The organism is Arthrobacter sp. BG5, from assembly GCF_056680155.1.
On record NZ_CM155268.1, the window covers coordinates 3,285,904 to 3,342,891 of the forward strand.

Consider the following 56,988-nt stretch of genomic DNA (forward strand, 5'->3'; position numbering starts at 1 on the left):
GGCGAGATCATCAACGGCGACGACGTCGAACGGGTCGGCCGGCTGCTGCGCTGGCTGCGGGACCTGGCGGACGACCGTTCGGCCCGCTACGCCGAGGTCCGCGCCGCCACGATCGTTGAGTACCGGAAGCTGGCCAACATGCCGGACGAGAAGCGCATCTTCGTCCTGGTGGACGGCATGTCCTCGTTCCGCGAGGGCTATGAGTACAGCAAGCTGTCGGCGCTCTGGGACATCTTCCTGCAGTTGGCCACCGACGGCCGCCCGCTCGGCATCCACCTCGTGGTCAGCGGCGACCGGCCCAACGCGGTCCCGGCGTCGCTGCTCGCCTCGATCCAGCGCCGCCTGGTGCTGCGGCTCTCCTCCGAGGACGACTACATGTCCCTCGACGTGCCCAAGGACGTCCTCGGGGCCGGCACGCCTCCGGGCCGCGGCCTGCTGGGCAACCTCGAGGTGCAGCTGGCGGTGCTGGGCGGTAACTCCAACCTGGCCGTGCAGGCCCGCGAGGTGCACAAGCTCCGCGAGGCCATGCTGCGCCAGGGCGTGGAGCGGGCACCGCAGATCGAACGGCTGCCGGACTCGGTGGACCTGGACCTGCTTCCCGCGGGCAGCCCGGACCTGCCGGTGATCGGCGTCGACGACGAGACGCTGCAGCCGGCCGAGATCCTGGCGAAGGGCCCGCTCCTGCTGGCCGGGCCGCCGGGCTCCGGCCGCACGGTGGCGCTGGTGACCCTCGCCTACGCGCTGCGCCGTTCCAACCCGGGCGTGGAGCTGATCTACCTCGGTTCGCGGCGCTCCGCCGCGGCGTCGCTCAAGCTCTGGGACCGCTCCGTGGTGGGCGCGGACGACGTCGAGGAAGCCATCGACGAGCTGGTGGATTACTCCACCGGCACGCCGGGCAAGCTGGCGATCTTCATCGAGGGCCTGACCGACTTCACCGACAGCCTGGCCGAGTCCGGCATCGGCCGGCTGGTCACGGCGTCCATCAAGGCCGAGCAGTGGGTGGTGGGCGAATCCGAGACCTCCACCTGGTCCTCGGCCTGGTCGCTGGCGCAACCGTTCAAGTCCGGCCGCCGCGGGCTGCTGCTCAACCCGGGCGACATCGAGGGCGACAGCCTGCTCAGCACCTCGCTGGGCCGGGTCAGCGGCGAGTTCATCCCGGGCCGCGGCTACATTGTGGGCCGTGGCAAGGTCCGCAAGCTCCAGGTCGCCCTGCCGCCGGAGAACCGCACCTGACCCTTCCCCGGGGCCGCGGGGATGGGGAGTGCTGCCCATCGACAGGTTTTTGCGGGGCAGGGTAGGTTCGAGGCATTGGATCTTCCGGAACAGCCGGGGGCCGCTGGGGATGCCGAGAGTGTTCGGGTCCGATGAACTAAGGAGTTTTTTCAATGGCTATGTGGGGTGCGGATGTTACTCAGCTCAAGGCGCTGGGTTCGAAGCTGCTGGCGGGTTCGCAGGAGATCGACAACCAGAGGTCGCTCCTGACGAAGGCGCTGGCGTCCACCGATTGGATGGGACCGGACGCGACGAAGTTCCGCAACGAGTGGAACGGCGAGCACTCGGCCAACCTCACCCGGGCGGCCCAGGCCCTGCAGCAGGCCAGCCAGCAGGCCAGCCGCAATGCCGCCGACCAGGAAAGCGCTTCCTCCAACTAAGGCGGAGCATGGTCAGGGAGGGCCCGGACGCACTAGCGTCCGGGCCCTCCGTTTAAGCAACCGGGCAGGGCTGGCGGTGCGAACGGGGCGGGCTGCTGACCGGACAACGTCGGGGATCTAGGGCAGGATAGGTCTGTGAGCACAGGGAAGACTTCAACAGACACCGACACCCGCAGCCCCGCCGGGGAACTGGTCCCCTCCGAGGCGGTCCGCGAAGAGTACGAGGAACTGGTCGAAGCGGTCCGGAAGCACCGCTTCGCGTACTACCAGGAGGACGCCCCGATCATCTCCGACGCCGAGTTCGATGAGCTCTTCCGGCGGCTGGAAACCATCGAGGCCATGCACCCGGAACTGGTGGCCAACGATTCCCCCACCCAGGAGGTGGGCGGCGAGGTCTCCGCCGCCTTCGCCGCCGTCGAACACCTGACCCGGATGTACAGCCTCGAGGACGTGTTCTCGCTGGAGGAACTGGAGGCCTGGATCGCCAAGGCCGAGGCCGGCGTCGCCAAGCTCGGCAACGGCGGCAATCCGCCGGCGTGGCTCACCGAACTGAAGATCGACGGCCTTGCCGTGAACCTGCTCTACCGCGACGGCGTGCTCATCCGGGCGGCCACCCGCGGCGACGGCTTCACGGGGGAGGACATCACCCACAACGTGCTCACCATCAAGGAAATCCCGCAGCAGCTCAAGGGTGACAGCTTCCCGGCCGAAGTGGAGATCCGCGGCGAGGTCTTCATCCCGTCCAAGGCGTTCGCTGAATTCAATGACGCGCTGATCGCGGCCGGCAAGGCCCCGCTGGCCAACCCGCGCAACGCCGCCGCCGGCTCGCTGCGACAGAAGGACCCGGCGGAGACCGCCAAGCGCCCGCTCAAGATGTACGTGCACGGCATCGGCGCCCGCGAAGGCCTGGAGACCGTCAGCCAGTCGGACACCTACCGCCAGCTCGCCGACTGGGGGCTGCCCACCAGCCCGTACTTCGAGGTGCTGCCCGGCCTGGCCGAGGTGCTGGACTTCATCCGGCGCTACGGCGACAAGCGGCACAGCCTCAGCCATGAGATCGACGGCATCGTGGTCAAGGTGGATGATCTCGCTACCCAGCGCGCCCTCGGCTACACCTCCCGCGTGCCGCGCTGGGCTGTCGCCTACAAATACCCGCCCGAAGAGGTCAACACCAAACTGCTGGACATCGCCGTGAACGTCGGCCGCACCGGCCGCGTCACCCCCTACGGCGTGATGGAGCCCGTCAAAGTGGCCGGTTCCACGGTGGAAATGGCCACCCTGCACAACCAGGAAGTCGTCAAGGCCAAGGGCGTCAAAATCGGCGACATCGTGGTGCTGCGCAAGGCCGGGGACGTCATCCCGGAAATTGTCGGACCCGTGCTGGCGCTCCGCGACGCCCAGGACCCACCGGTGCGCGACTTCGTGATGCCCACCGAATGCCCCGCCTGCGGCACGCCGCTGGCGCCGGCCAAGGAGGGCGACGTGGACATCCGCTGCCCCAACGCCCGTTCCTGCCCGGCGCAGTTGCGCGAACGCGTCTTCCACCTGGCCGGCCGCGGCGCTTTCGATATCGAGGCCCTCGGCTGGGAAGCGGCGATTGCGCTGACCCAGCCGGCCGAGCCCGACGTGGCGCCGCTCACCACCGAGGCGAACCTGTTCCGGCTCAAGCCCGAGGACCTTGCCGGGGTCCGGATCCGCCGTGAAAAGCGCAGCAAGGGCGTGGCGACCGGCGAGTTCGAGCTGGTGCCGTACTTCTACACCAAGGGCACGGCCAAGGTCCCGTCCAAGCCGACCGCCAGCACCGAGAAGCTCTTCAACGAACTCGAAAAGGCCAAGACCCAGCCGCTCTGGCGTGTTCTCGTGGCGCTGTCCATCCGGCACGTGGGGCCGCGGGCTTCGCGGGCCCTGGCCACGGCCTTCGGCACGATGGACGCCATCCGGCAGGCCTCCGAGGAGGAACTGGCCGGCGTCGACGGCGTGGGCCCGGTGATCGCCGTGGCGCTCAAGGAATGGTTCGCCGAGGACTGGCACCGGGAGATCGTGGACAGCTGGGCAGCCGACGGCGTCCGGATGGAGGACGAGCGCGACGAGTCCACGCCGCGGACCCTTGAGGGTCTGACCGTGGTGGTCACCGGCAGCCTGGAAGGGTTCAGCCGGGACGAGGCCAAGGAAGCGATCCTGGTCCGCGGCGGCAAGGCCGCTGGCTCGGTCTCCAAGAACACCAGCTACGTGGTGGCCGGTGAGAACGCCGGCACCAAGCTGGACAAGGCGGAACAGCTTGGCCTGCCGGTCCTGGACGAGGACGGCTTCCGAGCGCTGCTCGCTCATGGACCGGCCGGCCTGGGCGGTGGAGCGGACGACGGCGGCGACGACGCGGCGGATGGCCCGGCCGCCCCGGCCGAGGACAGCGGCGAAGACCACCAGGAGGCGGCCGAGTGAGACCCGGTCCGGCAGACTTTCCGGCGCCGGCGGCGTTCCTGGACCTGGCCCGTGAGGCTGCCGCCGCCGGCGCCGCGGTGCTGGCCGGCCGCAGCGCGGCCGAGCTGGGCGTGAGCAACAAGGGCGACTCGGGGGACTGGGTGACCTCCTTCGACCTCGCGTCCGAGGCGGCCGTCCGCGAGGTCATCACCCGCGCCCGGCCGCAGGACACCATCACCGGCGAAGAGGGCGGCACCGTGTTGCCCGGCAGCCCGAGCGGCTTCCGCTGGTCGATCGATCCGCTCGACGGCACCACCAACTTCATCCGCAACATCGTCTACTACGGCACCTCGGTGGCGGTGGCCGGCCCCGACGGCGCCTGGCTGGCCGGTGTCGTCCACGCCCCGGCGCTGGGACGGGTCTACTATGCCGCCCGCGGCCACGGCGCCTGGCTCGAAGATCACGGGCGGCGTGTGCCGCTGAACGGGCCGGTGCCGGGACGGACCGGCCAGATCCTGGCCACGGGCTTTAGCTACGACGCGGGCGTCCGGGCCGAGCAGGCCACCGGGCTGGGCGGGCTGATGGACGGCTTCGCCGATGTCCGCCGGCTGGGATCCGCCGCGCTGGATCTTTGCCTCGTAGCGGACGGCACCCACGACGCCTACGGCGAACGCGGGCTCAACGAGCACGACTTCGCCGCCGGCGCACTGATCGCGGAGGAGGCCGGCTGCTGGGTGCGCCGTCCGCGGCTGACCAGCGTGCTCGACGGCGGGCCCTCCGACGAGGAGCGGCTCGCGGCCTGGACCTGCGCCGGGCCCTTGGAGCTCTCCGGCAAGTTCCCGCTCTGATGGTGGCCCGGAACTGATAGCTCAGTCACGGAAAGTACTGTTTGGCTGCGCGGCAGCCGGGCGCGCCCGTAACATGGACAGGTGAATCCGCAGATCCTTATCCGCCCCGCCGTCCCGGCCGACTACGACGCCGTCGCCCGCATCACCCGGGATGCCTACCTGGCCGCAGGCCACTTCGAGGACGCGGACCACCCGTACATGCAGCAGATCCAGAGGGTCGCGCAGCGGCACGAGGACGCGACCATCTGGGTGGCGGAGCGCGCCGGCCGGGTCGTGGGTTCGGTGACGCTCGCCGTCGCGGGGGAGCCCTACGCGGACATCGCCCAGGCGGACGAGTTGGAATTCCGGATGCTGGTGGTGGACCCGGCCGTGCAACGCAGCGGCGCCGGCAAGGCCATGGTGCAGGCCATCATCGAACACGCCCGGTCGCTTCCGGGGATCTCCGGCGTGGCACTGACCACCGGCGTAACTTGGGAGAGCGCGCACGGCCTGTACCGGAAGACCGGCTTCCAGCGCGCCCCGGAGCGCGACTGGTTCGTCCCGGATACCGACATCAAGCTGCTCGTCTACCGCCTGGACCTCTAGCCCCTTCCGGCCCCGGCCCGGCGGAGTCAGGGGCTACCGTTGCCGCCGCGACGCACTGCGGTAAGGTTTGCACCCAGAGCACCACCGTGACCCACGCTGGGAACAGCACGAGTACAGCCGGAGGAAGCATGGCCCCGCACATCCCTGACACCATCGACGAAAAGCTGCTCGGCCTCTACCTGTCGGACCACCTGACCGGCTCCACCGCCGGGCTGGGCCGGATCGAACGGATGGCCAAGGACTTCACCGACACCCCGGTCCACGCCGAACTGGCCACCGTGGCCGCGGAGATCCGCCGGGAGCGCGAGCTGCTCAAGGATCTGATCCAGGAGCTCGGCATCCGCCAGCGCCCGCACCGCCAGGCCGCCGCCTGGTTGGCCGAACGCGCCGGCCGCCTGAAGCTGAACGGCCGGGTGCTGAGCAGGTCGCCGATGACCCTGGTCCTGGAATCCGAACTGATGCGCGCCGCGATCCTGGCCAAGATCGGCGGCTGGCAGACCCTGGAGGAGCTGGCGCCGGAACTCGGGCTCGATCCGTCACGGTTCGCCGGCCTCACGGCCGAAGGACGGTCCCAGATCGAAGCGCTGGACCGCGTCCATGAGCACGCCCGCAGCAACGCCTTCCATAAAGCCCGCGACATCGCCGAATAACAGCGCGGGGCGGGGGCGGTGTCCCGGACTGCCTAACTTCCGGGGCCCGGGGGCACCCCGTAGCGGTGTTCCGGCCGGCCTGTGGTGCCGTAGCGCAGCTGGATGTCGACGGCTCCGTCGTCCGCCAGTGCGGAGAGGTAGCGTTGCGCCGTGGCCCGGGAGACGCCCACCCGGGCCGCCACCTCCGCCGCCGAGTACTGGAGCCCCGGTTCCAGCGAATCCAGCACCGCCGCCTCCGTGGCGGAGCGCGGCCGCGCCGAGGCCGTGACGTCGCCGGGGATCAGGGCCCGCTTGGCCCGCTCCACCGTCTCCTGCGTCAGGTTCCCCGGCTGGGCCAGGATCCGGCGGTAACGCGCGTACGAGCGCAGCTGCTGGGACAGGGACTCGGCCGTGAAGGGTTTGAGCAGGTACCCGAGGGCGCCGCGCCGGAAGGCCACCCGGATTGACGCCGCGTCCGAGGCGGCGCTGAGGATCATGGTGTCCACATCCAGCTGGTGCAGCAGATCCAGGCCCGAGGCGTCCGGCAGATAGACATCCAGCAGGACCAGGTCCGGGCGAAGGCTGTGGATGGACTGCAGGGCCTGCGACGCCGAGCCGGCCGGCGCCAGCGCCAGGAAGCCCGCCACGGAGTCCACATAGGCGGCGTGGAGCTTGGCGACGTGGAAGTCGTCATCCACGATCAGCACCCGGAAATCTTCAGACATCGTTGTCTCCTTCTGCCACATCTGCTGCCACGTCCTCAACGCCACCGGCGATGGTCCCCGGAAGCGTCGCCATGAACACCGCGCCAGGCCCGCCGGGCGCACCCCGCTCCAGCACCGTCACGTCACCGCCGCGGCGCCGGGCCAGCTGCCGGGCCAGCGCCAGCCCCAGGCCCTGCCCGCCGCCGGCCCGGGCCGGCCGGCCGGCGGTGGTGAACCCTTCGGCGAAGACACTCTCAGCCCCACCGGAATCAGCCCCGCCGGAATCAGCCCCGCCGGGTTCAGCCCTGGCGGCGCCGGCCGGCAGGCCGTCGCCCGAGTCGCCCACAATGATGTGCAGGGTGCCGGCCGCGCCACCCTCGCCCGGTGCGTCCAGCACCTCGACCTCCACCCAGCGGTCGGTTGCGGCGCCGGCGACGGCGGCATTCACGGCGTTGTCGATCAGGTTGCCCAACACCGTGGTCACCTCCTGCGGCTCGACGACCTGGCCGCGGACCAGGGTCTCGGGCCCGAGCCGCAGGCTGACGCCGCGTTCGTCGGCCTCCACCCCTTTGGCGCCCAGGAAGGCCTGGAGGTAGGGGTCCTGCAGCAGCTCGGCCTGGTCCACCGGGAACTTCAAGGGCCCGGTGGCGGCCAGCCGGGCCAGGTAGTCACGCGCCTGCTGGTGCTGCCCGATGCTCATGAACCCGGCGATCGTGTGCAACTGGTTGGCGAACTCGTGGCGCTGGGCGCGCAGGGCCGTGGACATTGTGCCGACGGCGTCGAGCTGGCGGGTGAGCTGCTGGAGCTCCGTGCGGTCCCGCAGCATGACCACCCAGCCCAGGTCCTCCCGGCCGTGCAGGGCCTTGCGGGCGCTCGCCACCAGGACGCGGCCGCCGGCCAGGAACTCCACGGCGTCGCCCTCGGTGGCGTCCGGCCTGGTCAGGGCCGTCAGCGGGGCCGGCACCGGCGCCGAGGCCCAGCGTGTTCCGGCCAGGTCCGGCTGCTCCAGCATCCGCCGGGCCGCGGCGTTGAAAACGCTGATCCGGCCGTCGGCGGACACGCCGATCACGCCGTCGTCCACGCCCTGCAGGACCGCCACTTGGTCGTGCACCAGGGTGCTGATTTCCTCCGGCTCCAGTCCGAGGGTCAGCCGCCGGAGCCGGTGCCGCAGCAGGAAGGAGACCAGGACGCCGGCCAGCAGCGCGCCGGCCGCGGTCAGGGCGATCGGGACGATGTCCCGGGCCAGGCTCGTGCCGATGGTCTCGGTGGAGTAGCCCACGCTGACCTCGCCCACCACCGTGGTTGAACCCGGCGCGAACACGGGCACCTTGGCCCCGGCCGAGGGGCCCAGGGTGCCGGTGTTCCGGGTGGTGACCTCCTTGCCGGAGAGGGCCTCGGAGGGATCGGTGCTGACCCTCATCCCCAGCCGGTCGGCGTCGGGGTGGGCCAGCCGCAGGCCGGTCTCGTCGGTGATGACGACGAACAGCGCGCCGGTGCGGGCCCGGGCGCCCTCCGCGGCGGCCATCAGCGGACCGGCGAGCAGCTCGGCGGGCGGGGGAGTGCCGGGCCGAGCGCTGATCTGCTGCACCTCGGCCCGGACCGCCGGGTCCGACGCCACCGTCCGGGCCAGCGTGAGTGCCTGGTTCTCTGCCTCCCGGCCCAGCCGTTCGTATGTCAGCCAGGCGTGCACGGCGCTGCTGAGCAGCACCACCAGGGCCACCACCCCCAGCTGCAACAGCAGCGTCTGGGTCGTGAATTTCAGCGGAGTGCGGCGTTTGAGGGCTTGCACGGTGGCCCTCCTTTGGTAATCCGGCGGCCTCAACAGCCTGTGAGCTAAATGCGCAAAATGCGTCCAACAAGCAGTATGCCAATCAATTGAGGCAAAGGCACTCCCGTGACGCAGGCCACCCTAACGTCTGTAGTGCGCATCACAGCGGAGTGGTGCGGAACACAGAAGAAGGAGCCGGCCGTGCTGGTATTACTTGGATTCGCCATGATTGCGGTCTTCATGGTGCTGATCATGACGAAGAAGCTGACGCCGGTGCTGGCGCTCATCATCGTCCCCACCGTTTTTGGGCTGTTCGCTGGCGCCGGCCTGGGCATCGGCCCCATGGTGCTCGACTCGATGAAGTCGATGACCTCCACGGCCGCGCTGCTGATGTTCGCCATCATCTACTTCGGTCTGATGATCGACGTCGGGCTCTTCGACCCGCTGGTCCGGTTCATCCTGCGCAAGCTCGGCAACGACCCGGCCAAGGTGGTCCTGGGCACCGCAATCCTCGCCGCGGCTGTCTCGCTCGACGGCGACGGGTCCACCACCTTCATCCTCACCACCGCGGCCATGCTCCCGGTCTACCTGAGGCTGAAGATGAGCCCCGTGGTCCTGACCTGCGTGGCCGGCCTGGCCAACGGCACCATGAACATCCTGCCCTGGGGCGGCCCCACCGCCCGCGCCGCCTCCGCGCTGAAGATCGACGTCAACGATGTCTTCGTTCCGATGATCCCCTCGCTGGTCGCCGGCCTCGTCGTCGTGTTTGTCTTCGCCTGGCTGCTGGGCCTGCAGGAACGCAACCGGCTGCGCGCCGTGGCCCCCGAAATCTGGGCCGAGGGTGTTGAGTTCGACGGCGGCTCGCCCACCGGGGGAACCGGCGGCACCGGCGGCTTCGGACGCAAGGGCCCCGGCCCCGTCGCGGAAATTCCCGCCGCCGGCGGCGGTTCCTCCGTCGCGGTCCTGGAACGCACCGAGGACCTCGTCGACGACCGTGACTCCGCGATGGCGGACACCGCCTTGGACCCGAACCGCAAGACCCTCCGTCCCAAGCTGTTCTGGTTCAACCTGGGCCTGACAGTTGCCGTCATGGTGACGCTCGTCGCCAACGTTATTCCGCTTCCGTTCGTCTTTATGGTGGCCTCCGCCATCGCCCTGCTGGTCAACTTCCCGAAGGTCAAGGACCAAGGCGCCCAGCTGATCGCCCACGCCCCCTCGATCGTCGCCGTCGTCAGCATGGTCATGGCGGCCGCCGTCCTGACCGGCGTCCTCAACGGCACCGGCATGGTCAAGGCCATGTCCGAATGGCTGGTGGCGATCATCCCGGCGGACATGGGCCCCTTCATGGCCGTCATCACCGGCGTGCTGAGCATCCCGATGACGTTCTTCATGAGCAACGACGCCTTCTACTTCGGTGTCCTCCCGGTGCTGAGTGAAACCGCAGGTCACTACGGCGTCAGCGCCGCGGACATGGCCCGCGCCTCCATCACCGGCCAGCCCTTCCACCTGCAGAGCCCGCTGGTCCCGGCCATCCTGCTCCTGGTCTCCCTCGCGAAGGTGGAGCTGGGCGACCACCACAAGAAGGTCCTCTGGCGCACGGCCGTGATCTCCCTGGTCATGCTGGGAGTAGGAGTCCTCACCGGAGCCATCGGCATCGGCTAACAAAACCAATAAACAAGAGGAGGCAGGGTGCGGAAAATTTTCCGCACCCTGCCTCGTTGTGCACGTGAGGGGAGCCCGTGGTCGGTGGAGGTGAGCGCAGCACATCGGCGACGGGACGGACATCCGGAAGCGTGCGTCTAAGCGAGGAACGAGCGAGCACGCGGAGGATGTCCGGCTCGCCGCCGAAAGGCGACCACAGCCGGCGATATGCCGGGAAGTAACCACACGTCAACCCACGTAGACTGGGACGGAAAATAATCCGAACTTGCAGGGGAGATCCATGGCTGCGATCAACCGCGACGACGTCGCGCATCTCGCGCGTCTCGCGCACATCGAGATGAGTGCTGAAGAGCTGGACAGGATGGCCGGCGAACTCGCCGTCATCGTGGAGTCGGTTAAGTCCGTTAGTGAAGCCGCCGGTGATGACGTCCCGGCCACGTCCCACCCGATCCCGCTGACCAACGTGTTCCGCGAGGACGTTGTGGGCCACACCTTCACGGCCGAGCAGGCGCTTTCCGGAGCCCCCGACGCGTATGAGGGCCGCTTCAAGGTCCCGGCAATCCTGGATGAGGACTAAGACCATGACTGAAACCCGCCCCGAACTCTTCCGCCTCACCGCAGCCGCGCTCGCCGAGAAGCTCGCCGCGCGCGAGATCACTGCCGTCGAGGTCACCCAGGCGCACCTGGACCGTATCGCCGCCGTCGACGGCAAGGTCAACGCCTTCCTGCACATCAACGCCGAGGAAGCCCTCGCCGTCGCCGCCGAGGTGGACGCCATCCGTGCCGCGGGAGGCGCCGCTGCCGAGGAACTGCACGTGCTCGCCGGCGTCCCTATCGCCGTCAAGGACCTGATCGTGACGGTCGGCCAGCCCACCACGGCCGGCTCCAAAATCCTCGAGGGCTGGCACAGCCCCTACGACGCCACCGTGGTGGAGCGCCTCCGCGCCGCCAAGATGCCGATCCTGGGCAAAACCAACCTGGACGAGTTCGCCATGGGCTCCTCCACCGAGCACTCCGCGTTCGGCCCCACCCACAACCCCTGGGACCTGGACCGCATCCCCGGCGGTTCCGGCGGCGGTTCCGCTGCCGCCGTCGCGGCCTTCGAAGCCCCGCTCGCGCTCGGCACGGACACCGGGGGGTCCATCCGCCAGCCCGGCGCCGTCACCGGCACCGTCGGCGTCAAGCCCACCTACGGCGGCGTCTCCCGCTACGGCGCCATTGCGATGGCCTCCTCGCTGGACCAGATCGGCCCGGTCTCCCGCACCGTGCTGGACTCGGCCCTGCTGCACCAGGTGATCGGCGGCCACGATCCGCGCGACTCCACCTCGCTGCCGGACCCGCTGGAGGACCTCGTGGCCGCGGCCCGGACCGGCAACGTCGAGGGCATGAAGATCGGCATCATCAAGGAGCTCCACGGCGAGGGCTACCAGGCCGGCGTCGAGAACCGCTTCAACGAGGCCCTCGAACTGCTTAAGGGCGCCGGCGCCGAGATCGTCGAGGTCTCCTGCCCCAACTTCAAGTACGCCCTGGGCGCCTACTACCTCATCATGCCCTCCGAGGCCTCCTCCAACCTGGCCAAGTTCGACGGCGTCCGGTTCGGACTGCGGGTACTCCCCGAAGAAGGCCCGCTGACGATCGAGCGCGTGATGGGAGCCACCCGCGCCGCCGGCTTCGGCGACGAAGTCAAGCGCCGCATCATCCTGGGCACCTACGCGCTCAGCGCCGGCTACTACGACGCGTACTACGGCTCGGCCCAGAAGGTGCGCACCTTGATCCAGCGCGACTTCGACGCCGCGTTCGCCCAGGCCGACGTGCTGATCTCCCCGACGGCGCCCACCACGGCGTTCAAGCTCGGCGAGAAGCTCAACGACCCGCTGGCGATGTACCTCAACGACGTCGCCACCATCCCGGCCAACATGGCAGGGGTCCCCGGCCTGTCCCTGCCCGGCGGCCTCGCCGACGAGGACGGACTGCCGGTGGGCGTCCAGCTGCTCGCCCCGGCCCGCCAGGACGCCCGGCTCTACCGCGTCGGCGCCGTGCTCGAGTCGCTGCTCGAGGCGCAGTGGGGCGGACCGCTGCTGGACCGCGCCCCCTCGCTGACGGAGCCTTCTTTGACTGATTCCGCACCGGCGGTTGCTGCCGGCGCCCCCGCGAGCCACGGAGGTTCACACTAATGACTGACGCAACGCTCAGCTTCGAAGAGGCTATGGAGAAGTACGACCCCGTCCTGGGTTTCGAGGTCCACGTGGAGCTCAACACCAAGACCAAGATGTTCTCCTCCGCACCGAACGTCTTCGGCGACGAGCCGAACACGAACGTCAACGAGGTGGACCTCGGGATGCCCGGCGTGCTGCCCGTGGTGAACAAGACCGCGATCGAATCCTCGATCAAAATCGGCCTGGCGCTGAACTGCAAGATCGCCGAGACCTGCCGCTTCGCCCGGAAGAACTACTTCTACCCGGACACCCCGAAGAACTTCCAGACCTCCCAGTACGACGAGCCAATCGCGTACGACGGCTACCTGGACATCGAGCTCTCCGACGGCACCGTCTTCCGGGTCGAGATCGAACGCGCCCACATGGAGGAGGACGCCGGCAAGCTCACCCACATGGGCGGCGCCGCCGGCCGGATCCAGGGCGCAGACTACTCGCTCGTGGATTACAACCGCTCCGGTGTGCCGCTGGTGGAGATCGTCACCAAGCCGATCGAGGGCGCCGGCAGCCGCGCGCCCGAGCTGGCCAAGGCGTATGTCGCCGCGGTCCGGGAGATTGTCAAGAACCTCGGCGTCTCGGACGCGAAGATGGAACGCGGCAACGTCCGCTGCGATGCCAACGTCTCGCTGCGCCCGCACGGCCGGGAACGCTTCGGCATCCGCTCCGAGACCAAGAACGTCAACTCGCTGCGCGCCGTCGAACACGCCGTCCGCTACGAAATCCAGCGGCACGCCGCCGTGCTGGAGTCCGGGCAACCGGTCATCCAGGAGACCCGGCACTGGCACGAGGACACCCGCTCCACCACCTCGGGCCGGCCGAAGTCCGACGCCGACGACTACCGCTACTTCCCGGAACCGGACCTGGTGCCGATCGTCGCCTCGCGCGAGTGGGTCGAGGAGCTCCGGGCCACGCTGCCCGAGCCGCCGGCCGCCCGCCGCAAGCGCCTGCAGGCCGACTGGGGCTACTCGGAGCTGGAGTTCCGCGACGTCGTCAACGCCGGTGTGATGGATGAGATCGAGGAAACCATCGCTGCCGGGCTGACCCCCGATGCTGCTCGTAAGTGGTGGATGGGAACTATCGTTCCACTCGCTCGGCAGGAAAATGTTGATCCTTCATCGTTCAATGTGGGCCCCGACGTTCTCTACAGCATTCAAGAACTGGTGAACTCTGGGAAGTCACATCCCGCAATGGCCAAGCAGATCTACTTCCAAGCACGGAAGCATCAAACGTCCGCAGCCGACATCCCTGTTCAGGCCAAGGCCTGGGGGCTGCTGGCGATGGACGATGAGGATGCACTCCAAAAAGCAGTTGATGATGCCCTGGCGGCGCAGCCCGACGTCGCGGACAAGATCCGTGGTGGCAAAGTTCAGGCGATCGGCGCGATCGTCGGTGGCGTCATGAAGGCCACGAAAGGGCAGGCCGACGCTGGCCGTGTCCGTGAGCTGATCCTGACCAAGCTTGGAGTCGAAGGCTAAATCGCCTTTGTAGCCCAAAGGGGTCGCAGCTGTTGTCCTTCCGACCGACGGATGGACAGCAGTTGCGACCGAGCCCGGTGAGAGTGCCGAACACTGCATTGTTGAAAGGTCTACGTGTGACTGAACCGAGTGTGACCAAGGTGTTTACTCCTACAAGCCAGGCCAAGGCCAATTTTGTAGATCGCCAATACCTGAATGACATGGTTTTCGACGCGCTGACCACTCCCGGCATGCAGGTGGTTATCTACGGTGAATCTGGCGCCGGGAAGACAACCCTGCTGCGAAAGAAGCTCGAAGACTACCAGTACCCTGTCATCACATCGCGATGTACCACTGACTCGTCGTATGAGGGCCTCTTGCTGGATGCGTTTGATCAGCTTGAGGCCACTTATACGGCCGAAGTAACTTCGAGTACAGAGCAGACGGCCAACGCCAGTTTGAAGGCAAGCATCACCGTCATTCGAGCCGGCATCGAAGCGAACTACAAATCGGCATCTGCTGACAAGGAACTTCGGCTCGTTCCCCCGCAGCTCACAGCCCAGAAGCTCGCGGAGCTCTTAGGCTCCCTCAGAGCATGTTGGGTCTTGGAGGATTTCCACAAGGTTGGCGACAGCGTACGCACGTCGATTGCGCAGACACTGAAGCTCTTCTGCGACGGTGCCGCGGATTATGAAGACCTCCGACTGATCCTCGTTGGGGCCGTCGATTCGGCCCGACTTGTTGTTGAGTACGACGCGGAAATGAAGAACCGCGTTGCAGAAATCGAAGTACCCGTACTTAGCGACGCAGAGCTTGCCGCAATTGTCACCAACGGCTCCGGATTGCTGAACATCGACATGTCCTTGGTTCTCAAGGACATCGTGCGGTTTTCCAGCGGGCTTGGCAGCGTTTGCCATCGGCTGGCGCTTGACTGTTGCAGGGATGCTGACGTCTATGAGCGTCAAGACGAAGTTGTAAAAATAGATCCCTCACACCTCAGACGTGCAGTAACACGTTACGTAGAGACATCGTCGGACAGCCTGCGAGCTATTTTTGAGGACGCCGTGGAGCGCAAGAGGGTCCGTAAGTTCGACAATGGTCGGCTCATTCTAAAGTCGCTGGCGCTTGGTGCGCCTTCGGGTATGAACCACTCCGAAATTCTTGCTGAAATTCAAAAAGAGGAACCCGAATACCGCGCCAGCAACCTAACAACCTACCTGAACCGCATGATCGCCGGCGACGGAGCGATCCTACGCATGTCCGGTAAGAGGTACCGTTTCGCTGAACCTGTCTACAGGTCGTACGCGCAGTTTAGATTTCACGGCGAAGTTCAGGTCGATTCCGAAGTCGATGACTATGACCACGAACTGTTCACCGACGACGAGCTCTATGAGATATTCAAAGATCTAGAGGATGACTGGAAATAGTCGGGCCACCGACCTCCACCTGCGTGCCGACACACAGGTACGTGGATTTGACCAGCGCCTCGGCGTCGAAGGCTAGACCCTAGCCACCCACCAAATCGGTCATGATGGTCTGCAGCGCCTCGCAGACCATCATGACCGATCTGCGTTTAAGGTTCTCCGGCCGGGCCAGGATGTCGATCCGGCGCCGGGTGCTGATCCCCTCCAGCGGCTTCAGCACAATCTCCGGGTTCAGCACCGGCCGGGCGGTATGCCGCGGCAGCAGCCCGATCACGCTCCCGGTCGCCACCAGGGCCGCCACCGTGGAGTAGTCGTTGATCCGGTGCACGATGTTCAGCTCCCGGCTGGACACGGCGGCGACGGCGGAGAGCACGTCCGCGGGGGAGTAGCCGGTGTGGCTGGTCACCCAGGGTTCGCCGACGACGTCGTCCGCCGTCACCGCCCGCTGCCCGGCGAGCCGGTGCCCGGCCGGCAGCGCCACGTCCAGCGGCTCATGCGCGAGCGGGATCACCGCCACCCGTTCCTCCGGCCACCGCGGGCTGTGGTCCATCCGGTGTGCGAGGACCAGGTCGTAGCGGGCGGTCAGCGCCGGGAAATCCTGCTGGGCGACGTCCTCGTCGGAGAGCTGGATCCGCGGCTGCCCCGGCCCTGCGAGCAGGCGGGCGAGCGGCGCGAACAAGGCCTGGCCGGCGCTGTGGAACCCGCTCAGCGTCACCGGCGCCACCGGCGAGCCGTGGTACGCGCCGATCGCCGTCCTCGCGTCCGCCATGGCGCTCACGACGGCGGCGCCGGCGTCGGCGAGCACCTGACCGGCCTCGGTGAGGACCAGGTTCCGGCCCTCCTTCCGGGTCAGCGGCACGTCGACGGACTTCTGCAGGGCGGCCAGCTGCTGGGACACCGCCGAGGGGGTGACCAGCAGCGTTTCGGCGACGGCCTTGACGCTGCCCAGGGCGCCGAGTTCGCGGAGCATTTCGAGCTGGTGGATCTCCATGCCCTCATCTTATGGGCAAGCAAAAACTAAATCGTCGATTGAGAAAAATCCGGTTGTGCTAACGCATCCCGCCCGGTCTAATGAGGTGAGTTGTCCCACACCCCCGCTCCGAACTCAGGGAGCGGCCAGCACAGTTAGGCAGGCCCATGAAGGCTCTCTACAAGTCCGGCGCCCACGCGGGATTCGAACTCGTCGACCGCCCGGAGCCGGGGACCGGGGCCGGGGACGTCAAAATCCGAGTCATGACCACCGGAATCTGCGGCACGGACCTGCACATCCAGTCCTGGGATGCCTGGGCGCAGGGCATCATCAACGCACCGCTGATCGCCGGCCACGAGTTCTACGGTGAAGTCGTGGAGACCGGCGAAGACGTCCTGGACGTCAAGGTCGGCGACCGGGTCTCCGGCGAGGGCCACATCGTGTGCGGGATCTGCCGCAACTGCCGCGCCGGCCGCAAGCAGATGTGCATCAACACCGTCAGCGTCGGCGTCCAGCGCGACGGCGCGTTCGCGGAGTATGTCGTCATCCCGGAAACCAACGTCTGGGTCCACCACGATGACTCCGTGACCCCGGAACTCGGCGCCATCTTTGACCCGTTCGGCAATGCCGTCCACACTGCTCTGAGCTTCCCGCTGGTCGGCGAGGACGTGCTCATCACCGGCGCCGGACCCATCGGCCTGATGGCTATCGCCGTCGCCCGCCACGCCGGGGCGCGCAAGATCGCCATCACCGACGTCTCCGCCCCACGCCTGGAACTGGCCCGCCGGCTCGGCGTCGACCTCGCGATCGACGTCTCCACCACGCGCGTCAAGGACGCCCAGCGCGAACTGGGCATGCGCGAAGGCTTCGACATCGGGATGGAAATGTCCGGCCACCCCACGGCGCTGCCTGAGATGATCGACAACATGAACCACGGCGGCCGGATCGCGATGCTGGGGCTGCCCAGCCAGTCGATCGACATCGACTGGGGCAAGGTGGTCACGCACATGCTGACCATGAAGGGGATCTACGGCCGCGAGATGTTTGAGACCTGGTACGCCATGAGCGCCATGCTCTCCTCCAACCCGGTGCTGCACGCCAACATCTCCGCCGTCGTCACCGACACCCTGCCCGCCTCGGACTGGGAAAAGGGCTTCGAGATTGCCCGCGCCGGCGTCGGCGGCAAGGTCGTCCTCGACTGGACCGGCTTCTAGCCCCCGCCCATTTCCGGTACCGTACAAAAATTCACCCCTGCTGAGGAGCCACCGCAATGTATTCAGCCATCAAGGACCAGCTGCAGCACGAACTCGACGAGATCCGCGGCGCCGGCCTGTTCAAGACCGAACGGCACATCGATTCCCCGCAGGCCAGCCACATCAAGGCGGGTCAGCTCGGCCAGGGCAGCGCGGAGGTGCTGAACTTCTGCGCCAACAACTACCTCGGCCTCGCGGACCACCCGGAGATCATCGCTGCCGCCAAAGAGGCCATGGACTCCCGCGGCTTCGGCATGGCCAGCGTGCGCTTCATCTGCGGTACCCAGGACCTGCACCTGGCCCTGGAGGAACGCGTATCGAAGTTCCTCGGCACCGAGGACACCATCTTGTTCTCCAGCTGCTTCGACGCCAACGGCGGCGTCTTCGAATCGCTCTTCGGCCCGGAAGACGCCGTCATCTCCGACGCGCTGAACCACGCCTCGATCATCGACGGCATTCGGCTGTGCAAGGCCCAGCGCTTCCGCTACGCCAACCAGGACATGGCGGACCTCGAATCCCGGCTGATCGAGGCCAGCACGCAGGAGAACCCGGCCCGCCGCAAGATCATCGTCACCGACGGCGTCTTCTCGATGGACGGCTTCCTCGCCCCGCTGGAGGCGATCTGCGACCTCGCCGAGAAGTATGACGCCATGGTCATGGTGGACGATTCGCACGCCGTCGGCTTTATGGGCGCCACCGGTGCCGGCACCCCGGAACACGCCGGTGTTTCGGACCGGGTGGACATCTACACCGGCACCTTCGGCAAGGCCCTGGGCGGCGCCTCCGGCGGCTACGTCTCGGGCCGGAGCGAGGTCATCGCCATGCTCCGACAGAAGGCGCGCCCCTACCTGTTCTCCAACTCGCTGGCCCCGGCCATCGTCGCCGCCACGCTGAAGGCCCTGGACCTGGTGGAGAACTCCGGCGAACTGCGCAGCAAGCTCTTCGCCAACGCGGAACTCTTCCGCCGCCGGATGGGCGAGGAAGGCTTCGAACTGCTCGACGGCGAACACGCCATCGTCCCGGTGATGTTCGGCGACGCCGTGATGGCCGCCAAGGTGGCGGACGCGATGCTCGCCAACGGCGTCTTCGTCACCGCCTTCAGCTACCCCGTGGTGCCCAAGGGCGCCGCCCGCATCCGGGTCCAGCTCTCCGCCGCGCACAGCGCCGACGACGTCGAGAGCTGCGTCCAGGCTTTCGTGCGCAGCCGCGCGGCGGTGGCCGCGGCGTTGTAGTCGGAAAAGTACTGACGCGGCCTCCTGCCGGTGCAAGGATGGAGGCATGTCAGCTAATTACGATGTCGTGATTGTGGGCGGCGGCATTGCCGGCCTGTCCCTTGCCTCCGCCCTCGCCGGCAAATGCCGCGTGGCTCTGGTCGAAGCCGAGCAGTCACTGGGCTACCACACCTCCGCACGCTCGGCCCGGCAGCTGATCCCCAGCTACGGCCCGCCCGTGGTCCAGGAGCTCACCATGCGCACGCTGGAGCTGATCGGCACCAAGGAGGGCACGCGGCCCGAACCCGTGCTCTCACCACGCCGCTTTATGCTGATCGGCAGCGAGGAAGACGTCCAGCAGCAGGCCAGCGGCTTTATGCACCGGATCAGCCACACCGAGGCCCTGGACATCTGTCCCGCGCTCAAGCCGGATTCATTCGAGGCCGCCGGCCTGGACTCGGGATCCTTCGCCTGCAACGCGTCCCTGCTGCTGGAGGACCACCGGGAGCGCGCGGTCGAGGGCGGCGTGGACATCATCACCGGCGCCAGGGTCCACTCGGCGCAGCGACTCGGCTCCGGCTGGGAACTCGGCGCCGGGCAGGAAGGCTTCGAGGCCGCCGTTGTGGTCAATGCCGCCGGCGCCTGGGCGGACGAATTCGCGGTGCTCAGCGGCGTCGAGAAGCTCGGACTCCAGCCCTTCCGCCGGACCGCGGCAATCGTCGACGTCGAACACCCCCTCCCGCAGGGCTGCCCGATGGTGGCGTCGGCCGGCAGCTTTTACTTCCGGCCGGACGGGCGGCGGCAGGTCCTGATCTCCCCGTCCGAAACCGTGCCCAGCGGCCCGGAGGACGCCCGGCCCTACCCGGGCGATATCGAGGCGCTGATCACCCGGCTGAATGCCGTCACCACGATGGGCATCGGTGACATCCGCCGGGCCTGGACCGGGTTGCGGACCGAGGCGTCCGACGGCGTCCCGGTGGTGGGGTTCGACGCCGAGGCCACCGGCTTCTTCTGGCTCGCCGGCCAGGGCGGCTACGGCTTCCAAACCTCCTCCGGCATCGCCGAGCTGGCCGCGGAGCTCATCCTGGCCGGCCAGGGCGCCGCGGAGCCGCTCCCGGCCGACAGTCCGGCATCCCGGACAGCCGCGGCACTGGCCGCGACCCGGATGTCCATCCGGGGCTGAAGAATGGACCCATGAGCACCCTCATCACCAACATCGCCGAACTGATGACCCAGGACGCGGACCACCGGGTCCTCCGGAATGCGGCCGTCGTGATCGAGGGCGAACGCATCGCCTGGCTCGGTGCCGCCGCGGACGCCCCGGCGGCGGACGACGCCGTCGACGCCGGGCACCGCGCGCTCCTGCCCGGCTGGGTGGACTCACACACGCACCTGATCTTCGCCGGCGACCGGACCGCGGAGTTCGAGGCCCGGATGGCGGGGGAGGACTACAGCGCCGGCGGCATCGCGGTCACCACCGGCGCCACCCGGGCCACCGGCGACTTCGACCTCACCCGGCTCGCGCTCGGCCGCGTCGCCGAGGCGGTCGCCCAGGGCACCACCTACCTGGAGACGAAAACCGGCTACGGACTGGATGTGGACAACGAGGCCCGCAGCGCCCGGATCGCCTCCACCGTCGCGGACGAGGTGACCTACCTCGGTGCGCACCTGGTCCCCGGCGGCATGGACGCCGAGGAGTACACGGACCTGGTCTGCGGTCCCATGCTGTCAGCGGTCCGGCCCTATGTCCGCTGGGCCGACGTCTTCTGCGAGCGCGGCGCCTTCAACGAAGACCAGTCCCGCCGCGTGCTCGCGGCCTGCCGGGACGCGGGACTGGGCCTGCGCGTGCACGGCAACCAGCTCGGGGAGGGCGCCGGCGTGCGGCTGGCCGTCGAGTTCGGGGCCGCCAGCGTCGACCACGTGAACTACCTCTCCCGCGCCGACGTGCACGCCCTCGCGGACAGTTGGTCCGGCTGGGAATCCGCGGCCGGTGCGGGCGAGCGCGGCACGGTCGCAACCTGCCTGCCGGCCTGCGACCTGTCCACCCGGCAGCCGCTGGCGCCGGCCCGGGAACTGCTGGACGCCGGCGTCCAGGTGGCGCTCGCCTCCAACTGCAACCCCGGCACCTCCTACACCAGCTCGATGGCGTTCTGCGTCACCACCGCGGTGCTGCAGATGCGGCTCAGCGTGCACGAGGCGGTCCGCGCGGCGACGTACGGCGGTGCGCTGGCGCTCGGCCGGGAGTCCGGGAACGACGTCGACGGGCAGCGCGCGGTCGGCTCGATCGCCGTCGGGCACCGGGCTGACCTGCACCTGCTCAACGCCCCTTCGGCAACCCACCTGGCCTACCGGCCGGGGATGCCGCTCACCCACGCTGTCTGGCGCGCCGGGGTACGCGCCCGCTGACGCGCAGACACGGGAGGCACGCTATGGCGGGGTCTGCGAGGGAGCTGGGCATCATGCTCGATCTCCTGAGGGCCGAGCGCGGCGGCCCGCGGGCCCTTGCCCGGCGGCGGGAGGCGCGGCTGGCCGCGCTTGTGCTGCACGCCCGCACCAGCTCCCCGTTCTACCGGGAGCTGTACCGCGGCCTGCCAGCCGGGAACGTCCCGCTCGGGGACGTTTCACTCCGGGACCTGCTGCCGGTCACCAAACCGCAGCTGATGGCCCGCTTCGATGACTGGGTGACCGACCCCGATGTCACCCGGACCGAGCTGGAGGCCTTCGTCGCCGATCCGTCCCTGGTCGGCAGCCGCTACCGCGGCCGGTACTTCGCGTGCACCAGCTCCGGGACCACGGGACACCCGGGACTGTTCGTGCACGACCCCGCCGCCGTCGCGTGCTACCGGGCGCAGGGGATCCGGGCGGTCCGGAGCACCGTCAACGCCGGCGTGCTGCTGGCCGTCCTGCGGCGCGGAATCCGTACCGCCGTGGTGGTGGGTGCCGGCGGCCACTTCGCCGGCGCCGTGTGGCTTGAGTCCGAACGGCGCCGCAGCCGGGGCCGCCGCCGCGCCTACCGCCTGTTTTCCGTGCAGCAGCCGCTGGAGGCGCTGGTGCGGGCTCTCAACGACTTCGACCCGGCCCTCGTGGTGGGCTATCCCAGCGCCCTCGAACTCCTGGCCGAGGAGCAGGACGCGGGCCGGCTGCGGATCCGGCCCGCCGTTGTCGAGACCAGCGGCGAGTCCCTCGGCGACCAGGCCCGGCTGGCCGCGTCGCTGGGCTGCGCGGTCCACAACGTGTACGCCGCCTCGGAGTTCAGCCCCATCGCCCTGGATTGTCCGCGGGGCTGGCTGCACGTCAACAGCGACTGGGTGATCCTTGAACCGGTGGAGGAGGACTACCGGCCCACACCTCCGGGGACGGCATCCCACACCGTGCTGCTGACCAACCTCGCCAACCGGGTCCAGCCCCTGATCCGCTACGACCTGGGTGATTCCGTCCTCGCCAAGCCCGGTCCCTGCGAATGCGGCAACCCGTTGCCCGCGGTCCAGGTGGCCGGCCGGCGCGACGACGTGCTGCACCTGGACAACGCCGCCGGCGGGACGGTGAGCGTCCTGCCGCTGGCCATCACGGCGCCGATTGACGACGCCGCCGGGGTGCACCGCTGCCAGCTGGTCCAGTCCGGCCCGGCGCAGCTGCGGGTCCGGCTTGAACTGGAGCCCGGCGCCGCGGCGGATGAGGTGTGGCAGGACGTGGCAGCCAAGCTCGCCGGTTTCCTCGCGGGCCAGGGCCTGGCGAACGTGGAGCTGGTCCGGGCTGCTGAGGCGCCGGAGCAAACCGGCCCGAGCGGCAAGTTCCACCAGGTCATCGCGCGCAAGCGCGCCCAGGGCGGCTCGTAGAAGACCGGGCGGCCCTTAGAAGAACATCGGCGGGGCGTCCAGCACGGTCTCATCCACCCGGCGGTCCTCCCACTGGCTGAACGGCTTGTCCAGCTTGTACTTGCCCTGCCGGGTGCGCAGCAGCGTGCGGATCTCGGCATTGTCCGGGTTGTTCAGCGACTCGAAGTACTCCACCGACCAGTGGAACCAGCGCATGCAGAACAGCCGCATGGTCAGCCCGTGCGTGACGAACAGCGCGTTCGGGGCGTAGTTCGGCTTGGACCAGTGCCGGTACAGGGTCTCCATAAAGGAGGAAATCCGGTCATAGACGTCGGAGCCGGACTCGCCTTCGCGGAACCGGTAGAAGAAGTGCCCGTAGGCGTTGCGGAGCTCCTTCTGGTCCTCGATGTCGCCGGCGATCTGGAAGTTCGCCCAGTCCTGTTCACGCAGCCGCGGCTCTTCGATCACTCGTTCCGTGAGGGAGCCCAGCTTTAGTGCCTCCAGGGTCTGGTAGGCCCGCAGGTAGGGGGAGACGTACACGCACACCCGCTCGCCGTCCAGCTGCCGCCGCAGCTGCTCGCCGGCGGCCGTGGCCTGCTCGATGCCCAGCGGCGTCAGCGGGATCCGGGCACCCGGTTGTAGATCGAGGTGTCGGCGTTGGCGGCGGACTGGCCATGCCGGATCATAAAGATTCTCCCGGGCGCACTCACAGCCCCAGCATAGGCACGTGCAGTCAACTCCCGGCAACGGCAGGCAAGATAGGAACATGTTGGTTCCCTCCCGCCGTCGGCTGCGGCTAGAAGTCTGGATCGTCCTGGGACTGTCGCTCGGGCAGTCGGCGGTGTACTCCGTAGTGCAGCTGCTGGACAAACTGACCCGTGCGCCGCTGGCCCAGGGAACCTCGACGCTGAACCGCTCGCAGAGCAGCCGCGAGTACTTCGACCTCACCTACCAGCTGCTGGACATCATCTTCGCCCTGGTGCCGGTGGTGCTGGTGATTTACTTCCTGACCGAACACCGGCCCGCCGGCCTGGCCGCCGGCACCGGGACGTCGGCGTTCCGGAAGCTGGGCTTCAACTTCGCCCGGCCCGGCAAGGACCTGGCCCAGGGACTGGGCCTCGCCGCCCTGATCGGCATCCCCTCGCTGGGCCTGTACGCGGCCGGACGGGCCCTGGGGATTACGACGGCGATCATCCCCAGCGCGCTGGACTCCTACTGGTGGACCGTTCCGGTGCTGGTCCTTTCCGCGATCCGGCACGGGATCGTGGAGGAGGTCATTGTGGTGGGCTACCTGCTGGACCGGCTCGGCAAGTTCGGCTGGGGGATGCCGTTGGCCATCTTCGCCAGTTCCATGCTGCGCGGCAGCTACCACCTGTACCAGGGCTTCGGGCCCTTTATCGGCAACGCCATCATGGGCGTCATCTTCGCGCTGGTCTACACAAAGACGCGCCGCGTAATGCCGCTGGTGATCGCCCATGCGCTGCTGGACATCGTGGCCTTCGTCGGCTTCAGCCTCTTCGGCAAGGCGATCGGCCTCGGCTAGGCGCACCAGGCCTTAAAAGGATTCGGCCGCCAGCGGTGGGTGGCATCATTGGCACCCGCTGCTGGCGGCCGAAGTTTTTCGTGCAGGAAGCGTCAGATGGTGACGGCTCCGGAATCGGTCTCGAAGGTGACGGACAGGATGCCCGGCGTCCCGTGCGGGGCCAGCCAGTTCACGTCCACATCCTCCAGCGGCTTCTCCACCGGTTCGCCCAGCCATTCGGTGACCCGCTCGGCGGAGCCTGCGATGGTGAGCGCGGACATCTTGACGCCGCTCTCATAGGCGTTGGACGGGTGCAGGGCGGGATCGCCCTCCCACTTGAGCATGTAGGGGACCTGCGGATCCGCGATGAGGCCCAGGATGCCGATCTGCTTCCAGACCAGTTCGCGGCCGTCGGGGAACTTGCGGTTGCCGTTGACGGCCGACCGGCCCAGGCGCTCCTCGAAGGGTGCCAGGTCGTCAACCTCGACGCACCAGCCCATCCAGCCGCCGCCGGCGGCGGAACGGGCCCGGACGGCCTGCCCGAACGGCGCCTTGTCCGAGGCCGGGTGGTCCAGGACCTCCACGACCTCCAGGTACTTGTGCCCGGCAAGCGGAATAATCATGTTGCGGGTCCCGAAACGGGGGTGGACTCCGCCCTTGACGGCTTCGACCCCGAGGGCGGACGCGATACGTTCGGTGGTGGCAGCCAAGCCATCTTGTTCACAGGCGTAAGAGACGTGATCCATGCGCATGCCCTCATCTTGGCACTTTGTGATGGAGCTCTCAGCTTAGGCTGTCCTAACCCTGATGGGATGTCGTTTTCCGGGGCTCCACGGCCGGTCAACGGGCCAAATTCATATTCGTCACAAAGCTATCCAGCCGCCGTCGAGCCTTCCTAAACTGGAGCCAGGTCATGAGTGCCAGCACCAAGCCCCGGCTTGCTGGCCGGCAACCCTCCTTGCGCGGTGGGGTGCCCCGGGTGAAGACCTGGCCCTCCGGCGCCCGCCGGGAGGCAAGCGCGGCGGCAGAACCGTTCCGGTCCTGGGAGGACGGGAAGGGCCTGTGCCCAGTCACTCAGGAGATCCCCAATGTCCAACGCCTGGTCCTTTGAAACCCGCCAGATCCACGCCGGCCAGGAGCCGGATTCCGCTACCGGTGCGCGGTCGCTGCCGATCTACCAGACGACGTCGTTCGTCTTCCCCAGCGCGGAGAGTGCGGCCAACCGCTTCGCGCTCGCCGAACTCGCCCCCATCTACACCCGGATCGGCAACCCCACCCAGGACGCGGTGGAGCAGCGGGTCGCGAGCCTCGAGGGCGGCCTCGGGGCGCTGCTGCTCAGCTCCGGGCAGGCCGCTGAAACCCTGGCGATCCTCAACATCGCCGAGGCCGGGGACCATGTGGTGGCCAGCCCGAGCCTCTATGGCGGGACCTACAACCTGCTGGCCCACACGCTGAAGAAGTTCGGCATCTCGGTGACGTTCGTCGCGGACCCGGACGACCTGGAGCAGTGGCGCGACGCCGTGCGGCCCAACACCAAGCTGTTCTTCGGCGAGGTGGTGTCCAACCCGCGGCAGGACGTGCTGGACATTGAGGGGGTCGCGGACGTGGCGCACCGGGCCGGGGTGCCGCTGATCGTGGACAACACCCTCTCCACCCCGTACCTGATCCGGCCGCTCGAGTGGGGTGCCGACATTGTGGTCCACTCGGCCACCAAATACCTCGGCGGTCACGGCACCGCGATCGCCGGGGTCATCGTCGACTCCGGCAACTTCGACTTCGGCAAGGACCCGGAGCGCTTCCCCGGCTTCAACACCCCCGACCCCACCTACAACGGCCTGGTCTACGCCCGTGACCTCGGGGCGGACGGGGCGCTGGGCGCCAACCTGTCCTTCATCCTCAAGGCCCGGGTCCAGCTGCTGCGCGACCTCGGCTCCGCCGTCTCGCCGTTCAATGCGTTCCTGATCTCCCAGGGCATCGAGACGCTGAGCCTGCGGATGGAACGGCACGTCGCCAACGCCCTCAGGGTCGCTGAATGGCTGGAGGCCAGGGCCGACGTCGAATCCGTCGCCTACGCCGGGTTGCCGTCCAGCCCCTGGTACGAGCGTGGCCGCAAGTACGGGCCGAAGGGAACCGGCGCCGTCGTCTCCTTCAACCTGGCCGGGGGAGCGGAGGCCGGCAAGCGCTTCGTCGACGCCCTCGAACTGCACTCGCACGTGGCGAACATCGGCGACGTGCGGTCCCTCGTCATCCACCCGGCGTCGACCACGCACAGCCAGCTCTCCCCGGAGCAGCAGACGGTGGCCGGCGTCAACCCCGGCCTGGTCCGTCTCTCGGTGGGACTTGAGCACATCGACGACATCATCGCGGACCTCGACGCCGGGTTCCGGGCGGCCAAAAACGCCTGAGGCACGCGGCGCCAGCGGGACCGGGTGTCACACAGCCGTCACAATCTTCGCGCTTGCGCCGCCGGGTTTCGTAGAATCGAGGCAGGTCATGAGTGCCAGCGACAGCCCCGGCTTGCTGGCCGGCAACCCTCCATTTGCGGCGGGGTGCCCCGGGTGAAGACCTGGCCTGCCGGTCAGCTGACGGCGGGCAAGCGCGAAGTTAGGTCCTCACATGACGATTGCCGTCACCCGCACGGGTGTACCGGAATGCAAGCCCTCCACTGTTCCTGATGGGACGGTGCAGTACCTCCCGATCGGTTCCCTGGCCCTTGAATGCGGTGCCACCCTGCCGGAGGTCACCCTCGCCTACGAGACCTGGGGGACGCTGAACGCCGACGCGTCCAACGCCGTGCTGATCGAGCACGCCCTGACCGGAGACACCCATGTCACCCGCGGTGCCGAAGAAGAGCCGGGCTGGTGGGAGCAGCTGGCCGGCCCGGGCGCCCCGGTGGATACGGACAAATACTTTGTGGTGTCGATCAACATCCTCGGCGGCTGCTACGGCTCCACCGGGCCGTCCACCCCGGCGCCGGACGGGCAGCCCTGGGGTTCGCGGTTCCCGCTGGTCACCCTGCGGGACAGCACCGCCGCCGAGGCGCGGCTCGCCGACGCGCTGGGGATCAGCAGCTGGTATGCCGTGATGGGCGGCTCGCTCGGGGGAGCGCGTGCGCTGGAGTGGGCGGTCAGCTACCCGGACCGGGTGCGGCGCTGTGCCGTCATTTCGATAGGCGCCAGCAGCACTGCCGAGCAGATCGCGTTCGCCCAGGCCCAGACCCTGGCGATCCGCCAGGACCCCAACTTCAACGGCGGGGACTACTACGGAGGCCCGGAACCGGACGCCGGCCTGGCCCTGGCGCGCCGGATCGCCCACATCACCTACCGTTCCGCCGCAGAGCTGGACGGCCGTTTTGGCCGGAACGCCCAGGCGGCGGAGGCCCCGCTGGAAGCCGGCTCGCTGGCCGGCCGGGGCCGGTACCAGGTGGAGAGCTACCTGGACCACCAGGGCAACAAGCTGGTCCGCCGGTTCGACGCCAACAGCTACATCGCCATTACCGAGGCGCTGATGAGCCACGACGTCAGCCGCGGCCGGGGAAGCCTGGAGCAGGCTGTTTCGCGGGCCACCGCGGAGTTCTTTGTGGCGGCCGTGGACTCGGACCGGTTGTATTTCCCGGCCCAGTCCCGTGAACTTGCCGGCGCCCTGCCGGGCGAGGTGCCGGTGCACGTCATCGAGGCGCCGATCGGCCATGACGGCTTCCTGACCGAAATCGGGCAGCTCAGCGAGCAGCTCCGGAGCAACTTCTTCGCCTAGCCGGGACCAGCACGTGTGCATTTTTGCAGACGCCCTCTGCGCGATTGGTCGTTGAGCCTTCCGCGCCCGCAGTCCATACTCGTGGAGAATGACGCCGTGTGTCCCAACTCACACACACGTTAGTCAGCCCAATGGTCCACAGGGTGTCGAAGGCGACACCGAAGGAGTTCGCATGAGCACGGAAAACGCCGCCGCAAGGCGCGCAGAGGACACCGACGTCAAGGCGTCAGGTCTCAAGAAAGTAGTGGCAGCCTCGATGGCCGGCACGGTGGTGGAGTGGTATGAATTCTTCCTCTACGCCTCGGCGGCGACGCTGGTGTTTGGCAAGATGTTCTTCCCCAATTCCGGAACGGAACTGGACGGCATTATCGCCGCCTTCCTGACCTACGCGGTGGGCTTCGTTGCCCGCCCCATCGGCGGCATCGTCTTTGGCCACTTCGGAGACAAGTTCGGCCGCAAGCAGCTGTTGCAGCTCAGCATCATTCTGGTCGGCGTCTCGACCTTCCTGATGGGCTGCCTGCCGAGCTTCCAGCAGATCGGCTACTGGGCTCCGGCACTCCTCGTCTTCCTGCGCTTTGCCCAGGGCTTCGCCGTCGGCGGTGAGTGGGGCGGCGCCGTCCTGCTCGTCGCCGAGCACAGCCCCAGCAAGTCCCGCGGCTTCTGGGCCAGCTGGCCGCAGTCGGCGGTCCCGATGGGCAACCTGCTTGCCACCGGCGTGCTCTTCCTGCTGTCCTCCATCCTGTCCTCGGCGGACTTCCTCGGCTGGGGCTGGCGGATCGCCTTCTGGCTCTCCGCCGTGATCGTGGTCATTGGCTACTACATCCGCACCAAGGTCCAGGACGCCCCGATCTTCCTGGAAGCGCAGAAGGAAGTTGTTACGGAAAACAAGGGCTACGGCGTGGCCGAGGTCTTCCGCCGCTACCCCCGCGGCGTGTTCACCGCCATGGGCCTGCGTTTTGCCGAAAACGTCCTGTACTACCTCGTGGTCACCTTCTCCATCACGTACCTGAAGGTGATCGTCCAGGCCGACACCTCGCGCATCCTGCTGCTGCTCCTCGTGGCGCACTTCATCCACTTCTCCGTGGTGCCGATGGTCGGCAAGCTCTCCGACCGCTTCGGCCGCAAGCCGGTCTACATGGCCGGCGCCGTCCTGGGCGGAACCTGGGGCTTCTTCGCCTTCCCGATGATGGACACCAAGAACGACTTCATCATCCTCGCCGCCATCACCATCGGCCTGCTCTTCCACGCCCTGATGTACGCCGGGCAGCCGGCCATCATGGCCGAGATGTTCCCGACCCGGATGCGCTACTCCGGTGTTTCCCTGGGCTACCAGGTCACCTCGATCGTGGCCGGTTCGCTGGCCCCGATCATCGCCAGCTCGCTGCTGGGTCAGTACAAGTCCTCCACCCCGGTTGCCATCTACCTGCTGGGCGCCTGCCTGGTCACCATCGTGGCGGTCTACTTCCTGAAGGAAACCCGCGGCATCTCGCTGCACGACGTCGACGCCGCCGACGCCCAGGGCACTGCCGACCTGCTCGCCGCAGGAAAGAAGTAGCTGGCGAACAGCTGAGTAACCCTAAGAACAGGCAGCCCCCGTCCCCGCGTTGCGGGGACGGGGGCTGCTGTTGTCCGGGAAACTCCGGCGCAAACGCGGCGAACCCGGCTCAGCCCGCCAGCACGTCCTGGCGTTCGGCGACCTCGGCCCGGACCGCCGCCACCACCGCCTGCACCGGCGCCGAACGCAACGATTCGGCCCGCGCCACCGCCCAGATCGGCAGCTGCCGCTGGAAATCGTCCGGCAGCACCGGTACGAATCCGGATTTGCCGACGACGAGGAAGTTGGGCAGCAGCCCGATCCCGGCCGCACGGCGGACGGCCTCCAGCTGGGCGAAGATGCTGGTGGCCTGGAAGCTGGACCGCGGCATCGGCAGCTGGGTGGAGCGGTGGCCCAACTCGGCGACCTGCAGCGCCGATTCCACGTAGGAGACGAAGCCGTGCTGCCGGACGTCGTCGAGCGTCTCCGGAAGCCCGTGGCCGCGCGCATACTCCGGGCTGGCGTACAGCCGCAGGAAGTAGTTGGACAGGAAAATGGTCTGCGCATTGCTAACCTCCATGTTGCCGACCACCACCTCGAGGTCCACCCCGGAGCGGTTCTGGCTGACCTTGCGGGTGGCGCTGAGCATCTCCACGTTCAGCAAGGGATGTTCCTGCTGCAGCCGGACCAGGGCCGGGGCGACGAATTCCGCGCCGAAGCCGTCCGGGGTGCTGATCCTAACCAGGCCGGAGAGCACGTCCTCGGTCCGGGCGATCCGGCCGGACAGGGCGCCCAGGGTGGTTTCGATGGCCTCGGCCGCCGCCACCGCCTGGGACCCGAGCTCGGTCAGCTCCCAGCCGTGCGGGCTGCGTTCCAGCGTCCGGCCGCCCAGCTGCTTGTCCAAAGCCAGGATCCGGCGCGAGATCGTGGTGTGCGTGGTGCCCAGCGTCTCTGCGACCGCGTTGAACCGGCCCAGCCGGGCCACGGTCAGCAGGATCAGCAGGTCGTCCGGACTGGGGAGCCGTTTCAAGTCCACCTTTGGCCTTTCCTAGCAGCGCATAACCCTGAGCCAATGTGCATCACTGCACATGGCATCTTCACTTTTTCCCCTTGATTGCACTGTAACAGGGTGTGATGGTTGACACGGAAACATCCGGCACTTGCGCCGGACACAATGCAAAGCAAAGGAGCTTATGCCATGGCAGTTGTCGCCTGGATTGGACTGGGAAACATGGGCGGGTCCATGTCCGTGAACCTCGCCAAAGCCGGAAACGAGGTCCGCGGCTTCGACCTCAACCCCGAGGCCGTGGCGGCAGCCGAGGCCGGGGGAGTCAAGCCCGCCGGCAGCATCGCCGAGGCGGTGAACGGCGCCGACGTCGTCTTCACCATGCTTCCCAAGGGCGAGCACGCCCGGGCCGTCTACCTGGGCGAAGACGGCGTACTGGCCCACGCCGACACCAGCACCCTGCTGGTGGACTCCTCCACCATCGACATCGCGTCGGCCCAGGCCCTGCACGACGCCGCCGCGGAGGCCGGCTTCCGCTTTGTCGACGCGCCCGTCTCGGGCGGCATGAGCGGCGCCAAGGCCGCCACCCTTACCTTCATGATCGGCGGGGAAGCCGGCGCCGTCGCCGACGCCACCGAATACATCCGCCCGATGGCCGCCAACATCATCCCCACCGGCGGCGCCACCACCGGCCAGGCCGCCAAGATCTGCAACAACCTGATGCTCTTCATCAACCTCGCCTCCACCGCCGAGGGCGCAGTGCTCGCGGACCGCCTGGGCCTGGACAAGCAGGTCTTCTGGGACATCGCCTCCGTCTCCTCCGGCGACAGCTGGGCGCTGCGCACCTGGTACCCGGTGGCCGGCGTCGTGCCGACCGCCGCCTCGAACAACGATTTCGCGCCGACGTTCACCGCCGAGCTGGCCAACAAGGACATCGGCCTGGCCATCAGTGCCGCCCGCGACACCAACACGCCGCTGGAGATCGGCGAGCACGTCCAGCAGCTTTTCCAGCGGCTCATCGACGGCGGCCAGTCCGGCACCGACTGCTCCGCCATCGTCAAACTGGTCGACGGCTCGTTCGAGTCCGCCAAGTAGCCCCCAACTTTTAGAAAGAGATCCTCCCCATGGAACGCATCCCGCACTTCATCAACGGCGCCCTGGTGTCCGACGCCGACCGGTACGGCCCCGTCTTCAACCCCGCCACCGGCGAGCAGGAGAAAGAGGTGGCCCTCGCCTCCGCCGCCCGCGTCGAGGAAGCCATCGCCGCCGCCCGCGCCGCGCTGCCCGGCTGGCGCGCCACCAGCCTGGCCAAGCGCACCAGCATCTTCTTCAAGGTCCGCGAACTGCTGATGCAGCGCCGGCCCGAACTGGCCGCCCTGCTGACCAGCGAACACGGCAAGGTCCTCTCCGACGCCGAGGGCGAGATCACCCGCGGCCTGGAAAACATCGAATTCGCCACCGGCCTGTCCCACGCGCTCAAGGGCGAACGCTCCGAGCAGGTGTCCGGCGGCGTCGACGTCCACTCCGTCCGCCAGCCGGTCGGCGTCGTCGCCTGCATTACGCCGTTCAACTTCCCGGCCATGGTGCCGCTCTGGATGATCGGCAGCGCCCTGGCCTGCGGCAACACCGTGCTGCTCAAGCCGAGCGAAAAGGACCCCTCCTCCGCCGTCTTCATCGCCCAGGTCTTCGCCGAGGCAGGCCTGCCCGCCGGCGTCCTCAACGTCGTCCACGGCGACAAGGAAGCCGTGGACGTCCTGCTCGAGCACCCGGACGTGAAGGCCGTCAGCTTTGTGGGCTCGACGCCGATCGCCCAGTCGATCTACAGGCGCGCCGCGGACCACGGCAAGCGCGTCCAGGCACTCGGCGGCGCCAAGAACCACATGGTGGTGCTCCCGGACGCGGACCTGGACATGGCCGCAGATGCCGCCGTCTCCGCCGCCTACGGCTCCGCGGGTGAGCGCTGCATGGCCGTCAGCGTCCTGGTGGCGGTCGGGAACATCGCGGATGAGCTTGTGGACGCGATCACGACCCGGATGGCCACCCTCAAGATCGGCCCCGGCACTGATCCCGCCTCCCAGATGGGTCCGCTGATCACCGCCGAACACCGAGACAAGGTGGCCTCCTATGTGGCCGGCGCCGCGGATGAGGGCGCCTCCGTGGTGGTGGACGGCCGCGAACAGGAGTTCGACTCCAACGGCTTCTTCATCGGCGTCAGCCTGATCGACCACGTCAAGCCCGGCATGAAGGTCTACGACGACGAGATCTTCGGCCCCGTGCTCTCCGTGGTCCGGGTCGAGAGCTACACCGATGCCGTCAAGCTGGTCAATGACAATGAGTTCGGCAACGGCGTGGCGATCTTCACCCGCGACGGCGGCGCTGCCCGGCAGTTCGAGTTCGACGTCGAGGCCGGCATGGTGGGCGTCAATGTGCCGATCCCGGTGCCGGTGGGGACCTTCTCCTTCGGCGGCTGGAAGAACTCGCTCTTCGGCGACACGCACATGTATGGCCCGGAGAGCATCCGCTTCTACACCCGCGGCAAGGTGGTCACCACCCGCTGGCCGGATCCGTCCACCTCGGTGATTGACCTCGGCTTCCCGCAGGTCGACTAGGGTCCCGCCTGCCTCGGCGATAAATGCAACGCGGGGTCACTCCCGGCCCATCCACAAGTGGATTTCCGGCCGGATGTGACCCCGCGTTGCTTTTAGGTCGGTGCTTTAGCCCTTCATGATCTCCGCGCGCTGGGCCATGTAATCCTCCATGGCGAGCTCGCCGTTGCTGTACTTCTGGTCCAGCTCGGCGAGCTTGCGTGCGCGGTACCCCTGCGGCCCCGACGGCGCCGGCGGAACGTCCGGGACGGGGGCCGGGGAAGGAGCGGGCGCCTGGGACTGGGCCGGCGGCTGCCAGGGCTGCTGCCACTGCTGTCCGGTGGGCTGCGGCGGGTTGTTCAGGTATTCCGGGCTGTCCTCGTACGGGACGGGGTACTGCTGGTTCGCGGGCGGCTGGTTGGCCGGAGGCTGCGGGGCGCCCAGCTGGCCGAAGCCGCCGAAGTAGTCCCGCTGGGTGAACCCGTCCCGCGGCTGGTTGCTTTGCTGGCCGGGAAACTGCCCCGGGAACTGGCCCGGCATGCCGGGGTCCTGGTTCCGTCCGCGGACGGATTTCCGGTACAGGCGCATGGCCGCCGGAACCAGGAAGGACAACAGGATGATCCAAAAGAAAATACTCACGGTACCGGGCCTCTCAAAAGGTGTCTTTCCAGCTTAACGCGCAGGGCCCGCCCCGGGTGCCGGGAGCGTTGGCGGGGTTACCGGCCGGGTTCCGGGCCCGGCGTCGGCCCGGGCCGTTCAGGACCGCAAGGCGTCCTCGGTGCCGGGCGGGCCCTCGCCCGAACCGAGCGGCACGCCGGGGCCGAACACCGGTCCGGCCAGCGGGCGCTTGGCCGTGATCCCGTCGCCGGAGGAGCGGTGCCGGAGCCGGCGGACCACCCACGGGACAAAGTGCTCCCGGGCCCAGATCAGGTCCCCGGTGCGGGCCTCCCGCCAGCTGCGCTGCGGCAGCGGCTTGGGGGAGAGGGGCTCCAGGGTGTGTTGCACATTCAGCGAATCAAGCACCATGGCCGCGATCGTGTGGTGGCCCAGCGGCGAGAAGTGCAGCCGGTCCGCGTCCCACATCTGCGGGTCGTTGAGCTGCCGCAGTGACCACATGTCCGCGATGACGGCGTCGTGCCGGGCCGCCACGGTGCGCAGGTTCTCGTTGTAAATCGCCACCTTGCTGCGGATCCGGCCCAGCACCGACGAACCCGTGTCCGGGCCGTTGAACAGGACCACGGTGGCGCCGCCCATACTCAGGATCTGCACCACGGAGTCCAGCCGTTCGGCGAGGACATCGGGGTCCCCGCCGGGCCGGATCAAGTCGTTCCCGCCCGCGGAGAGGGTCACCAGGTCCGGCTTCAGGGACAGGCAATGGGCCAGCTGCTGGTCCACAATCTGCTGCAGCAGCCGGCCCCGGACGGCGAGGTTGGCGTAGGCAAAATCGTCGTGGCCGCGGCTCAGTTCCTCGGCCACGCGGTCCGCCCAGCCGCGGTGCCCGCCCGGGCGGGCCGGCTCGGGATCGCCGATGCCTTCCGTGAAGGAATCGCCCATGGCGACGTAGCGGGTCCAGGGGTGGTTGACAGTACGGTCCGGGTAATTCTCCAGCGCTTCTGTTTCGCTCACCTTCATATCCTGCACTGTTCCCGCAAACGGGCGCCACCGTAGCTTGTTACTCCTAGGTAACTGTAAGAATGGAGCCATGACTGAAGCCCCGTCCTTTCCCGCTGCCTTTCCCGCACCCGTTGTCCTGTGGTCCCGGCCCGAGGAGGACCGCGCCGGCAAGCCGCTACTGGTGCTGCTGCACGGCTTTGGAGCCAACGAACAGGATCTGCTCAGCCTGGCGGACATGCTGCCGGAGGAGTTTGTGGTGGCCTCGCTGCGTGCCCCGCTGGTCTCCGGACCGGGCTTCACCTGGTTCCCGCTGACCGCATCCATTGAGTATTCGCTCGACGCGGTCAAGCACGCCGCCGCGTACGCGCAGGACTGGATCGACTCCGTCAGGGCGAACCACTCCTCGGTCACCCTGCTCGGCTTCTCGATGGGCATGGCCATGGCCACCACGCTGCTGCGGCTGCGGCCGGACGGCTACGCCGCCGTCGTCGGTCTCTCCGGGTTCGCCGTCGACGCCGGCGGGGACCCCAGCTTCCGCGATGCGGAACTGGACGGAACCGTGCCGATGTTCTGGGGCCGCGACCAGCAGGACCCCGTCATCACGCCGGACAAGATCGAGTTCACCATGGGCTGGGTGCGCAAGCACGTGAAGCTCACCAAGGTGCTCTACACCGGCATGTGGCACGGCATCAACCAGCAGGAGATCGGGCACGTCGGCGAGTTCCTCACCCACGAGGTGCTCAACAAATAAGCCCGGACGGGCCGGCGCTGCCCGGAGCCACTGAGCGCTGTCAGGCGCTGCTAGTCGCTGTTAAACTCCACTGGGGGTGACGATCCGGACGGTCTGTCCGTTCACCGTGACGGTGTCGCCGTGGTGGAGCTGGCGTCCGCGGCGGTCGTCAATCTCGCCGTTGACCTTGACCAAGCCGTTCTTGACCAGCTCGGCAGCCTCCACCCCGTCCTCGACCAGGTTGGCCAGCTTCAGCAGCTGGCCCAGCCGGATCATGTCGTCGCGGATGGGAATGTCTTCAATTTCCGGGTTGCTCATACAAGCAATAATGCCTGACCAAAGGTGGCACCAATGACCCACGCACCGCGGATCCCTCTGCCCGTCGGACTGCTCCTTGCCGTTGCGGCCGGACTCTTCGTCCCCGTCCAGGGCCGGATCAACGGCGCCCTGGGAACCGTCCTGGCCGACGGCCTCGCGGCCGCGGTGGTCAGCTTCAGCGTCGGCCTGGCGCTGATGATCGTCGTCTCGCTGGTCCTGCCGAAGGGCCGTGCCGGGTTCGCTGAAGTCCTGCCGGCGCTGCGGGAGCGCCGCTTCCCCCGCTACTACGTGCTGGCCGGCGGCATCGGGGCGTTCTTCGTCTTTGCCCAGTCCTTCACGGTCGGGCTGCTCGGTGTCGCCTTGTTCACGGTCGCGGCGGTTACCGGGCAGACGCTCAGCGGACTGCTGGTGGACCGGATGGGGATCGGCCCGGCGGGCAAGAGGCCGGTCACCGGCATCCGCGTGCTCGGCAGCGTGCTGACCGTCGCCGCCGTCGCCTGGGCAGTGTCGCCGCGCTTCGACGGCAGTGCGGCGGGCAGCGCAGGCGCCGCTTCCGGCGCGGAGGCCGGCCCGCTGCAATTGCTGCTGCCGGTGCTGCTGCCGGTCCTCGCCGGGTTCCTGATGAGTTTCCAGCAGGCGATGAACGGCACGGCCACCGTGAGCTACCGCACGCCCATCACCGCCACCCTGGTGAACTTCATCGCCGGCAGTGTGGTGCTGTGGCTTGCCTGGCTGATCAAACTGGCCGTCGCCGGGCCCGGCCACGCTCTTCCCACAGAGTGGTGGTACTACCTTGGCGGCCCCATGGGCTGCATCTTCATCGGCGTCGCCGCCCTCCTGGTCCGCAGCCTGGGGGTCCTGATCACCGGGCTTGGCATGATCGCCGGGCAACTGCTGGGCTCGCTCGGGCTCGACCTGGTGCTGCCCGCCCCCGGCACCGTCGTCGCGCTGCCCACCGTGCTGGGCACGCTGCTGACGCTGGCCGCCATTGTCCTGGCCAGCCTGCCCTGGTCCCGCGGCGCCCTGAAGCGGTAGCAGCGCGGGTAGGCTAGGAGTTTGCATCACACCGTCCGCACTACCCCGCCCGGCAACCAGCCGGTGACCCGGGGCTGACAGCACGGACCGCACCCAGCGGCCCTGTAGAAATTGGAGTTCCCATGGCAGCAAAATCCGTACTCGACCAGATCATTTCCCTCGCGAAGCGACGGGGTTTCGTCTTCCAGGCCGGTGAAATCTACGGTGGCTCCCGTTCTGCCTGGGACTACGGCCCCCTCGGTGCCGAGCTGAAGGAAAACATCAAGCGCCAGTGGTGGCAGTCCGTGGTCCGCGGCCGCGACGACGTCGTCGGCCTCGACTCCTCGGTGATCCTGCCCCGCCAGGTCTGGGAAGCCTCCGGCCACGTCGAGGTCTTCTCCGACCCGCTGGTCGAGTGCCTCTCCTGCCACAAGCGCTACCGCGCCGACCACCTCGAGGAAGAGTACGAGGAGAAGAAGGGCCGCCCCGCCGAGAACGGCCTCAAGGACATCGTCTGTGCCAACTGCGGCACCCGCGGCGAATGGACCGAGCCGCAGGAGTTCTCCGGCCTGCTCAAGACCTACCTGGGCCCGGTCGCCAGCGAAGAGGGCCTGCACTACCTGCGCCCCGAAACCGCGCAGGGCATCTTCGTGAACTTCAACAACGTGCTCACCACCTCGCGGAAGAAGCCGCCGTTCGGCATCGGCCAGATCGGCAAGTCGTTCCGCAACGAGATCACGCCGGGCAACTTCATCTTCCGCACCCGCGAGTTCGAGCAGATGGAGATGGAATTCTTCGTCGAGCCCGGTACCGACGAGCAGTGGCACCAGTACTGGATGAAGGAGCGCATGGCCTGGTACACCGGCCTGGGCATCCGCGAGGAGAACCTGCGCTTCTTCGAGCACCCGCTGGAGAAGCTCAGCCACTACTCCAAGGGCACCACGGACATCGAGTACCGCTTCGGCTTCCAGGGCTCCGAATGGGGCGAGCTCGAAGGCATCGCCAACCGCACCGACTTCGACCTCTCCACGCACTCAAAGGCCTCCGGCCAGGACCTGAGCTACTTCAACCAGGCCACCAACGAGCGCTACACCCCGTACGTAATCGAGCCCGCCGCCGGCCTCACCCGTTCCTTCATGGCGTTCATGATCGACGCCTACACCGAGGACGAGGCACCCAACGCCAAGGGCGGCGTCGACGTCCGCACCGTGCTCAAGCTGGACCCGCGGCTGGCGCCGGTCAAGGCGGCGGTCCTCCCGCTGAGCCGCAACGAGGACCTGTCCCCGAAGGCCAAGGACCTCGCCGCGCAGCTGCGCAAGAACTGGAACATCGAGTTCGACGACGCCGGCGCGATCGGCCGCCGCTACCGCCGGCAGGACGAGATCGGCACGCCGTTCTGCATCACGGTGGACTTCGACACGCTCGAAGACCAGGCCGTCACCATCCGCGAACGCGACACCATGAGCCAGGAACGCGTCTCCCTGGACAAGGTGGAGGGCTACCTGGCCGCACGGCTGATCGGCGCCTGAGCATGGCGATCGAGTACCGCGAATGGCACGAGGGCGACGACTTGGCGCTGCTGGAAATCTGGGGCGGGCCGGAAACGGAGCTGGCCCGGCAGTTCCGCGGCACCCTCGCGCCCTCCGGCAACGCCCCGTGGCGCCGCTGCATCGTGGCCGAGGACGTCGTTGACGGCGTCGCCATCCCCGTCGCGGCCGGCGTGGTCCACGAGGCCACGCTGCACCCGGAACGACTCTGGGTGTACGTCGAAGTCGCCCGCGACCACCGCCGCACCGGCATCGGCTCCACGCTGCTGGCCATGCTCCGGCACGAGGCCGGGCGTGCGCCGTCGGGCGTGTCCCGGCTCCGGACCAAGGTGGAGCCGGGCACGCCCGGCGCCGCCTTCGCCGAGGCGGCCGGCCTGGCCCCGATCCAACGCTCCCGCCTGGTCGTCGTCGAACCCGGCGCCCTGAAGCTCCCGGTCTTCGGCGACGGCTCCGAGGCCGCGGCGTCGGAGCAGGTAGAGGACCTGGCCACCGGCTCGGTGGAGCTCAGCGACGTCGTGGGCCGGTACTACACCGCCGTGCACCACTGGGACAGCCCCGGCGAGCTCAGCATCGCCACCGTGCAGCGGCTCTTCCTTGACGATCTCAGCGGCGCGCACGGCGCGATCGTGCTGCGAGCGCCCAAGGCCAGCGCGTTCGGAACGGGCGTGCCGGCCAGCAAGAAGGGCCGGCTCCAGGCGTTCGCGGTCAGCTACGCGCAGGGCGGCCCGGAGATGGGCGGCCCCGAAGAGGGGCACAGCACGAAGGCCGGCGATCCCTCGGACGTGTTCTTGGGCCACGACCCGGAGCTGTCCGACGACGAGGCGCAGGCCGCGGTCCGGGACCTGCTGGCGCTGATTGCGTACCAGTACCCGGTGCTGCTGGAACTGGACGATTCGATGACGGCCCTGCGCGCCGTCGTCGAGCCGCTGCTGGAGACCGGCAAGGCCCGGCAGGCCGGCGCGGACACGCTGATCGTCTCCGACCCCGCCTAAGCCCTAAAACGCAACTGACCCGCAGTGGTTGTCGCCTTGACGCGACAACCACTGCGGGTCAGTTGGGTTAACCGGCGGAGCCCGCGCTTAGCGGCGCCGGCTGCGCGCGCGCCGCGGGCCCTCGGCCAGGTCCAGCCGCCGGCGTTCCTCCTCGGTGGGGGCGCCGCCGCCGAGCGCTGCGGGCATCCACCAGGCGCCCGGTTCGGGCGTGAGCGGGAAGTCCGCGATGCCGGCGTCGATCCCGCGCTGGAGGGCTTCGCGCAAGGCCTCGGTGGCTGCCGGGACGTCCAGTCCGGGGTCCGGGGTGAAGGGCTCGCCGACGTGGACCCGGACCGGTGCGCGCCAGGCGCGCAGCGGGGAGAAGCCGTGGTGCCGGGTCATGATCCGGTGGGCGCCCCAGACCGAGACGGGGATGATGGGGACTCCGGCCTCCGCTGCCATCCGCACCGCGCCGGTCTTGCACTCGCGCACCGTGAAGCTGCGGCTGACCCCTGCCTCGGGCAGGATCGCGACGTATTCCCCGTCGCGGAGCTTCTGCACGGCGGCGTCGTAGGCGTGCGCTCCGGTGTCATAGCCGACGACGACGTGCCCGGCGGCGCTGACGGCCGGCCCGGCGAACCAGTGGTCGGCCGCGCCCTGCGTGATCAGGAAGCGCATCTGGGCTTTGTTGTGCCACCACAGCAGCAGCTCGGCGACGGCGAAATCGAGGTAGCCGAAGTGGGTGATGGCGACGACGGCGCCCGTCCCCGGGGTGGGGCGGCGGGAGGAGCTGCGCGGCTGGTCCTCCGGCCGGCTGCCCGGCTGGTTGTCCGGCGGGTTGTCCGGCTGCGCCGGCGGGAGGTGTTCGACGCCGGTCACGAGGACCCGGATCCGGAACAGCCAGCGCAGCACCTGGCCGGTGCGGACGATCATCCGGTAAAAGCGGTCGTTCGGCTGCGGCCGCCAGCTCACGCCGAACCGCACATTTCAGCGGTCCGCCGGCCGGCGAGGCGGCCAGGGAATGAAGCCGGAGGTCGATTCGACGTATTCCTTGTAGCCGGGCCGGGCGGACATGGCCTTCTCGGTCAGCGGCTTGCCGGTCTTGCCAGCCAGCGTCCAGATCATCAGGGCGGGGGAGAGGATGGTCAACACCCCCGGCCAGGAGTCCGCGGCGACGAGGAACAGCCCGGCCCAGACGGCGGCATCCCCGAAGTAGTTCGGGTGACGGGTGTAGCGCCAGAGCCCGGTGTCCAGGACGGTGCCGCGCCGGGCCGGATCCGCCTTGAACTGTGCCAGCTGCCAGTCGCCGACCGTTTCGAAGACGAAGCCGACAATCCACAACAGGACGCCCAGCAGCGCCAGCCAGCCCAGGGCGCCGGTGCTGAACATGCCCACCTGGACGGTGAGCGAGACGAAGAACATCACGATGCCCTGCGGGAGGTACACCCGGCGCAGCGCGTAGGTGTTGCGGGAACCCGGCGCCGAGGAGAGCATGTCCACGTAGCGCGGGTCTTCATGGCCGCCGCGGGCGCGGACGCCGATGTGGACGGCGAGCCGGATGCCCCAGACCGCCACGAGGGCCAGCAGCAGCAGGCGGCGGCCGGCGTCGCCGTGGCCCGCGGACAGCAGCCAGGAGACGGCGCCTGCCACCACGAAGCCCAGGCCCCAGACCGTGTCAATCACCGAGTGGCGGCTCTGGCGGACGGCGACGGCGAACGTCACGGCCAGCAGGGCCAGGAGACCGAGCGCCACCCAGGGCAGGCTGGCCAGGAAAGCGTCCAGCGGGAAGGCCGGCATCAGAGCACCACCGGGAGGCCGGCGGCGGCGGGGAGAACCTGGCGGAGGGTGTCCGTGCCGCGGAGTTCGGTGCCGGCGCTGCTGGCGAAGGAGTCCAGGATGAAACCGTTGGCCAGCGAGTTCCAGAGCCGGACCCGACGGAACATGAAGTGGCCGGCGCCCGTGAGGGAGATGTAGTTGATCGAACCGGCCACGCCCTCCGCGCGCCGGGCAAAGGCCAGCGAGTTTTTGGGGCTGGTCCAGCGGTCCTCGCTGCCGTGCACGATCAGCACGCGGCGCCCGGCGACGGGTTCCACCGGGGTGGACCGCTCCAGCCAGGGGGCCAGGGCGACGACGGCTTCCACCTGCGGGTCGTCCGCGACACAGAGCGCCGTGAGGCCGCCCATCGAGTGGCCCAGGAGGTAGACAGGAACGCCGGGGTGCTCGCGGCTGATCTGGGAGAGTGCCCAGCGGGCGTCCTGGACCGGTGACATGTCCGGCCCGTTCCAGCCCCGGTACCGGTTCCGGAGGGTCCAGACGGCCAGGCCGTGCGGGCCCCCCTCGTTCCGGAGAGCCTGCGCGAAGGGCAGCATCCTGGCAGGGCTGAGGTGCCGGGCGCGGACCGCCTCGAAGCTGTCCGCGCGGCCGCCGTGCAGCACCAGGGCGACGCCGCGGGTCTCCCCGGACGCGTCGGCGATGCTGAGCTCGGCCCGGGCCGCCGGGCCGGCTCCGGCCGCCTGGTGCTCCCGGTCGTCTGTCTTGCGTCTGGCCACGTTTGTGTCCTCCACCTCGTTTGGTCCCTGCAATTACCAACAATAAGTTGCCCGCGGGCGTTCCCGTCAGCGTTTACCGGCTGGTTTGCACACGTCTTCCCTCAGGACATTCGCAGCGGTGCCGCCGCGGGATGGGCCCGGCAACGACGGACGCGGCCCGGCCTCGTGCCGCGAACCCGGGGCGCAACGGTGCGAACCCCTTGACGCGGTGCGGGCCGAAGAGTAGGCCTGTGCTCGTAAGCCTCCGGGCGCCATGCCGGCTGGGAGCACAGATCACCGTCCGGGTCGGAAACCACGACGAAATCGACGGTACAGAAAATGGATGGAACCGACTTCGACAGCCTGCGCGGGCAAGTCCGCGGGCACGTCATCACGCCCGGCGACCCGGCCTATGACGAGGCCCGGGCAGTGCACAACGGCATGATCAACAAGCGGCCGGCAGTGGTGGTCCGCGTGTCCCAGGTGGCGGACGTGATCGCGGCCGTCAACTTCGCCCGGGATAACAACCTGCCGCTGGCAGTCCGCGGCGGAGGCCACAGCGGACCTGGCTTTGGCACGGCGGATGACGCGTTGGTCATCGACTTTGCCAACACCCGGGGTGTGCGGGTTGATCCCGCGGCCAAAACGGCCCGGACCGAGCCCGGCGCAACCTGGGCGGACTTCAATCACGCCACGCATGCCTTCGGGCTGGCGACCACCGGCGGCGTCGTCGGCTCCACCGGGGTGTCGGGGCTGACCCTCGGCGGAGGCATCGGGTACCTCGACCGGAAATACGGGCTCAGCTGCGACAACCTCCTCTCGGCCGACGTCGTCACCGCGGACGGCAAATTTCTCACGGCGAGCGAGAGCGAGCATGAGGATCTCTTCTGGGCGCTGCGCGGCGGCGGGGGGAACTTTGGCGTCGTGACCTCGCTGGAATTCCGCCTGCATCCCGTGGACATGGTCCACGCCGGGATCATCATCTTCCCGGGGGAGCACGCCGAAACCGTCGCGAAGTTCTACCGGGAGCAACTGGCGGCAGCCCCGGAAGAGTTCGGCGCCTTCCTCGCCTTCCACCAGGGTCCGCCCGTCCCGTTCCTCCCTGAGCAGTGGCACGGGAAGCCGGTCTGCATAGTGGTCGGCATGTGGACCGGTGACCCCGCCGAGGGGCCGGCCCGGTGGCAGCCATTCCTCGACGCGGCGCCAGTGGCCGGATCCATGGTGGGGCCAATGCCGTATCCGGCCCTGAACTCGGCCTTCGACGGGATGTACCCCAAGGGTCTCCTGGCCTACTGGAAGGCGGCCTTCCTGTCCGAGCTCAACGACGGAGCCATCGACGCCCACCTCGACTACGGCCGCCGGGTGCCCAGCCTTCAGACCGCCGTGCACATTTACCCGATCGACGGGGCAGTGCACCGGGTGGGCGTCACGGACACGGCGTTTCCGAACCGGAAAGCCAGGTTCTCCCCGGTGATCGCCTGCCATTGGGAGGACCCGGCGGACAGCGAAGCAAACATCGCCTGGGTGCGGGACTACGCGGCGGCGCTGCAGCCCTTCTCCGAGACCGCCGGCTACATCAACTTCATGGACGGCGATGACCTGGGCCGGGTCCCGGACAACTACGGCCCGAACTACGCCAGGTTGCAGGAGGTCAAGGCCAAGTACGATCCGCAGAACCTGTTCCACGTCAACCAAAACATCGCGCCTGCCTAAACGGCACCGCGGACACCGCGGACACCGCGGACACCGCGGACACCGCGGACGCGGCGGACGCACCCGACGCCGCCGACGCCGTAGAGTTTTCGGCATGAGGTTGAACTGCTGATGGGCGCCGGACATTCACACACCACCGGCGGGCACCTCGACACCTCGCCCCGGGCGGCCGCGGCACGCAAGAAGGCCAACTGGATCCTCGCCGCCGTGCTGGTTCCGCTGACCCTGCTGACGCTCGCCGCGATGGTGTCGCTCTGGCCGTCCGGCAGCAAGGAGGGCATCAAGCTCTCCAGCCCCTACGCGGCAGCCCCGGGCGTCAGCTTCGACACCGGCAGGATCCAGCGCGTCGTCGTCGAAGGCTGTACGGGCGCCCAGCCGGACGCCCCCGCCGGAGCCGGGCAGGGTTCGCAGTGCACCTTCGCCTACACCGAACCGGACAAGGGCGGAAACCCGGTCAAGGTGGTGATCAACCCCGACGTCGCCAAGTCCCACGGCGTCAAGGTCGGCGACAACATCCGCTACCTGAACCTCTCCAAGGCCCAGGGCGCCGCCGCGCAGGGCACACCCGCCTACGTCTTCGTCGACTTCGTCCGGACCCTCCCGATCATCCTGCTCGCCGTGCTCTACGCCGTCGTCGTGATCGCGGTGGCGCGCTGGCGCGGGCTGCGCGCCCTCATCGGCCTCGTCGGCGCCTACGCCGTGCTGGTCTCCTTTATGCTTCCGGGCCTGGTCGAAGGCAAACCGCCGCTACTGCTGGCGCTCGTCGGGTCCACGGTGATCATGATCGGCGTGCTGTACTTTGCCCACGGCTTCACCGCCCGCACCTCGACCGCGCTGCTGGGCACCATGTTCGGCCTGGGCATCACCGCCGCGCTCGCGGCCTGGGCCACCGACGCGGCCAACCTCGCCGGCGTGGGCAGCCATGACGCCGCCACGCTCGCGAACGTCTCGGACCACATCTCCATCTCCGGGATCATCCTGTGCGGGCTCATCATCTCCGGCCTCGGCGTGCTCAACGACGTCACGATCACTCAGTCCTCCGCGGTGTGGGAACTCTGGGAACTCGCCCCCGGAACGCCGGCGCGAAAGCTGTTCGCCGCGGCCATGCGGATCGGCCGGGACCACATCGCCTCCACCGTCTACACCATCGCCTTCGCCTACGCCGGCGCGGCCCTGCCGATCCTGATCATCGTGATGCTCTACGAGCGGCCGCTGGGGGACACGCTCACCAGCGCCGAACTCTCCGAGGAAGTGATCCGCACGCTCGTCGGCTCCATCGGGCTGGTCCTGGCGATTCCGGTCACCACGCTGATTGCCGTCCTCGTAGTGAAAGCCACTGGACTCAAAGGCGGCTCGGGCGATGCGCTTGCGGGCACTGGGACCGCGGCGGACGACGGCGGCCGGGCAGCCGCCGATGTCGGCGGCGCTCCCGACGGCGGGACTCCCGATGGCGGGTCAACCGACGGCGGCGGATCTGGCGACTCCGGGCCGGTGCCGGCGACCCGCCGCGGCCGACGGGCAGCCGTTCCCGGCTGACCGGGCTGCTCCGCGACGTCACGTGCGCGCGGCGTTTTCCACATAGCAGTGCCGGAATCCTGCCGATTTGCCCGGCTTTGAGACAATGGACAGGTGACTGTTGTAGCAACGCCTCCTGCCCCCAAGCTGGAACTGCCGCCCCTGAAGCTGGGCCCGCTCACGGTGGACACCCCCGTGATCCTGGCCCCGATGGCGGGCATCACCAACTCCGCCTTCCGCAGGCTCTGCCGTGAATACGGCGGCGGCCTGTATGTGGCGGAGATGGTCACTTCCCGGGCCCTCGTGGAGCGCACACCCGAATCACTGCGCATCATTTCGCACGACGAGGATGAAAAAGTCCGCTCCGTCCAGCTCTACGGCGTGGACCCCGTGACGGTCGGCCAAGCCGTCCGGATGCTGGTCGAGGAAGACCGCGCCGACCACATCGACCTTAACTTCGGCTGCCCGGTGCCCAAGGTCACCCGGCGCGGCGGAGGCTCGGCGCTGCCCTGGAAGACGGACCTGTTTACCTCGATCGTCCAGACCGCGGTCAAGGAAGCCTCAAAAGGCAACATCCCGCTGACCATCAAGATGCGCAAGGGCATCGACGATGACCACCTCACCTACCTCGACGCCGGGCGCATCGCCCGCGATTCCGGCGTCGCCGCCGTCGCGCTGCACGGCCGCACCGCCGCGCAGTTCTACTCCGGCAAGGCCGACTGGTCCGCCATCGCACGGCTGCGCGAAGCGCTCCCGGACATCCCGGTGCTCGGCAACGGGGACATCTGGTCCGCCGAAGACGCGGTGCGGATGGTCCGCGAAACCGGCGTGGACGGCGTGGTGGTCGGCCGTGGCTGCCAGGGCCGGCCGTGGCTGTTCGGGGACCTTATGGCCGCCTTCGAGGGCAGCGACGCCCGGCACACGCCGGCGCTGCGCCAGGTGGCCGAAAGCATCTACCGCCACGCCGAGCTGATGGTCGAGACCTTCGGCGACGAGGGCAAGGCCCTGCGCGAGATCCGCAAGCACATGGCCTGGTACCTCAAGGGCTACGTGGTGGGCAGCGAACTGCGCAACCGGCTGGCGCTCGTGACCAGCCTTGAAGTACTGCGCGGCACCCTCGACGAACTGGACCTCGATTCGCCCTACCCGGGCGCCGACGCCGAGGGCCCCCGCGGCCGCGCCGGTTCACCCAAGAAGCCCGCACTGCCCAAGGACTGGCTGCTCAACCGCAGCCTGGACTCGGAGCAGTCCCGGGATATCTCCTTCGCCGAACTGGACGTCTCCGGTGGCTGAGACCAGGACTTCCGCGCCCGTGCTGGACGGCTACGTGGACCGCGACTGCGCCCGCTGGGTCGAGGAACCACCCAAGAGCACCTACCGATCGGACTTCGAACGGGACCGCGCCCGCGTGCTGCACTCCTCGGCGCTGCGCCGGCTGGGCGCCAAGACCCAGGTGGTCGCGCCGGACACGGACGACTTCGTCCGCACCCGCCTGACCCACAGCCTCGAGGTCGCGCAGGTGGGCCGTGAACTGGGCCGCGCCCTGGGCTGTGACCCGGACGTGGTGGACACGGCCTGCCTGAGCCACGACCTCGGCCACCCGCCCTTCGGCCACAACGGCGAGTCGGCCCTGAACGAGGTCGCTCACGCGATCGGCGGTTTCGAAGGCAACGCCCAGACCCTGCGCCTGCTGACCCGGCTGGAACCCAAGGTCCTGGCCCCGGACGGCCGCCCCGCCGGCCTCAATCTGACGCGCGCCAGCCTCGACGCGGCCGCGAAGTACCCGTGGTCGGCGGAGAACGCCCCGGTGATCCACGGCCAGCGGACCAGCAAGTTCGGCGCCTATGAGGACGACCTGCCGATTTTCGACTGGATCCGCGAAGGCGCGCCCGAGCGCCGTTCCTGCCTCGAGGCCCAGGTCATGGACCTCGCGGACGACATCTCCTACTCGGTGCACGACGTTGAGGACGCGATCGTCGCCGGGCACTTCCAGCTGCGCTGGATGGACAACCCGGACCACCGGGCCCGGGTGGTGGGCTACGCCAAGCAGTGGTACCTGCCGCACAACGACCCTGCCGCCATCGACGCCGCCCTGGCCCGGCTCGAAGCCACCAGCGTGTGGGTACGCGAGGCCGACGGCAGCCGCAAGTCCATGGCCGCGCTGAAAGACATGACCAGCCAACTGATCGGCCGGTTCTGCCAAAGCGCACTCGAGACCACGCGTGCCCTCTACGGCCCGGAGAACCTGACCCGCTACAACGCCGAACTGATCGTCCCGGACGAGACCGTCATGGAGATCGCCGTGATGAAGGGCCTGGCCACCACCTTTGTGATGACCACCGAACACAGGCAGCCCATCTACGAACGCCAGCGCGAGGTCCTGCACGCACTGGTGACCGCGCTCAGCGCCACCGGTGACCGCAACCTGGAGCCGATGTTCGCCGCCGACTGGCGGGCCGCGCCGGACGACGGCGCACGGCTGCGCGTCGTCATCGACCAGGTGGCCTCGCTGACCGACGGCTCAGCGCTGGCGATGTACGAACGCCTCGTCGGCAGCCTGCCGTCGCTGTGGTGACCGGCGCCATAAGCCGCCGCCCGGCGTCGTACCCCGGTACTAGGATGGCACTGTGGCCGGCCTGATCAAACGCGAAGATATCGACGAAGTACGCCAGCGCACCGACATCAAGGAAGTCGTCGACGGCTACGTGACGCTCAAGGGCGCCGGCCTGGGGTCCTACAAGGGCCTGTGCCCTTTCCATGACGAGCGCTCGCCCTCCTTCACCGTGCGCCCCCAGGTGGGCCGCTACCACTGCTTCGGCTGCGGCGAAGACGGTGACGTCATCTCCTTCGTGCAGAAACTGGACCACACCACCTTCCACGAGGCGGTGGAGAAGCTCGCGGCCCGGATCGGCTACGAACTGCGCTACGAGGACGGCGGCTCGGGCCCGAACCGGGAGGAAATCGGCCGCCGCCAGCGCCTGCTCGACGCGCACAAGATCGCCGACGAATTCTTCCGCGCCCAACTGCTGACCCCCGGCGCCACCGAGGGGCGGAACTTCCTCTACGGCCGCGGCTTCGACCGGGCCGCCGCGGAACAGTTCGGCGTCGGCTACGCGCCGCAGGGCTGGGACTCACTGCTCAAGCACCTCCGCGGCCGCGGCTATACCGACGCGGAACTCAAGCTCACCGGCATGTTTTCCGAAGGCGGCCGGGGGATCTACGACCGTTTCCGCGGCCGGCTGATCTGGCCCATCCGCGACATTGCCGGAGACACGATCGGCTTCGGCGCGCGCAAGCTCTACGAGGACGACCAGGGCCCCAAGTACCTGAACACGCCCGAGACCGCGCTCTACAAGAAGTCGCAGGTCCTCTACGGGATCGACCTCGCCAAGCGGAACATCGCCAAGGACCGCCAACTGGTGGTGGTGGAGGGCTACACCGACGTGATGGCCTGCCACCTGGCCGGGATCCCGACGGCGGTCGCCACCTGCGGCACGGCGTTCGGCACCGAACACATCAAGATCGCCCGCCGGCTGCTCTCCGACGACGGCAGCGGGGGAGAAGTCATTTTCACCTTCGACGGCGACGCCGCCGGCCAGAAGGCGGCGCTGCGGGCCTTCGAAGAGGACCAGCGCTTCGTTGCCCAGACCTATGTCGCGGTGGAACCCGGCGGGTCCGACCCCTGCGAGCTGCGCCAGGCCAAGGGCGATTCCGCCGTCCGTGACCTGATCGCCACCCGGCGGCCGCTGTTCGAGTTCGCCATCCGTGCAACCTTGAGGCGGCACAACCTGGACACCGTGGAGGGACGCATCGCGGCACTGCGGGAATCGGCTCCCGTGGTCGCGCAGATCCGCGACGCCGGCATCCGGCCGGCGTATGCGCGCGAACTGGCCGGCTGGCTCGGCATGCCGGTCGAGGAAGTCAGCCGGGCCGTCGGTGCCGCAGCCAAGCGTGCCGCCCAGGGCCCGTCCGGAAGCTCCGGGCAGGGTTACAGCCAAGGCTCAGGCCAGAACCTGGCCCGGCCCGCCGGGGCGGGCCACGGGGGCGGGCCGGGCCGCGGGTCCGCGCCCGGCGTGGCGCCCCTGCCGCCGTCGGCCACGCTGCCGGCGTTCAACCGCCCGGACCCGCGCGATCCGGTGGCCGCGATGGAACGCCAAGCGCTCGAAGTCGTGCTGCAGGAGCCGGCAAGCCTCGAAGGGGCCACCTGGCAGCGCTTCTCCGAGGCCCGGTTCTCCACCCCGGCCTACCTGGCCATCCACGAAGCCATCCGGGCCACCGGACAGGGGTCCATCGGCGACCCAGCGCGGTGGGTGGAGCAGCTGCTGCAGGAAGTCCCCGAGCCGCTCCGGCCGCTGGTGTCCGAGCTCGCCGTCGTGCCGTTGCCCGCGAGCACCGCCGAAGCGGTCCAGCGGTACTGCCGCGACATTCTGGCGCGGCTGTTCGAGCTGCAGATCACCCGGGTCAAGGCCGACAAGATGGGCCAGCTGCAGCGCCTGGACGCCTCGGCGGACCCCGAGGAGTTCCAGCGGCTGAACCGGGAGCTGATGGAGCTGGAGATGCAGCGGCGTTCGCTCCGGATGGACTCCTAGGTCGTTTTACAGCGTCCCGCCGGGTGCCAATTTCACTTCCCGGCGCGGTGTTTGCTAGGCTTATATCCGCTTCATTCCTCCTTAGCTCAATTGGCAGAGCATTCGACTGTTAATCGAAGGGTTGCTGGTTCAAGTCCAGCAGGAGGAGCGCGCAGTCCCCGTTCCGGGTCACCGGGACGGGGACTTTTTCTATACCCGGCGGGGGTATGTTCCGGGTTCGGAGTCCGGGTGCCCTGCCGACGCCCCGGCCGATTTCCTTAGCGGTAAAACCTTTGCTAATGTCATACCTGCTTCATTCCTCCTTAGCTCAATTGGCAGAGCATTCGACTGTTAATCGAAGGGTTGCTGGTTCAAGTCCAGCAGGAGGAGCGAACAGGCCCCGCGGCCGGTGAATAACCGGCTGCGGGGCCTTTTTTCTTGCTGTGTCCTTCCCCGCCACACCAGGGCCAGGCACGGCACATCAGACGAAGAACATCTCGACCTGCAGGAACCGTTCCGCCTCGGTGACCGCCGCCTGGAAGGCCTCGTCCTCGGTGGGGGACTGCCGGGGTTCCCGCGGATGCCATTCGTGGGCGGAGGAATGCACGCGGGTGAAGCCGCCGCGCGGGGGCGCGTAGAAGATGCCGAAACGCTGCACGGGCCACTCGGGGGAGGTCTCGGGGGCGACCAGCAAGGCTGAATCGTAGGCGGGGTTGTACCACTGGGCGATCGGTCGACGCCGGTCCTCGGTGAACAGCCCGGCCGCATAGAGGGCCGCCGACTGGGGGCTGGTCTGCGAGCACAGCCGCTCCCACCACAGGGGCAGAATACCGTCGTCGCACCGCTGCCACGTGGCCGGTAGGGGAGGAGGGTCCTGCCAGTCAGGCACACAACAACTTTATCGCCAGCCACGGGCCACGAACAGGGCAGCATGGCCCCGCGCATCCTGCTCCAGGGGACATGCCCCTCCTGCGCGTCGAAGGGTGGGCATATGCCCGTTCTGCCCATTGTTGGTTGCGGAGGCTGGGCATGTCCCTCGGGGAGCGTGTCCGGTGCACGTGCCGGCCGGTGGACATGCCACTTCGGTCCGTCGGCGGGAGCGGGCCTCGCTAGTGGATGGAGGGCACGGTCCGCGGACGGACCACGAACCAGAGGGAGGCGGCGGCCAGCAGGATGCAGCCGGCCTGGACGGCGCCCATCGGCGTCGACGAGCCAAGGCCCAGCCAGCCTACGACGGGGGAGATGATGCCGGCCATCAGGAAGGTCGCGGCACCGAGCAGGGAAGCGGCGGTTCCCGCCTGCGCACCGTGGTTGGCGAGGGCCAGCACCTGAACGCACGGGAAGGTGAACCCGGCGCCCAGGATGTAGAACCAGAGCGGCACCATAACGCCCCACAGGCCAAAGCCAAGCTGGTCGAAGACCACGATCAGCAGCGCCATCAGGAACATCCACGCCGTCGAGCAGGCCAGAATCCACTGCGGCGGGACGCGTTTGATCAGCCGGGAACTGGTCTGGACGCCCGCCACGATCCCCAGCGAGTTAATACCGAACAGCAGGCCGTATTGCTGCGGCGAGAAGCCGTACACGTCCTGGAAGAGGAACGGCGAGGCCGAGAGGTACGTAAAGAGGCCGCCGAAGTTCATGCCGCCCAGCAGCAGCATGCCCACGAAGATCCGGTCGGCGAATAGGACGCCGTAACGTTGGCGGACCGTCAGTCCGGTGATGCCGCGCAGTTCGCGCGGCAGGGTTTCGCGCACCACAAACAGGGCCGCGATGATCACGCAGGTGCCGTAGCTGGCGAGGAAGAAGAAGATGCCCGGCCACGGCATGAGCAGCAGCAACTGCGATCCGATCACCGGCGCCAAAATGGGGGCCAGCCCGTTGACCAGCGCCATCCGGGAAAACATCCGGACCATCGCGTAGCCGCTGAAGAGGTCGCGCACCATCGCCATCGCCACCACGCCTCCGCCGGCGGCACCGATTCCCATCAGCACCCGGAACAGGCCGAGCGTGGCGATGTCCGTGGACAGGGCAGCGCCAAGTGAGGCGCCGATGTGCACCGCTGTGGCCAGGATCAGCGGAATCCGCCGCCCAAACTTGTCGCTCAGCGGCCCCACCACCAGCTGGCCCAGGGCGAAACCGACGGTTGTGCCGGTCAGCGTCAGCTGCACCGCGGCCTCGGTGACGCCAAGGCTCGCCTCCAGGGCGGGAAACGCCGGGAGGTAGAGGTCCACCGTGAACGGCCCAAGGGCCGTCAAGGCACCGAGCATCAGGATGTAGAGGAGCTTACGACGACGGGTCAGGGAATCGCCGGGATTGCTGGGTGTATGCACAGAGGTCAATCCTAGGCCCGCGCCGCGCAGGACAAACTGCCCACCCGCCGTCGTCCCTGAAGAGAAGTCAGCCCGGTCCGCGCGGCGAAGGCCTCCCGGTCCGCGCGGCGGACTCCGCCGGAGCGAGCTGGAGCGCGCCGCGGAGCCAGCCGAAAGCCCCCCGTAGATCCCGACGGCGCGCATCGCCGGTTCCGCAACCGCGGTGCACCTGCACGCCACACCCCGTTGCGGCCGCCCGCGCGGCGCCGTCCGGACCCTGAATGGTAGTTTTGACACCAAGGCGTGCGGGAAACCGCACCGCCCCGGCAATCCAGCGGAAGCGGAATCACAGATGGAACCAGTTAGGCGGACCCGATGAGCGGACGGCACACCGGCAGGACAAACGGGGGACTGCGCCTTTCCGCGCTGCCCAAGACCGTAAAACTGATCTTTAAACTGGCACCCCGGCAGCTCAACGACGAGATTGCCTTCGCCAAGGCGGAACTCAAGCGCAAGGGCATCCAGCTCGGCGTCGCGGCGGCCTTCCTGGCCGTCGCACTCGTCTTCGTCGCGTTCCTGGTGATCGGGCTCATCGTGGCTGCGATCATGGGCCTGGCCACGATTATGCCGGCCTGGCTCGCAGCCCTCCTGGTCTGCGCCGCCTTCCTGGTGATTGCCCTGATCGTAGGCCTGATCGGCTACAGCCGGTTCAAGAAGGCGATGCCGCTGCTCCCCGAGGAGACCATCCGCGGCCTCAAGTACGATCTTGGCATCGCGAAGGAAGGTTCATCTTTCGACGCCGCCGTCCTGGACCCCAATTCTCCGCAGGCCAAGGCAGCGAAGGCAGCCAAGGACGAGGCTGCGGCCAAGGCCAAGGCCGAGAAGGAAGCCAAGAAAGCTGCCGAACAGCCCGACCTCGGCCCCGCCCCCACCGAGGCAGAGCTGCGCCGCCGCCTCGACCAGCGCCGCCAGCACCTCACCGGCGTCCGCGACGAACTTGGGCAGGAACTCGACGTCAAGACCCAGGCCCAGATCCTCTTTGCCGCCACCCAGCACAAGCTGGAGGAAGGCAAGGAGCTCGTGGACGACAAGATCGCCGGTTTCCGCAGCCAGGCCAAGACCACCGGCACCCCCGGTACCGCCGGCAACGCCGGCGTGTCCGCCGTGGCGGACGAGCTCGCCAAGCGCTGGAAGCCGCTGGCGGCCCTCGCTGCCTCGACGGCTGCCCTCGTGGTCATGCTGCGCCGACTGCTCAAGGGCTAGGCCGCACCCTGGACTCCGACGCTAACTCGTTGCCGGCTGTGGAAAGGGGGAACGGATGAGGTTCATCGGCGCTGGCACGCGGCCGGGGCAGCCGCAGATCCATCACGACCTGGTCTTCACCGTTCCCAACCTGCTGACCGTGGTCAGGTTCCTTGGCGTCCCGCTGTTTATCTGGCTGGTCCTCGCCAAGCAGGAGTACGGCACCGCCGCGCTGGTGCTGGCCATCATGGGCAGCACCGACTGGGTGGACGGCTACATCGCCCGCCGGTTCAACCAGATGTCCAAGCTGGGCCGCATCATGGATCCGATCGCGGACCGGCTGTCCCTCATTGCCGTCGCCGTGACCCTCGTGATCGCCGGTGTCGTCGAATGGTGGTACCTGACGGCCCTGCTCGTTCCGGACCTGGTGCTGCTCTCCATTTCGCTCTTCTATTTCCACAGCCACCCCGACCTGCCCGTGAGCCGGATCGGCAAAATCCGCACCGCGCTGCTGCTGGTGGGGACGCCGCTGCTGGTGTTGTCCAAGCTGCCCATTCCGGGGACGGATGCCTACTTCGTGGCTGCCTGGATCTTCCTGGGGCTGGGCCTGGTGGGGCACTGGATCGCCGCCTACAACTACTTCTGGGCCATCATCCGCAAGGGCAAAGAACTCAGGTCCCGCAACGTCGCCACCGCGAACCCCGGCGGTCGGCCCGCTCACGACGGCGGCGGCAGCAAGGCAAGCGGCACCAGCGACGGCGGCACTAACGACGGCGGCACTAACGACGGCGGCACTAGCGACGGCGGCCCGCGCTGATGGTCTGGTTGGCAGTTGTCCTGGCGGTGCTTGGCGCCTTCTTCCTGGCCTTCGGCGCCCAACGGCAGGGAAGCGCCGTCAAAGCGGACACCGGAGGCCTGGCGCTCAGCTCCCACGGGTTGCTCCGCCTGATCCGCAACCCGCGCTGGGTCCTCGGCCTGCTGCTGCTCTGCGTCGGCACGGCGATGAACGCCGTGGCACTCGTCTCGGCACCCCTCACCGTGGTGCAGCCGATCGGGGCGATTGCCCTGGTTATCACCACAATCATCAATGCCAAGGACCAAGGGCTCAGCATGAACCGGGCCACGGTCGTGGCCATCACCGCCTGCGTCACCGGATCGGCACTCTTCGTGGTGCTCGCCGTCAACGTCACGCAGGAAAACCACCACGTCAGCGGCTCGGACGAACTGACCATCGTGCTGTTGCTGGCCCTGGCCGTGGGCCTTTTCGGCACCCTGGCGCTGCTCTTCAGACACCGGATGAGCGCCTTTGTCTACATCCTCGGCGCCGGCGTGCTGTTCGGCTTCGTAGCCGTCCTGACCCGCATCATCGGCAAGCACCTGCTCGACCCGAACGGGCAGTTCCTGCTCAATGTGCAGTGGTACACGCTGGTCGCGATCGTGGCCGCCGGCGGCCTGGGCTCCTGGTTTGTGCAGAGCGCCTACTCCGGGGGACCACCTGACCTCGTGATCGCCGGCCTCACGGTCATCGACCCGATCATCGGCATCGCGATCGGCATCGTGATCCTGGGGGAACTGCGGCCCGACGTCCACGCCGTGACGGCGATTGCCATGGGCACGGCGGCACTCCTTGCTATCGTGGGAGTGATCGCTCTTTCCCGGCACCACCCCGAGGTCACCAAGCGCAAGAAGGACGCGCGAAAGGCCGCGGGACGGCTGTCCTAGGGCGGCGCCGCAGACTTCAGGCGCAGGCACCGCGCCAGCGCCCCCGGCCAGCCGGCCACTACAGCCCAGCTGACCGCACCGTGACCACCAGGAGCTATCCCCGTGACCATGCCCGAGAACGACCAACCCGACAAAAAGCTGACCATCCTGATCGCGGCGGATACCTACCCGCCGCACGTCAACGGTGCCGCGCAGTTCGGCTACCGTCTGGCGAAGGGCATGACGGGGCGCGGCCACGACGTCCACGTCCTGGCGTGCCGGCCCGGGAAGGGCAAGAGCTTCAGCGAGTTCCGTGACGAGGCCACCGTGCACCGCCTTCGCTCACACTCGGTACCCACCCACGAATACTTCAGGATCACCTTCCCGTGGGAAATCAAGAAGGAAATCAGCCTGCTGTTCGACCGGATCCAGCCGGACGTCGTGCACATCCAGAGCCACTACATGATCGGTGAACACGTCCTCTACGAGGCGATAAAGCGCGGCATCAGGATCGTCGCAACTAACCACTTCATGCCGGAGAACCTCAACCCGTTCCTGCCGTTCCCGCAGTGGTTCAAGGACATCGTGGGCCGCGTGTCCTGGCGCGACATGGGCAAGGTCATGGGTCAGGCCGACGTTGTCACGACGCCGACTCCGCTCGCTGCCAAGGCCATGCACCAGCACGCCTTCCTGCGTAAGGTGTTGCCGCTGTCCAACGGCATTGATGCCGCCGCCTACGAACTGAAGCCCGGCGAGGAAGCGGTGCACCATGCCAGCCCCACCGTGCTGTTCGTGGGCCGCCTCGCGGAGGAAAAGCACATTGATGTGCTGATCGACGCCGTTTCCAAGACCCCGGCCGCGCTGGACGTCCACCTGGAAATCGTCGGCGGCGGCGAGGTGCGGCCCGCCTTGGAGGCGCAGGTGCAGCGCCTCGGCCTGCAGGACCGGGTGAAGTTCCTTGGCCTGGCCAGCGACGAGGAGCTGCGCCGGGCTTACTTGGGCGCCGACCTGTTCTGCATGCCCGGCACGGCCGAGCTGCAGTCCCTGGTAACCCTGGAAGCGATGTCCGCGTCCACCCCGGTGGTGCTGGCCGACGCCATGGCCCTGCCACACCTGGTGCACGACGGCGAGAACGGCTACCTGTTCACGCCGAACGACAGCGGCGACCTGGCCGCCAAGATCGAACGTGTGCTGTCGTTGCCCGCCGACGAGCGGGCCGCCATGGGCAAAGCCAGCCGGAGCATGGTGGAAAGCCACAGCATTGAACGCACGCTCCAGACCTTCGAGGACATCTACCGGGGCGCCAGCTACGACGACCTCGTCGTCTAGGCGCACCCCGGCTGCGACGGTTGCCCCGAGCCAGGGCGACTACTATTGTTAGAGTGTTTTTGCCCGGAACGGTCCGGACCTCCGGGGCCCGGCCGTCCCGGCCCTTGGGGCTATAGCTCAGCTGGTTAGAGCGCGGGACTCATAATCCTAAGGTCCTCGGTTCAAGTCCGAGTAGCCCTACATCACAAGTGGAACGACCTGGACACCCGCCGTGTCCCCGGGGCCGCAGCAGGCGCGTACGACGCCGGCCGCGGCCCCTTTTTGCGTTCCCGTACCGCCCGGCACCCCCGTGCGGCCCGGCACCCCGTGTGCGTCCCGCCCGTCCGGCACCCCGCGTGCGTCCCGCCCGGCCCGCGCATCAGCGCCCGCACGAAGCGGAGCCACTTCCGGGCGTGTGCCGCGTCACTTGCCACCCGGCCAAATGCTGGGATATGTTACTGGTGAGTAACATCCCCGCGGCGCGACGCCCGCGCCCTTTTGGTCGCTGCTGATCACAAGTGAAGGAACAACATGTCCAAAGCTGCAATCGACGTCAACAACCTCCCCTACGCCGACGGTGACTTCTTCGCCTTCGAGCAGCTGCTCAGCGGCAAGGAGCGGGACCGGCTGGCGGAGGTCCGCGAGTTCCTGGCCCGCGAGGTCAAGCCGATCGCGGTGGATTGCTGGAACCGCGGCGAATTCCCGATGGAGCTGATCCCCAAACTGGCGGAGATCGACCTGGTCAGCCCGGTCAAGCGCCAGGGCTACTCCAACCTCTTCGCCGGCATCCTGCACGCCGAGGCCACCCGCGCGGACACCTCCATCGCCACCTTCCTGGGCGTGCATGACGGGCTTTTCACCGGCTCGATCGAGGCGCTCGCGTCGGAGGAGCAGCAGGAGG

Annotated in this window: 48 protein-coding genes, 3 tRNA genes, 2 pseudogenes and 2 riboswitches (2 of these 55 cut by a window edge); of the genes and pseudogenes, 39 read left to right on the forward strand and 14 right to left on the reverse strand. The window is 68.3% G+C overall.

Annotated features, from left to right (window positions below):
- The 6 genes from AC1MBE_RS15020 to AC1MBE_RS15045 all read left to right on the forward strand — a co-directional run.
- On the forward strand, nt 1-1,233 hold the end of the coding sequence (locus tag AC1MBE_RS15020; protein ID WP_479779315.1) for an FtsK/SpoIIIE domain-containing protein. The gene continues 3,213 nt to the left of window position 1, outside the view; the window shows 1,233 of its 4,446 coding nt (coding positions 3,214-4,446); its start codon lies beyond the left edge, outside the window; its stop codon occupies nt 1,231-1,233.
- A 152-nt stretch (nt 1,234-1,385) separates the two neighbouring features.
- Nucleotides 1,386-1,652, forward strand: a complete 267-nt coding sequence (locus tag AC1MBE_RS15025) for a hypothetical protein (RefSeq protein ID WP_479777617.1) — start codon at nt 1,386-1,388, stop codon at nt 1,650-1,652.
- A 135-nt stretch (nt 1,653-1,787) separates the two neighbouring features.
- On the forward strand, nt 1,788-4,091 hold the full coding sequence (gene ligA, locus AC1MBE_RS15030) for an NAD-dependent DNA ligase LigA (RefSeq protein WP_479779317.1): 2,304 nt from the start codon (nt 1,788-1,790) through the stop codon (nt 4,089-4,091).
- On the forward strand, nt 4,088-4,918 hold the full coding sequence (locus AC1MBE_RS15035; RefSeq protein WP_479779319.1) for an inositol monophosphatase family protein: 831 nt from the start codon (nt 4,088-4,090) through the stop codon (nt 4,916-4,918). Before ligA ends, AC1MBE_RS15035 begins: the two co-directional genes overlap by 4 nt.
- 81 nt (nt 4,919-4,999) lie before the next feature.
- A complete protein-coding gene (locus AC1MBE_RS15040; protein WP_479779321.1) occupies nt 5,000-5,503 on the forward strand; it encodes a GNAT family N-acetyltransferase in 504 nt (167 codons plus the stop codon).
- A gap of 128 nt (nt 5,504-5,631) precedes the next feature.
- On the forward strand, nt 5,632-6,153 hold the full coding sequence (locus tag AC1MBE_RS15045; RefSeq protein ID WP_479779323.1) for a hypothetical protein: 522 nt from the start codon (nt 5,632-5,634) through the stop codon (nt 6,151-6,153).
- A gap of 32 nt (nt 6,154-6,185) precedes the next feature.
- Here the strand turns inward: AC1MBE_RS15045 and AC1MBE_RS15050 are convergent, their stop codons facing one another.
- Nucleotides 6,186-6,857: a response regulator gene (locus AC1MBE_RS15050; protein ID WP_479779325.1), complete on the reverse strand. Its 672-nt coding sequence runs from the start codon at nt 6,855-6,857 to the stop codon at nt 6,186-6,188.
- Nucleotides 6,850-8,625, reverse strand: coding sequence for a sensor histidine kinase (locus AC1MBE_RS15055; protein ID WP_479779327.1), 1,776 nt, complete (start codon nt 8,623-8,625; stop codon nt 6,850-6,852). The genes AC1MBE_RS15050 and AC1MBE_RS15055 overlap by 8 nt, the downstream gene beginning before the upstream one ends.
- Nucleotides 8,626-8,805: 180 nt before the next feature.
- Here AC1MBE_RS15055 and AC1MBE_RS15060 point away from each other — a divergent pair, with 180 nt between their 5' ends.
- From AC1MBE_RS15060 to AC1MBE_RS15080, 5 genes are all read left to right on the forward strand, one after another.
- A complete protein-coding gene (locus AC1MBE_RS15060) occupies nt 8,806-10,266 on the forward strand; it encodes a CitMHS family transporter (RefSeq protein ID WP_479779329.1) in 1,461 nt (486 codons plus the stop codon).
- A 280-nt stretch (nt 10,267-10,546) separates the two neighbouring features.
- The gene (gene gatC / locus AC1MBE_RS15065) at nt 10,547-10,843 is read left to right on the forward strand and encodes an Asp-tRNA(Asn)/Glu-tRNA(Gln) amidotransferase subunit GatC (protein ID WP_138769869.1); all 297 of its coding nucleotides are present in this window, start codon (nt 10,547-10,549) and stop codon (nt 10,841-10,843) included.
- A gap of 4 nt (nt 10,844-10,847) precedes the next feature.
- Nucleotides 10,848-12,440, forward strand: a complete 1,593-nt coding sequence (gene gatA / locus AC1MBE_RS15070; protein WP_479779332.1) for an Asp-tRNA(Asn)/Glu-tRNA(Gln) amidotransferase subunit GatA — start codon at nt 10,848-10,850, stop codon at nt 12,438-12,440.
- A complete protein-coding gene (gatB, locus tag AC1MBE_RS15075) occupies nt 12,440-13,954 on the forward strand; it encodes an Asp-tRNA(Asn)/Glu-tRNA(Gln) amidotransferase subunit GatB (RefSeq protein ID WP_479779334.1) in 1,515 nt (504 codons plus the stop codon). The genes gatA and gatB overlap by 1 nt, the downstream gene beginning before the upstream one ends.
- A 116-nt stretch (nt 13,955-14,070) precedes the next feature.
- The gene (locus tag AC1MBE_RS15080; protein WP_479779336.1) at nt 14,071-15,360 is read left to right on the forward strand and encodes an AAA family ATPase; all 1,290 of its coding nucleotides are present in this window, start codon (nt 14,071-14,073) and stop codon (nt 15,358-15,360) included.
- A gap of 79 nt (nt 15,361-15,439) precedes the next feature.
- Here AC1MBE_RS15080 and AC1MBE_RS15085 read toward each other — a convergent pair whose 3' ends face one another.
- Nucleotides 15,440-16,348 carry a LysR family transcriptional regulator gene (locus tag AC1MBE_RS15085; protein WP_479779338.1) on the reverse strand — a complete coding sequence of 303 codons (909 nt, stop codon included), beginning with the start codon at nt 16,346-16,348 and terminating at the stop codon, nt 15,440-15,442.
- Between the two features lie 146 nt (nt 16,349-16,494).
- On the opposite strand from AC1MBE_RS15085, the gene tdh reads away from it, so the two are divergent.
- The 5 genes from tdh to AC1MBE_RS15110 are packed head-to-tail and all read left to right on the forward strand — an operon-like array spanning nt 16,495 to nt 22,627.
- The gene (gene tdh, locus AC1MBE_RS15090; RefSeq protein WP_479779340.1) at nt 16,495-17,541 is read left to right on the forward strand and encodes an L-threonine 3-dehydrogenase; all 1,047 of its coding nucleotides are present in this window, start codon (nt 16,495-16,497) and stop codon (nt 17,539-17,541) included.
- A 56-nt stretch (nt 17,542-17,597) separates the two neighbouring features.
- Complete coding sequence (locus tag AC1MBE_RS15095) at nt 17,598-18,812, forward strand: glycine C-acetyltransferase (protein WP_479779342.1); 1,215 nt, start codon at nt 17,598-17,600, stop codon at nt 18,810-18,812.
- Between the two features lie 46 nt (nt 18,813-18,858).
- Nucleotides 18,859-19,974 (forward strand): NAD(P)/FAD-dependent oxidoreductase, encoded by a 1,116-nt coding sequence (locus tag AC1MBE_RS15100; RefSeq protein ID WP_479779344.1) that lies wholly within the window; start codon nt 18,859-18,861, stop codon nt 19,972-19,974.
- An 11-nt stretch (nt 19,975-19,985) separates the two neighbouring features.
- Nucleotides 19,986-21,197 (forward strand): amidohydrolase family protein, encoded by a 1,212-nt coding sequence (locus AC1MBE_RS15105; protein WP_479779346.1) that lies wholly within the window; start codon nt 19,986-19,988, stop codon nt 21,195-21,197.
- Between the two features lie 53 nt (nt 21,198-21,250).
- Nucleotides 21,251-22,627 carry a phenylacetate--CoA ligase family protein gene (locus AC1MBE_RS15110; protein WP_479779347.1) on the forward strand — a complete coding sequence of 459 codons (1,377 nt, stop codon included), beginning with the start codon at nt 21,251-21,253 and terminating at the stop codon, nt 22,625-22,627.
- Between the two features lie 15 nt (nt 22,628-22,642).
- Here the strand turns inward: AC1MBE_RS15110 and AC1MBE_RS15115 are convergent.
- A pseudogene (locus AC1MBE_RS15115) lies at nt 22,643-23,292 on the reverse strand (histidine phosphatase family protein).
- Nucleotides 23,293-23,372: 80 nt separating this feature from the next.
- On the opposite strand from AC1MBE_RS15115, the gene AC1MBE_RS15120 reads away from it, so the two are divergent.
- Complete coding sequence (locus AC1MBE_RS15120) at nt 23,373-24,149, forward strand: CPBP family intramembrane glutamic endopeptidase (RefSeq protein WP_479779348.1); 777 nt, start codon at nt 23,373-23,375, stop codon at nt 24,147-24,149.
- Nucleotides 24,150-24,241: 92 nt separating this feature from the next.
- Here AC1MBE_RS15120 and AC1MBE_RS15125 read toward each other — a convergent pair whose 3' ends face one another.
- Entirely contained in the window at nt 24,242-24,880 is a 639-nt protein-coding gene (locus tag AC1MBE_RS15125) for a VOC family protein (protein ID WP_346960144.1), read from the reverse strand.
- Between the two features lie 157 nt (nt 24,881-25,037).
- A riboswitch (SAM riboswitch) is annotated at nt 25,038-25,153 on the forward strand.
- Between the two features lie 63 nt (nt 25,154-25,216).
- Here AC1MBE_RS15125 and AC1MBE_RS15130 point away from each other — a divergent pair.
- The 3 genes from AC1MBE_RS15130 (at nt 25,217) to AC1MBE_RS15140 (ending at nt 29,436) form a co-directional block, all read left to right on the forward strand.
- Nucleotides 25,217-26,533 (forward strand): bifunctional o-acetylhomoserine/o-acetylserine sulfhydrylase, encoded by a 1,317-nt coding sequence (locus AC1MBE_RS15130; RefSeq protein ID WP_479779350.1) that lies wholly within the window; start codon nt 25,217-25,219, stop codon nt 26,531-26,533.
- Between the two features lie 84 nt (nt 26,534-26,617).
- Nucleotides 26,618-26,733: riboswitch (SAM riboswitch) on the forward strand.
- Nucleotides 26,734-26,744: 11 nt separating this feature from the next.
- Nucleotides 26,745-27,881: a homoserine O-acetyltransferase MetX gene (gene metX / locus AC1MBE_RS15135; protein WP_479779351.1), complete on the forward strand. Its 1,137-nt coding sequence runs from the start codon at nt 26,745-26,747 to the stop codon at nt 27,879-27,881.
- A 172-nt stretch (nt 27,882-28,053) separates the two neighbouring features.
- Complete coding sequence (locus AC1MBE_RS15140) at nt 28,054-29,436, forward strand: MFS transporter (RefSeq protein WP_479779353.1); 1,383 nt, start codon at nt 28,054-28,056, stop codon at nt 29,434-29,436.
- Nucleotides 29,437-29,545: 109 nt separating this feature from the next.
- Here AC1MBE_RS15140 and AC1MBE_RS15145 read toward each other — a convergent pair whose 3' ends face one another.
- A complete protein-coding gene (locus AC1MBE_RS15145; protein ID WP_479782643.1) occupies nt 29,546-30,445 on the reverse strand; it encodes a LysR family transcriptional regulator in 900 nt (299 codons plus the stop codon).
- 168 nt (nt 30,446-30,613) lie between these two features.
- On the opposite strand from AC1MBE_RS15145, the gene mmsB reads away from it, so the two are divergent.
- A complete protein-coding gene (gene mmsB, locus AC1MBE_RS15150; protein ID WP_479779355.1) occupies nt 30,614-31,516 on the forward strand; it encodes a 3-hydroxyisobutyrate dehydrogenase in 903 nt (300 codons plus the stop codon).
- 29 nt (nt 31,517-31,545) lie between these two features.
- Nucleotides 31,546-33,030, forward strand: a complete 1,485-nt coding sequence (locus tag AC1MBE_RS15155) for a CoA-acylating methylmalonate-semialdehyde dehydrogenase (protein ID WP_479779357.1) — start codon at nt 31,546-31,548, stop codon at nt 33,028-33,030.
- A 105-nt stretch (nt 33,031-33,135) separates the two neighbouring features.
- On the opposite strand, the gene AC1MBE_RS15160 is transcribed toward AC1MBE_RS15155, so the two are convergent.
- The gene (locus tag AC1MBE_RS15160) at nt 33,136-33,645 is read right to left on the reverse strand and encodes a hypothetical protein (RefSeq protein ID WP_479779359.1); all 510 of its coding nucleotides are present in this window, start codon (nt 33,643-33,645) and stop codon (nt 33,136-33,138) included.
- Nucleotides 33,646-33,762: 117 nt separating this feature from the next.
- Entirely contained in the window at nt 33,763-34,638 is an 876-nt protein-coding gene (locus tag AC1MBE_RS15165; protein ID WP_479779361.1) for an SGNH/GDSL hydrolase family protein, read from the reverse strand.
- A 70-nt stretch (nt 34,639-34,708) separates the two neighbouring features.
- Here AC1MBE_RS15165 and AC1MBE_RS15170 point away from each other — a divergent pair, with 70 nt between their 5' ends.
- Nucleotides 34,709-35,371 (forward strand): alpha/beta hydrolase, encoded by a 663-nt coding sequence (locus AC1MBE_RS15170; RefSeq protein ID WP_479779363.1) that lies wholly within the window; start codon nt 34,709-34,711, stop codon nt 35,369-35,371.
- A 60-nt stretch (nt 35,372-35,431) separates the two neighbouring features.
- Here the strand turns inward: AC1MBE_RS15170 and AC1MBE_RS15175 are convergent, their stop codons facing one another.
- Nucleotides 35,432-35,668 (reverse strand): RNA-binding S4 domain-containing protein, encoded by a 237-nt coding sequence (locus AC1MBE_RS15175; protein ID WP_479779364.1) that lies wholly within the window; start codon nt 35,666-35,668, stop codon nt 35,432-35,434.
- A 33-nt stretch (nt 35,669-35,701) separates the two neighbouring features.
- Here AC1MBE_RS15175 and AC1MBE_RS15180 point away from each other — a divergent pair, with 33 nt between their 5' ends.
- The 3 genes from AC1MBE_RS15180 to AC1MBE_RS15190 all read left to right on the forward strand — a co-directional run bounded on the left by AC1MBE_RS15180 (nt 35,702) and on the right by AC1MBE_RS15190 (nt 39,221).
- Nucleotides 35,702-36,703, forward strand: coding sequence for a DMT family transporter (locus AC1MBE_RS15180; protein ID WP_479779366.1), 1,002 nt, complete (start codon nt 35,702-35,704; stop codon nt 36,701-36,703).
- Nucleotides 36,704-36,825: 122 nt separating this feature from the next.
- The gene (locus tag AC1MBE_RS15185) at nt 36,826-38,211 is read left to right on the forward strand and encodes a glycine--tRNA ligase (protein WP_479779367.1); all 1,386 of its coding nucleotides are present in this window, start codon (nt 36,826-36,828) and stop codon (nt 38,209-38,211) included.
- A 2-nt stretch (nt 38,212-38,213) separates the two neighbouring features.
- Nucleotides 38,214-39,221 carry a GNAT family N-acetyltransferase gene (locus AC1MBE_RS15190; RefSeq protein WP_479779369.1) on the forward strand — a complete coding sequence of 336 codons (1,008 nt, stop codon included), beginning with the start codon at nt 38,214-38,216 and terminating at the stop codon, nt 39,219-39,221.
- Nucleotides 39,222-39,308: 87 nt separating this feature from the next.
- Here the strand turns inward: AC1MBE_RS15190 and AC1MBE_RS15195 are convergent, their stop codons facing one another.
- Genes AC1MBE_RS15195 through AC1MBE_RS15205 form a run of 3 tightly spaced genes read right to left on the reverse strand, consistent with a single transcriptional unit; the run spans nt 39,309 to nt 41,749 of the window.
- Nucleotides 39,309-40,172, reverse strand: a complete 864-nt coding sequence (locus tag AC1MBE_RS15195; RefSeq protein ID WP_479779370.1) for a lysophospholipid acyltransferase family protein — start codon at nt 40,170-40,172, stop codon at nt 39,309-39,311.
- A 15-nt stretch (nt 40,173-40,187) separates the two neighbouring features.
- Nucleotides 40,188-40,997 (reverse strand): DUF1295 domain-containing protein, encoded by an 810-nt coding sequence (locus AC1MBE_RS15200; protein WP_479779372.1) that lies wholly within the window; start codon nt 40,995-40,997, stop codon nt 40,188-40,190.
- Nucleotides 40,997-41,749, reverse strand: coding sequence for an alpha/beta hydrolase (locus AC1MBE_RS15205; RefSeq protein ID WP_479779374.1), 753 nt, complete (start codon nt 41,747-41,749; stop codon nt 40,997-40,999). The genes AC1MBE_RS15200 and AC1MBE_RS15205 overlap by 1 nt, the downstream gene beginning before the upstream one ends.
- Before the next feature lie 318 nt (nt 41,750-42,067).
- On the opposite strand from AC1MBE_RS15205, the gene AC1MBE_RS15210 reads away from it, so the two are divergent.
- From AC1MBE_RS15210 to AC1MBE_RS15240, 7 genes are all read left to right on the forward strand, one after another.
- Nucleotides 42,068-43,441, forward strand: a complete 1,374-nt coding sequence (locus tag AC1MBE_RS15210) for an FAD-binding oxidoreductase (RefSeq protein ID WP_479779375.1) — start codon at nt 42,068-42,070, stop codon at nt 43,439-43,441.
- 111 nt (nt 43,442-43,552) lie between these two features.
- Entirely contained in the window at nt 43,553-44,977 is a 1,425-nt protein-coding gene (locus tag AC1MBE_RS15215; RefSeq protein ID WP_479779377.1) for a YibE/F family protein, read from the forward strand.
- Nucleotides 44,978-45,070: 93 nt separating this feature from the next.
- A complete protein-coding gene (dusB, locus tag AC1MBE_RS15220) occupies nt 45,071-46,249 on the forward strand; it encodes a tRNA dihydrouridine synthase DusB (protein WP_479779379.1) in 1,179 nt (392 codons plus the stop codon).
- On the forward strand, nt 46,242-47,531 hold the full coding sequence (locus AC1MBE_RS15225; protein ID WP_479779381.1) for a deoxyguanosinetriphosphate triphosphohydrolase: 1,290 nt from the start codon (nt 46,242-46,244) through the stop codon (nt 47,529-47,531). The genes dusB and AC1MBE_RS15225 overlap by 8 nt, the downstream gene beginning before the upstream one ends.
- Before the next feature lie 52 nt (nt 47,532-47,583).
- Complete coding sequence (gene dnaG, locus AC1MBE_RS15230; protein WP_479779382.1) at nt 47,584-49,545, forward strand: DNA primase; 1,962 nt, start codon at nt 47,584-47,586, stop codon at nt 49,543-49,545.
- Between the two features lie 75 nt (nt 49,546-49,620).
- Nucleotides 49,621-49,693: transfer RNA gene (locus AC1MBE_RS15235), tRNA-Asn, on the forward strand.
- A 148-nt stretch (nt 49,694-49,841) separates the two neighbouring features.
- Nucleotides 49,842-49,914: transfer RNA gene (locus AC1MBE_RS15240), tRNA-Asn, on the forward strand.
- Nucleotides 49,915-50,005: 91 nt separating this feature from the next.
- On the opposite strand, the gene AC1MBE_RS15245 is transcribed toward AC1MBE_RS15240, so the two are convergent.
- The gene (locus AC1MBE_RS15245) at nt 50,006-50,413 is read right to left on the reverse strand and encodes a hypothetical protein (RefSeq protein WP_479779384.1); all 408 of its coding nucleotides are present in this window, start codon (nt 50,411-50,413) and stop codon (nt 50,006-50,008) included.
- A gap of 220 nt (nt 50,414-50,633) precedes the next feature.
- A complete protein-coding gene (locus tag AC1MBE_RS15250) occupies nt 50,634-51,857 on the reverse strand; it encodes a multidrug effflux MFS transporter (protein WP_479779385.1) in 1,224 nt (407 codons plus the stop codon).
- A gap of 354 nt (nt 51,858-52,211) precedes the next feature.
- On the opposite strand from AC1MBE_RS15250, the gene AC1MBE_RS15255 reads away from it, so the two are divergent.
- From AC1MBE_RS15255 to AC1MBE_RS15280, 6 genes and pseudogenes are all read left to right on the forward strand, one after another.
- Nucleotides 52,212-53,099: a phage holin family protein gene (locus AC1MBE_RS15255; protein ID WP_479779387.1), complete on the forward strand. Its 888-nt coding sequence runs from the start codon at nt 52,212-52,214 to the stop codon at nt 53,097-53,099.
- A 55-nt stretch (nt 53,100-53,154) separates the two neighbouring features.
- Nucleotides 53,155-53,757: pseudogene (locus tag AC1MBE_RS15260) on the forward strand (CDP-alcohol phosphatidyltransferase family protein); the annotation flags it as partial.
- A gap of 137 nt (nt 53,758-53,894) precedes the next feature.
- The gene (locus AC1MBE_RS15265) at nt 53,895-54,800 is read left to right on the forward strand and encodes a DMT family transporter (protein WP_479779388.1); all 906 of its coding nucleotides are present in this window, start codon (nt 53,895-53,897) and stop codon (nt 54,798-54,800) included.
- A gap of 108 nt (nt 54,801-54,908) precedes the next feature.
- Nucleotides 54,909-56,108 (forward strand): glycosyltransferase, encoded by a 1,200-nt coding sequence (locus AC1MBE_RS15270; protein WP_479782645.1) that lies wholly within the window; start codon nt 54,909-54,911, stop codon nt 56,106-56,108.
- Nucleotides 56,109-56,214: 106 nt separating this feature from the next.
- A tRNA-Ile gene (locus AC1MBE_RS15275) sits at nt 56,215-56,288 on the forward strand.
- A gap of 330 nt (nt 56,289-56,618) precedes the next feature.
- Nucleotides 56,619-56,988 carry the 5' end (the start) of an acyl-CoA dehydrogenase family protein gene (locus AC1MBE_RS15280; RefSeq protein WP_479779390.1) on the forward strand. The gene runs 821 nt beyond the window's last position, so 370 of the gene's 1,191 nt are visible here — the first part of the coding sequence; its start codon is at nt 56,619-56,621; its stop codon lies beyond the right edge, outside the window.

What these genes read in the sequence shown, in the direction of transcription:
- AC1MBE_RS15190 (WP_479779369.1), top strand. Translation starts at nt 38,214, where the DNA reads ATGGCGATCGAGTACCGCGAATGGCACGAGGGCGACGACTTGGCGCTG.
- AC1MBE_RS15045 (WP_479779323.1), top strand. Translation starts at nt 5,632, where the DNA reads ATGGCCCCGCACATCCCTGACACCATCGACGAAAAGCTGCTCGGCCTC.
- AC1MBE_RS15180 (WP_479779366.1), top strand. Translation starts at nt 35,702, where the DNA reads ATGACCCACGCACCGCGGATCCCTCTGCCCGTCGGACTGCTCCTTGCC.
- AC1MBE_RS15100 (WP_479779344.1), top strand. Translation starts at nt 18,859, where the DNA reads ATGTCAGCTAATTACGATGTCGTGATTGTGGGCGGCGGCATTGCCGGC.
- AC1MBE_RS15170 (WP_479779363.1), top strand. Translation starts at nt 34,709, where the DNA reads ATGACTGAAGCCCCGTCCTTTCCCGCTGCCTTTCCCGCACCCGTTGTC.
- AC1MBE_RS15265 (WP_479779388.1), top strand. Translation starts at nt 53,895, where the DNA reads ATGGTCTGGTTGGCAGTTGTCCTGGCGGTGCTTGGCGCCTTCTTCCTG.
- AC1MBE_RS15125 (WP_346960144.1), bottom strand. Translation starts at nt 24,880, where the DNA reads ATGCGCATGGATCACGTCTCTTACGCCTGTGAACAAGATGGCTTGGCT.
- AC1MBE_RS15095 (WP_479779342.1), top strand. Translation starts at nt 17,598, where the DNA reads ATGTATTCAGCCATCAAGGACCAGCTGCAGCACGAACTCGACGAGATC.
- AC1MBE_RS15050 (WP_479779325.1), bottom strand. Translation starts at nt 6,857, where the DNA reads ATGTCTGAAGATTTCCGGGTGCTGATCGTGGATGACGACTTCCACGTC.
- AC1MBE_RS15085 (WP_479779338.1), bottom strand. Translation starts at nt 16,348, where the DNA reads ATGGAGATCCACCAGCTCGAAATGCTCCGCGAACTCGGCGCCCTGGGC.
- mmsB (WP_479779355.1), top strand. Translation starts at nt 30,614, where the DNA reads ATGGCAGTTGTCGCCTGGATTGGACTGGGAAACATGGGCGGGTCCATG.
- gatC (WP_138769869.1), top strand. Translation starts at nt 10,547, where the DNA reads ATGGCTGCGATCAACCGCGACGACGTCGCGCATCTCGCGCGTCTCGCG.
- AC1MBE_RS15175 (WP_479779364.1), bottom strand. Translation starts at nt 35,668, where the DNA reads ATGAGCAACCCGGAAATTGAAGACATTCCCATCCGCGACGACATGATC.
- metX (WP_479779351.1), top strand. Translation starts at nt 26,745, where the DNA reads ATGACGATTGCCGTCACCCGCACGGGTGTACCGGAATGCAAGCCCTCC.
- AC1MBE_RS15210 (WP_479779375.1), top strand. Translation starts at nt 42,068, where the DNA reads ATGGATGGAACCGACTTCGACAGCCTGCGCGGGCAAGTCCGCGGGCAC.
- AC1MBE_RS15185 (WP_479779367.1), top strand. Translation starts at nt 36,826, where the DNA reads ATGGCAGCAAAATCCGTACTCGACCAGATCATTTCCCTCGCGAAGCGA.
- AC1MBE_RS15165 (WP_479779361.1), bottom strand. Translation starts at nt 34,638, where the DNA reads ATGAAGGTGAGCGAAACAGAAGCGCTGGAGAATTACCCGGACCGTACT.
- AC1MBE_RS15200 (WP_479779372.1), bottom strand. Translation starts at nt 40,997, where the DNA reads ATGCCGGCCTTCCCGCTGGACGCTTTCCTGGCCAGCCTGCCCTGGGTG.
- gatA (WP_479779332.1), top strand. Translation starts at nt 10,848, where the DNA reads ATGACTGAAACCCGCCCCGAACTCTTCCGCCTCACCGCAGCCGCGCTC.
- AC1MBE_RS15110 (WP_479779347.1), top strand. Translation starts at nt 21,251, where the DNA reads ATGCTCGATCTCCTGAGGGCCGAGCGCGGCGGCCCGCGGGCCCTTGCC.
- tdh (WP_479779340.1), top strand. Translation starts at nt 16,495, where the DNA reads ATGAAGGCTCTCTACAAGTCCGGCGCCCACGCGGGATTCGAACTCGTC.
- AC1MBE_RS15155 (WP_479779357.1), top strand. Translation starts at nt 31,546, where the DNA reads ATGGAACGCATCCCGCACTTCATCAACGGCGCCCTGGTGTCCGACGCC.
- AC1MBE_RS15215 (WP_479779377.1), top strand. Translation starts at nt 43,553, where the DNA reads ATGGGCGCCGGACATTCACACACCACCGGCGGGCACCTCGACACCTCG.
- AC1MBE_RS15120 (WP_479779348.1), top strand. Translation starts at nt 23,373, where the DNA reads ATGTTGGTTCCCTCCCGCCGTCGGCTGCGGCTAGAAGTCTGGATCGTC.
- gatB (WP_479779334.1), top strand. Translation starts at nt 12,440, where the DNA reads ATGACTGACGCAACGCTCAGCTTCGAAGAGGCTATGGAGAAGTACGAC.
- AC1MBE_RS15255 (WP_479779387.1), top strand. Translation starts at nt 52,212, where the DNA reads ATGAGCGGACGGCACACCGGCAGGACAAACGGGGGACTGCGCCTTTCC.
- AC1MBE_RS15025 (WP_479777617.1), top strand. Translation starts at nt 1,386, where the DNA reads ATGGCTATGTGGGGTGCGGATGTTACTCAGCTCAAGGCGCTGGGTTCG.
- AC1MBE_RS15140 (WP_479779353.1), top strand. Translation starts at nt 28,054, where the DNA reads ATGAGCACGGAAAACGCCGCCGCAAGGCGCGCAGAGGACACCGACGTC.
- AC1MBE_RS15130 (WP_479779350.1), top strand. Translation starts at nt 25,217, where the DNA reads ATGTCCAACGCCTGGTCCTTTGAAACCCGCCAGATCCACGCCGGCCAG.
- AC1MBE_RS15105 (WP_479779346.1), top strand. Translation starts at nt 19,986, where the DNA reads ATGAGCACCCTCATCACCAACATCGCCGAACTGATGACCCAGGACGCG.
- AC1MBE_RS15270 (WP_479782645.1), top strand. Translation starts at nt 54,909, where the DNA reads ATGCCCGAGAACGACCAACCCGACAAAAAGCTGACCATCCTGATCGCG.